The organism is Psychrobacter sp. Ps3 (assembly GCF_022129275.1).
In the GTDB taxonomy this organism is placed as follows: domain Bacteria; phylum Pseudomonadota; class Gammaproteobacteria; order Pseudomonadales; family Moraxellaceae; genus Psychrobacter; species Psychrobacter submarinus.
Genome location: NZ_JADQAL010000010.1, coordinates 1 through 57,671 on the forward strand (window position 1 = coordinate 1; position 57,671 = coordinate 57,671).

General features: G+C 45.6%; 53 protein-coding genes and 2 tRNA genes. 27 read left to right on the plus strand and 28 right to left on the minus strand.

The window, feature by feature from the left end; translation table 11 throughout:
• The first annotated feature begins 167 nt into the window (after positions 1 to 167).
• Positions 168 to 872 carry a 16S rRNA pseudouridine(516) synthase gene (locus tag I3248_RS04815; RefSeq protein ID WP_201559067.1) on the plus strand — a complete coding sequence of 235 codons (705 nt, stop codon included), beginning with the start codon at positions 168 to 170 and terminating at the stop codon, positions 870 to 872.
• Positions 873 to 1,138: 266 nt separating this feature from the next.
• Positions 1,139 to 2,200, plus strand: coding sequence for a thioredoxin fold domain-containing protein (locus I3248_RS04820; RefSeq protein ID WP_238062742.1), 1,062 nt, complete (start codon positions 1,139 to 1,141; stop codon positions 2,198 to 2,200).
• Between the two features lie 144 nt (positions 2,201 to 2,344).
• On the opposite strand, the gene I3248_RS04825 is transcribed toward I3248_RS04820, so the two are convergent.
• A complete protein-coding gene (locus I3248_RS04825; protein WP_238062743.1) occupies positions 2,345 to 3,001 on the minus strand; it encodes a DUF2939 domain-containing protein in 657 nt (218 codons plus the stop codon).
• Positions 3,002 to 3,530: 529 nt separating this feature from the next.
• Between I3248_RS04825 and dnaJ the strand changes: the two genes are divergently transcribed.
• The 3 genes from dnaJ (at position 3,531) to I3248_RS04840 (ending at position 6,593) form a co-directional block, all read left to right on the plus strand.
• Positions 3,531 to 4,661: a molecular chaperone DnaJ gene (gene dnaJ, locus I3248_RS04830; protein WP_025645377.1), complete on the plus strand. Its 1,131-nt coding sequence runs from the start codon at positions 3,531 to 3,533 to the stop codon at positions 4,659 to 4,661.
• Positions 4,662 to 4,846: 185 nt separating this feature from the next.
• Positions 4,847 to 5,677: a 4-hydroxy-tetrahydrodipicolinate reductase gene (gene dapB, locus I3248_RS04835; RefSeq protein WP_201603847.1), complete on the plus strand. Its 831-nt coding sequence runs from the start codon at positions 4,847 to 4,849 to the stop codon at positions 5,675 to 5,677.
• 55 nt (positions 5,678 to 5,732) lie between these two features.
• Positions 5,733 to 6,593, plus strand: coding sequence for a hypothetical protein (locus I3248_RS04840; RefSeq protein ID WP_238062744.1), 861 nt, complete (start codon positions 5,733 to 5,735; stop codon positions 6,591 to 6,593).
• A 229-nt stretch (positions 6,594 to 6,822) separates the two neighbouring features.
• Here I3248_RS04840 and I3248_RS04845 read toward each other — a convergent pair whose 3' ends face one another.
• From I3248_RS04845 to erpA, 8 genes are all read right to left on the minus strand, one after another.
• Positions 6,823 to 7,998, minus strand: coding sequence for a type III PLP-dependent enzyme (locus I3248_RS04845; RefSeq protein ID WP_238062793.1), 1,176 nt, complete (start codon positions 7,996 to 7,998; stop codon positions 6,823 to 6,825).
• A gap of 115 nt (positions 7,999 to 8,113) precedes the next feature.
• The gene (gene def / locus I3248_RS04850) at positions 8,114 to 8,665 is read right to left on the minus strand and encodes a peptide deformylase (RefSeq protein ID WP_238062746.1); all 552 of its coding nucleotides are present in this window, start codon (positions 8,663 to 8,665) and stop codon (positions 8,114 to 8,116) included.
• A gap of 206 nt (positions 8,666 to 8,871) precedes the next feature.
• Positions 8,872 to 9,126 (minus strand): GlsB/YeaQ/YmgE family stress response membrane protein, encoded by a 255-nt coding sequence (locus I3248_RS04855; RefSeq protein ID WP_025645387.1) that lies wholly within the window; start codon positions 9,124 to 9,126, stop codon positions 8,872 to 8,874.
• A gap of 218 nt (positions 9,127 to 9,344) precedes the next feature.
• Positions 9,345 to 10,865 carry a UDP-N-acetylmuramate:L-alanyl-gamma-D-glutamyl-meso-diaminopimelate ligase gene (gene mpl / locus I3248_RS04860; protein ID WP_238062747.1) on the minus strand — a complete coding sequence of 507 codons (1,521 nt, stop codon included), beginning with the start codon at positions 10,863 to 10,865 and terminating at the stop codon, positions 9,345 to 9,347.
• 196 nt (positions 10,866 to 11,061) lie between these two features.
• Positions 11,062 to 11,688 carry a copper resistance protein NlpE N-terminal domain-containing protein gene (locus tag I3248_RS04865; RefSeq protein ID WP_238062748.1) on the minus strand — a complete coding sequence of 209 codons (627 nt, stop codon included), beginning with the start codon at positions 11,686 to 11,688 and terminating at the stop codon, positions 11,062 to 11,064.
• Between the two features lie 526 nt (positions 11,689 to 12,214).
• Entirely contained in the window at positions 12,215 to 12,727 is a 513-nt protein-coding gene (locus I3248_RS04870) for a disulfide bond formation protein B (RefSeq protein WP_025645394.1), read from the minus strand.
• A gap of 96 nt (positions 12,728 to 12,823) precedes the next feature.
• Positions 12,824 to 14,392, minus strand: coding sequence for a glutamate--cysteine ligase (gene gshA / locus I3248_RS04875; protein WP_238062749.1), 1,569 nt, complete (start codon positions 14,390 to 14,392; stop codon positions 12,824 to 12,826).
• A gap of 338 nt (positions 14,393 to 14,730) precedes the next feature.
• Positions 14,731 to 15,111 carry an iron-sulfur cluster insertion protein ErpA gene (erpA, locus tag I3248_RS04880; protein ID WP_025645398.1) on the minus strand — a complete coding sequence of 127 codons (381 nt, stop codon included), beginning with the start codon at positions 15,109 to 15,111 and terminating at the stop codon, positions 14,731 to 14,733.
• Positions 15,112 to 15,487: 376 nt separating this feature from the next.
• Between erpA and I3248_RS04885 the strand changes: the two genes are divergently transcribed.
• On the plus strand, positions 15,488 to 17,548 hold the full coding sequence (locus I3248_RS04885) for an ATP-binding cassette domain-containing protein (protein ID WP_238062750.1): 2,061 nt from the start codon (positions 15,488 to 15,490) through the stop codon (positions 17,546 to 17,548).
• A 118-nt stretch (positions 17,549 to 17,666) separates the two neighbouring features.
• On the opposite strand, the gene I3248_RS04890 is transcribed toward I3248_RS04885, so the two are convergent.
• Positions 17,667 to 18,029: a septal ring lytic transglycosylase RlpA family protein gene (locus I3248_RS04890; protein ID WP_025645402.1), complete on the minus strand. Its 363-nt coding sequence runs from the start codon at positions 18,027 to 18,029 to the stop codon at positions 17,667 to 17,669.
• Between the two features lie 392 nt (positions 18,030 to 18,421).
• Between I3248_RS04890 and I3248_RS04895 the strand changes: the two genes are divergently transcribed.
• Both I3248_RS04895 and I3248_RS04900 read left to right on the plus strand, forming a co-directional pair.
• A complete protein-coding gene (locus I3248_RS04895; RefSeq protein ID WP_025645404.1) occupies positions 18,422 to 19,438 on the plus strand; it encodes a DnaJ C-terminal domain-containing protein in 1,017 nt (338 codons plus the stop codon).
• Between the two features lie 73 nt (positions 19,439 to 19,511).
• On the plus strand, positions 19,512 to 19,835 hold the full coding sequence (locus I3248_RS04900) for a chaperone modulator CbpM (protein ID WP_025645407.1): 324 nt from the start codon (positions 19,512 to 19,514) through the stop codon (positions 19,833 to 19,835).
• Between the two features lie 114 nt (positions 19,836 to 19,949).
• Here I3248_RS04900 and sstT read toward each other — a convergent pair whose 3' ends face one another.
• From sstT to I3248_RS04915, 3 genes are all read right to left on the minus strand, one after another.
• Complete coding sequence (gene sstT / locus I3248_RS04905; protein WP_025645409.1) at positions 19,950 to 21,152, minus strand: serine/threonine transporter SstT; 1,203 nt, start codon at positions 21,150 to 21,152, stop codon at positions 19,950 to 19,952.
• Positions 21,153 to 21,368: 216 nt separating this feature from the next.
• Complete coding sequence (locus I3248_RS04910; protein WP_238062751.1) at positions 21,369 to 21,845, minus strand: DNA polymerase III subunit chi; 477 nt, start codon at positions 21,843 to 21,845, stop codon at positions 21,369 to 21,371.
• 45 nt (positions 21,846 to 21,890) lie between these two features.
• A complete protein-coding gene (locus I3248_RS04915) occupies positions 21,891 to 23,519 on the minus strand; it encodes a leucyl aminopeptidase (protein ID WP_238062752.1) in 1,629 nt (542 codons plus the stop codon).
• 381 nt (positions 23,520 to 23,900) lie between these two features.
• On the opposite strand from I3248_RS04915, the gene lptF reads away from it, so the two are divergent.
• Both lptF and lptG read left to right on the plus strand, forming a co-directional pair.
• The gene (gene lptF, locus I3248_RS04920; RefSeq protein WP_238062753.1) at positions 23,901 to 25,184 is read left to right on the plus strand and encodes an LPS export ABC transporter permease LptF; all 1,284 of its coding nucleotides are present in this window, start codon (positions 23,901 to 23,903) and stop codon (positions 25,182 to 25,184) included.
• Entirely contained in the window at positions 25,184 to 26,413 is a 1,230-nt protein-coding gene (gene lptG / locus I3248_RS04925) for an LPS export ABC transporter permease LptG (protein ID WP_238062754.1), read from the plus strand. Before lptF ends, lptG begins: the two co-directional genes overlap by 1 nt.
• A gap of 109 nt (positions 26,414 to 26,522) precedes the next feature.
• Here the strand turns inward: lptG and I3248_RS04930 are convergent, their stop codons facing one another.
• From I3248_RS04930 to recN, 10 genes are all read right to left on the minus strand, one after another.
• On the minus strand, positions 26,523 to 27,131 hold the full coding sequence (locus tag I3248_RS04930) for a methyltransferase (RefSeq protein WP_238062755.1): 609 nt from the start codon (positions 27,129 to 27,131) through the stop codon (positions 26,523 to 26,525).
• Between the two features lie 132 nt (positions 27,132 to 27,263).
• Entirely contained in the window at positions 27,264 to 27,701 is a 438-nt protein-coding gene (locus tag I3248_RS04935; protein WP_238062756.1) for an MgtC/SapB family protein, read from the minus strand.
• Positions 27,702 to 28,177: 476 nt separating this feature from the next.
• On the minus strand, positions 28,178 to 28,516 hold the full coding sequence (locus I3248_RS04940; protein ID WP_238062757.1) for a DUF3817 domain-containing protein: 339 nt from the start codon (positions 28,514 to 28,516) through the stop codon (positions 28,178 to 28,180).
• Between the two features lie 301 nt (positions 28,517 to 28,817).
• A complete protein-coding gene (xerD, locus tag I3248_RS04945) occupies positions 28,818 to 29,756 on the minus strand; it encodes a site-specific tyrosine recombinase XerD (protein ID WP_238062758.1) in 939 nt (312 codons plus the stop codon).
• 24 nt (positions 29,757 to 29,780) lie between these two features.
• Positions 29,781 to 30,980, minus strand: coding sequence for a class I SAM-dependent methyltransferase (locus I3248_RS04950; RefSeq protein ID WP_238062760.1), 1,200 nt, complete (start codon positions 30,978 to 30,980; stop codon positions 29,781 to 29,783).
• Positions 30,981 to 31,105: 125 nt separating this feature from the next.
• Complete coding sequence (gene tusA / locus I3248_RS04955) at positions 31,106 to 31,432, minus strand: sulfurtransferase TusA (protein ID WP_201603822.1); 327 nt, start codon at positions 31,430 to 31,432, stop codon at positions 31,106 to 31,108.
• An 85-nt stretch (positions 31,433 to 31,517) separates the two neighbouring features.
• On the minus strand, positions 31,518 to 31,985 hold the full coding sequence (locus I3248_RS04960) for a hypothetical protein (RefSeq protein ID WP_025645434.1): 468 nt from the start codon (positions 31,983 to 31,985) through the stop codon (positions 31,518 to 31,520).
• Positions 31,986 to 32,025: 40 nt separating this feature from the next.
• The gene (gene ruvX, locus I3248_RS04965) at positions 32,026 to 32,574 is read right to left on the minus strand and encodes a Holliday junction resolvase RuvX (protein WP_269117142.1); all 549 of its coding nucleotides are present in this window, start codon (positions 32,572 to 32,574) and stop codon (positions 32,026 to 32,028) included.
• A 50-nt stretch (positions 32,575 to 32,624) separates the two neighbouring features.
• Positions 32,625 to 33,188: a YqgE/AlgH family protein gene (locus I3248_RS04970; protein ID WP_201603816.1), complete on the minus strand. Its 564-nt coding sequence runs from the start codon at positions 33,186 to 33,188 to the stop codon at positions 32,625 to 32,627.
• Between the two features lie 100 nt (positions 33,189 to 33,288).
• Positions 33,289 to 34,968 (minus strand): DNA repair protein RecN, encoded by a 1,680-nt coding sequence (recN, locus tag I3248_RS04975; protein ID WP_238062761.1) that lies wholly within the window; start codon positions 34,966 to 34,968, stop codon positions 33,289 to 33,291.
• Positions 34,969 to 35,631: 663 nt separating this feature from the next.
• On the opposite strand from recN, the gene I3248_RS04980 reads away from it, so the two are divergent.
• Positions 35,632 to 35,967, plus strand: coding sequence for a pyrimidine/purine nucleoside phosphorylase (locus tag I3248_RS04980; protein ID WP_025645440.1), 336 nt, complete (start codon positions 35,632 to 35,634; stop codon positions 35,965 to 35,967).
• Positions 35,968 to 36,278: 311 nt separating this feature from the next.
• On the plus strand, positions 36,279 to 37,034 hold the full coding sequence (gene rlmB / locus I3248_RS04985; RefSeq protein ID WP_238062762.1) for a 23S rRNA (guanosine(2251)-2'-O)-methyltransferase RlmB: 756 nt from the start codon (positions 36,279 to 36,281) through the stop codon (positions 37,032 to 37,034).
• Here rlmB and coaE read toward each other — a convergent pair.
• From coaE to pilB, 4 genes are all read right to left on the minus strand, one after another.
• On the minus strand, positions 37,027 to 37,722 hold the full coding sequence (gene coaE / locus I3248_RS04990) for a dephospho-CoA kinase (protein WP_238062764.1): 696 nt from the start codon (positions 37,720 to 37,722) through the stop codon (positions 37,027 to 37,029). The genes rlmB and coaE overlap by 8 nt on opposite strands.
• Positions 37,723 to 37,875: 153 nt before the next feature.
• Positions 37,876 to 38,775, minus strand: a complete 900-nt coding sequence (locus I3248_RS04995) for an A24 family peptidase (RefSeq protein ID WP_238062765.1) — start codon at positions 38,773 to 38,775, stop codon at positions 37,876 to 37,878.
• 38 nt (positions 38,776 to 38,813) lie between these two features.
• On the minus strand, positions 38,814 to 40,037 hold the full coding sequence (locus tag I3248_RS05000; protein WP_201611077.1) for a type II secretion system F family protein: 1,224 nt from the start codon (positions 40,035 to 40,037) through the stop codon (positions 38,814 to 38,816).
• 351 nt (positions 40,038 to 40,388) lie between these two features.
• Entirely contained in the window at positions 40,389 to 42,101 is a 1,713-nt protein-coding gene (gene pilB / locus I3248_RS05005; RefSeq protein WP_238062766.1) for a type IV-A pilus assembly ATPase PilB, read from the minus strand.
• A 498-nt stretch (positions 42,102 to 42,599) separates the two neighbouring features.
• On the opposite strand from pilB, the gene tpiA reads away from it, so the two are divergent.
• The 15 genes from tpiA to I3248_RS05080 all read left to right on the plus strand — a co-directional run bounded on the left by tpiA (position 42,600) and on the right by I3248_RS05080 (position 57,283).
• A complete protein-coding gene (gene tpiA, locus I3248_RS05010) occupies positions 42,600 to 43,397 on the plus strand; it encodes a triose-phosphate isomerase (protein WP_238062767.1) in 798 nt (265 codons plus the stop codon).
• Positions 43,398 to 43,626: 229 nt separating this feature from the next.
• Positions 43,627 to 43,938: a preprotein translocase subunit SecG gene (gene secG / locus I3248_RS05015; protein ID WP_201557472.1), complete on the plus strand. Its 312-nt coding sequence runs from the start codon at positions 43,627 to 43,629 to the stop codon at positions 43,936 to 43,938.
• A gap of 185 nt (positions 43,939 to 44,123) precedes the next feature.
• A tRNA-Leu gene (locus tag I3248_RS05020) sits at positions 44,124 to 44,208 on the plus strand.
• Between the two features lie 129 nt (positions 44,209 to 44,337).
• Positions 44,338 to 44,414 (plus strand) — tRNA-Met (locus I3248_RS05025).
• A gap of 438 nt (positions 44,415 to 44,852) precedes the next feature.
• Positions 44,853 to 45,353, plus strand: coding sequence for a ribosome maturation factor RimP (gene rimP, locus I3248_RS05030; RefSeq protein ID WP_238062768.1), 501 nt, complete (start codon positions 44,853 to 44,855; stop codon positions 45,351 to 45,353).
• A 65-nt stretch (positions 45,354 to 45,418) separates the two neighbouring features.
• A complete protein-coding gene (gene nusA / locus I3248_RS05035) occupies positions 45,419 to 46,903 on the plus strand; it encodes a transcription termination factor NusA (RefSeq protein ID WP_025645458.1) in 1,485 nt (494 codons plus the stop codon).
• A 153-nt stretch (positions 46,904 to 47,056) separates the two neighbouring features.
• On the plus strand, positions 47,057 to 49,777 hold the full coding sequence (gene infB / locus I3248_RS05040) for a translation initiation factor IF-2 (RefSeq protein ID WP_238062769.1): 2,721 nt from the start codon (positions 47,057 to 47,059) through the stop codon (positions 49,775 to 49,777).
• A gap of 238 nt (positions 49,778 to 50,015) precedes the next feature.
• Positions 50,016 to 50,426, plus strand: coding sequence for a ribosome-binding factor A (locus I3248_RS05045; protein ID WP_025645462.1), 411 nt, complete (start codon positions 50,016 to 50,018; stop codon positions 50,424 to 50,426).
• A complete protein-coding gene (truB, locus tag I3248_RS05050) occupies positions 50,416 to 51,447 on the plus strand; it encodes a tRNA pseudouridine(55) synthase TruB (RefSeq protein ID WP_238062770.1) in 1,032 nt (343 codons plus the stop codon). The genes I3248_RS05045 and truB overlap by 11 nt, the downstream gene beginning before the upstream one ends.
• A 322-nt stretch (positions 51,448 to 51,769) precedes the next feature.
• The gene (locus I3248_RS05055; RefSeq protein ID WP_238062771.1) at positions 51,770 to 52,297 is read left to right on the plus strand and encodes a type 1 glutamine amidotransferase domain-containing protein; all 528 of its coding nucleotides are present in this window, start codon (positions 51,770 to 51,772) and stop codon (positions 52,295 to 52,297) included.
• Between the two features lie 95 nt (positions 52,298 to 52,392).
• Positions 52,393 to 52,554, plus strand: a complete 162-nt coding sequence (locus I3248_RS05060; RefSeq protein WP_156923971.1) for a hypothetical protein — start codon at positions 52,393 to 52,395, stop codon at positions 52,552 to 52,554.
• Positions 52,555 to 52,628: 74 nt separating this feature from the next.
• Positions 52,629 to 52,805, plus strand: coding sequence for a hypothetical protein (locus I3248_RS05065; RefSeq protein WP_201557467.1), 177 nt, complete (start codon positions 52,629 to 52,631; stop codon positions 52,803 to 52,805).
• A gap of 416 nt (positions 52,806 to 53,221) precedes the next feature.
• A complete protein-coding gene (gene rpsO, locus I3248_RS05070) occupies positions 53,222 to 53,491 on the plus strand; it encodes a 30S ribosomal protein S15 (protein WP_025646214.1) in 270 nt (89 codons plus the stop codon).
• Between the two features lie 547 nt (positions 53,492 to 54,038).
• Positions 54,039 to 56,147, plus strand: a complete 2,109-nt coding sequence (gene pnp / locus I3248_RS05075; protein WP_201557514.1) for a polyribonucleotide nucleotidyltransferase — start codon at positions 54,039 to 54,041, stop codon at positions 56,145 to 56,147.
• Between the two features lie 212 nt (positions 56,148 to 56,359).
• On the plus strand, positions 56,360 to 57,283 hold the full coding sequence (locus I3248_RS05080) for a glutaminase (protein ID WP_238062772.1): 924 nt from the start codon (positions 56,360 to 56,362) through the stop codon (positions 57,281 to 57,283).
• A gap of 35 nt (positions 57,284 to 57,318) precedes the next feature.
• On the opposite strand, the gene I3248_RS05085 is transcribed toward I3248_RS05080, so the two are convergent.
• Positions 57,319 to 57,633 carry a hypothetical protein gene (locus I3248_RS05085; RefSeq protein ID WP_238062773.1) on the minus strand — a complete coding sequence of 105 codons (315 nt, stop codon included), beginning with the start codon at positions 57,631 to 57,633 and terminating at the stop codon, positions 57,319 to 57,321.
• Between the last annotated feature and the right edge of the window lie 38 nt (positions 57,634 to 57,671).

A 57,671-nucleotide genomic window follows, 5' to 3' on the forward strand; every position in this document is an offset into this window, starting at 1 on the left:
AAACCTATCTAATAGTCAATATTGGCTAGGTTTGAGTAAGATTTTTGGAACGGTTTTTTAAGGTTTGATAGCTCATATTGCATCGATGGTACACTTAGGGTTAGATGGGATATGTTAAACTGACACTACTATAACAAAACCCTATATGACTAAAGGTAGTAAAAAGTATGCGTCTCGATAAATTTATCAGTAAAGCCACTGAGCTGTCACGCAAAGAGTCCAAAAAAATCCTCCACGCCTCTGAGGTCACCGTCAATGATGAGGTGGTCAAAGACCCTGGCCTACATGTCGATATTATCAATGATGAAGTGCTGTGGGCAGGCGAGCCGCTCTCGGTGGCGACGGGTAATCGTTATATCTTGCTGCATAAGCCTGAAGGCTTTGAGTGTACGTTAAAGGCCAAAGAGTATCCTATCGTCACCGAATTGATTGCCGTACCAGAGCTAGGCAGTTTACGTATCGCAGGTCGCTTGGATGTCGATACCACAGGCGCACTGCTGCTTAGCGATGATGGCGGCTGGCTACACCGCGTCACAAGTCCCAAGCACGAGCACGCCAAAGTCTATGAGCTAACGCTTGCTGATCCTATGAATGAGGAGGAGCAAGCACGCGCAATCAAAAAGGTGGGCGAAGGTATCTTATTAGAAGGCGACTATGAGCCGACCAAACCGGCTACCCTTGAGTTTATCGATGAGAAACATGCGCGTCTAACCTTGGAGCAAGGCAAATATCATCAGGTCAAACGTATGATGGGCTACTTCGGTAATAAAGTCGTCGAGCTGCATCGCGCTAGCATTGGCCATATTACTTTAGACGGGTTAGAGCGTGGCGATAGTCGCTTTTTAACGCCCGAGGAAGTAGAGAAGTTTTAGGGATATTTACAAGTATATTTTTAGATTTACGGTAGGGTGCGCCTCGCGCAGCGCACCTGACGTCTAAGTTGAGCTTTATAACTTGTTTTATCGCTCTCTATTGCGCCTCCCTCAAGCTCAAGTAGCGATTTGCAAAAGTAACTGGCAAACTCTCCGAAAATTTAGCTAATGTGCTAAAGTCCTGATATCTTTTCACTCTACTTTTTTAGATAGTGTTTTAAGACGAAATGCTGATTGCTATTGGTATATAAATGCTACTTGCTAGGATGACTGCTGTGAAACCACCTCTACTTAAACCTATTAGTTTTATTAGTGCGCTGCTATTAACGGCGACGGCTTGCGCCCAGCCTGCAACTTCAACCGATGAGAATATTAAGATGACGCAAAGTGCGGCAGCGGACAAAGTCAGTGCTGACACTGATAGCCATCTGCGCCAAGTATTGACTGAGGTTGGTATCAAAGCGCAAATCTTATCTATCGAACCCTCTAATTTGCCTAATATGTATCAGGTCAATCTAGCAGGACAGCCGCCACTCCATATCACCACTGATGGCAAATATGTCATCCAAGGCGAGCTACAAAAAAATCCAAGCCCACGTAAAGTGAAGCAAACCCCAACGCGAGCCACTAGTGCGCAAGCAGGCGAGTATGTCAGCGCGGCGGTGAAATCCTCAATACTAGAGAATATGAGTGCGCTGAAAAACATGAGCGCTAAAACGCCGTTTTTTTATACCGCAGTGCCGGGCGTGATTTGGGGCGCAACATTAGAAGGCGTGCCGTTTTTACTCTCAGATGATGCGCAATACATTACTGATGGCGAGATATCGGTGATAGAGAATGGTCAATTCACAGGACTTGATGAGACTTTTGAAGCGAATAAAAACAAATCTGTCTTTGCCTCACTAGATGAGTCGCAGCTGATTACTTATCCGGCAACGACTACCGAGCGCGCCGTTATTTATGTCGCAACTGATGTCAATTGCCCGTACTGCCGAATGCTACATAAGCAAATGGCAGATCTCAATGCCAAAGGCGTCACCGTCAAGACTATCGGTTATCCTATATATGAAGCGTCACCTGCGCAGATGCGCGGGATCTGGTGTCAAGCGGATGAGGGCAGTCGCCGTAACGCTCTAGACAAGGCAATGCTACAAGGCCAGATGACGCTAGCGCCTGCCAGTTGTAATATGGATTATATTACCCCTAATCGTGAAAGGGCGGCGGGTCTTGCAGTGATAGCGACGCCAGCGATATATCGCGAGGATGGCGTTTTATATCAAGCGAGCTTTGAGAGCCCTGAATTCTTAGAGTTTTTGGGCGTTCAGTAGTTAGCTCATTCACAGCTATTTTAAAATCTAAAACCCCATAGCAAAAGCGCGCTATAACTTGATAGTTATAGCGCGCTTTTTGTGCGAATTGGTTTTAGAACTTAAATAGCACTTATGCCTTTAAAGTTCATAGAGAATCTTGATTTAAGGCAATACCACATCGATGATTTGCCAGTCAATAAAGCCCTGACGTTGCATCTCAACAGTGATCGGATAGCCTTTGACTTGCCCGCTAATGGTAAAGCAATTGATACCGCAATAGCTCAGACTAGGCTCGCTATCTTCTCCTTGCGCCGCGTGCTCCTCAAGCTCGCTGGCTTGTTTTTGCATGACCTGTTGCATTTGATCTTTGACCACCGCATCGATATCACCGCGATGGATGATGAGATCTTGAATGAGGTTTTTGAGATCGACTTGATTACTAGCGATGGCCCACGCCGCCGCCAGCTCTTTGGTCGCGGTATTGGCTTGACCTTGGGTATTAATTAGGGTTTCGACATTGTCAGGGGTAACCGCGCCTGCCACTGCTTGACTGATAAAACTATCAGCCGCTTGCTCTAAGGGCGCGCCGCCAAGCTCAGCGACTAGTGGATACTTGCTCATGGTCAGCGCAAATTTATCCGTCAGCTGTCTATAGACGCTAGGACGGACTTGCTCGTAATCGATGGCGGCGGCGATAGTCGCGCCATCTTTAGCATCATAAGCGTTCTTTAGTTGATAAGCGCTGTAATAGGGCGAGCCGGCATAGACCACGACTGCCATAACGATGATCAATAAGATAAAGGCCGTTAGTTTTTTCATAATCAATGCTCTCTTACACCGAATTTCAAGTATGAACGCCTGCTTATAGGGCGCTAAATATTAGCACGACTTTAGCGCTTGATGTTATGAAAAACTAGAGAATAATCAAGCTAAGAGGATATATAGTCGATTCACTCTAAAAATGATATAGCGCTGCTGGGATGAATTTTATGCAGCATCGAAGGAACGCAGCACGCAAGTAAAATTTATACCAGTAGCGCACTTAATCTCATAACAATTTTACTTTAAACTGACTATAGGTACGATTATCTGCAGAATAAAACTACGCAGATAATAATTTCACAATTATTAAGCTTGATAAATCGCTGAGCCACCTCCATTAACAGGCCAAACTTTTATATCTTTATACCTTTATTTATTAATTGATTTGGTTAGCGCAGTACGTTGCTGATTTTACCGATACGCTATGATATTGATTTTGTGTTTCACATGAAACACTTGTAATGATTGAGGCGTAGTAGACGTAAGGCTATTAGCAAACATCACTGTGATGACGATAGGAGAGCTCATGAGTAAGCGCGATTTTTATGAAGTGTTAGGGGTCAGCAAAACGGCTGATAGCAAAGAGATAAAAAGAGCCTACCGCAAGCTGGCAATGAAATACCATCCCGATCGCAACTCTGATGACCCTGATGCCGAAGAAAAATTCAAAGAAGCGTCGATGGCTTATGAGGTGCTTAGCGACGAAGATAAGCGCTCAGCCTACGACCGTATGGGTCATGCTGCCTTTGAGAGCGGCATGGGAGGCGGTGGCGGCTTCGGCGGCGGCGGTAACTTCCAAGACATCTTTGGTGATATCTTTGGCAACTTCGGTGATATCTTCGGTCAAGCTCGCGGCGGTGGTAGTCGTACGCGCCGCGGCTCTGATCTTCGTTATGTCATCGAGCTAACGCTTGAGGAAGCGGTGCGCGGTTGCCAAAAAGAGATCAGCTTCACCGCGCCTGCGCCTTGTGACACTTGCGATGGTAAAGGCGCGAAAGACGCCTCTGATATCGTCACGTGCCAGACTTGTCATGGGCAAGGCCAAGTGCGTATGCAGCAAGGCTTCTTTGCTGTGCAGCAAGCGTGTCCGCAGTGCGGCGGTAGCGGTAAGCAAATCAAGAACCCATGCCCAGACTGTCATGGTAATGGCGTCCAAGAAAAATCTCGCACGCTTGAGGTTTCTATCCCAGCCGGCGTCGATGATGGCGACCGCGTGCGTCTAGCAGGTGAAGGCGAAGCGGGCGGCGCAGGTGTACAGAACGGCGATTTATATGTTGAAGTACGCGTGAAACCGCATGAGGTCTTTACTCGTCAAGGCGCAGATCTGTATATGGATGTGCCAGTGAGCATCACCGATGCCGCTTTAGGTAAAGAGGTCGAGATCCCAACTTTAGATGGCAAAGTCAAAATCAAAGTCGCCGAAGGCACGCAAAGCGGTAAGCTGCTGCGAGTACGCGGTAAAGGTGTGACGCCAGTGCGTACGACGATGAAAGGCGATCTGATTTGCCGCGTCATTATCGAAACGCCAGTCAATCTCACTCGCGAACAAAAAGATCTGTTACGCGAGTTTCAAGATACCTTGGACGGTGATAGCAAGCATCAACAATCACCGCACAAAAAATCTTTCTTTAAAAAGATTGGCGAGCTATTCGACTAAGCGTTAACTTTTGAGCTTTTTGACGTTATCAACAGGCCTAATAGTTTCATGTGAAACTATTAGGCTTTTTTATGTCTGCTTGTTAGTCGCAGCAAAAACAATTCATGCTATGATAATTAACATAACGCGTGCTAACAAGGCACTGCTAACCTATAAATATAGACCATGAGCTTTAGGACAAAAGTATGAGTAAGACACAAACAAAAGAGATGATAAATATCGGCGTTATCGGAGCCGGTGGCCGTATGGGACGTATGTTGATTGAGGCGGTACAGGACAATCCGCAAACGTCTCTCAGCGCTGCTATCGAGCGTGAAGGATCAAGTCTGATTGGCGCTGACGCCGGTGAGGTCGCCGCTATCGAGCGCTTAAATATCAAAATCGTCGATGATTTAGTCTCAGTGATCGATGATATCGATGTGCTCATTGACTTTAGCTTGCCGGATGCCACTGAGCAAAATATGCAGACTTGCGCTGAGCATAAAGTCGCGATGGTCATCGGTACAACAGGCTTTAATGAGCAGCAGGAGCAAGTGCTCACCGAGGCCAGCAAACACATTCCTATCGTCTATGCGGGCAACTATTCAACTGGGGTCAACCTATCATTGAAACTACTTGGTATGGCTGCTAAAGCCTTTGGCAATGAGGCTGACGTTGAGGTCATCGAAGCGCATCATAAACACAAGATTGACGCGCCATCAGGCACTGCTTACATGATGGCCCAAGCCGTCGCTGAAGCTCGAGGTCAAAACCTAAAAGAGGTTGCAGTCTATGGCCGTGAAGGACAAACAGGCGCGCGCGAAGCAGGTAGCATAGGCATTCATGCGATACGCGGCGGCGAAATCATTGGCGATCACACTGTCATGTTTATCGCTGATGGCGAAGTGGTCGAGATTACTCACAGAGCACGTGCGCGCATGACCTTTGCAGCAGGGGCGGTACGCGCTACCACTTGGGTCATTCAGCAAAAAGCAGGGCAGTATAATATGCAAGATGTACTTGGGTTAAATGAGTAAGGCTGAATGAGTAGAGTTGGATAAGCGAGTTTTAAATAATTAGGATAGCTATAAGATGAACCGCTCACTGATGACGCTTTTGTTTTTAAGTGTAGGTACTAGCTTTGTTGTACCTGCGCAAGCCGCCTCTGCTCACAAAAGCGCCCAAACCTATGTCATCGATACTTACGGCGGTGATGCTCTACTGCCAGCCGTACGCCAACAGCTAAACAGTAGCCGTGACGGCGGCACAGTAAGTAGTTATCAAGATAAGCTTGTGCTACAAACCAGCGCGGCGAATTACAAGGCGGTGCAACAACTCCTTGCGCAAATAGACACTCAGCCGCAGCCGCTGCTAGTCGCAGTACGAGTAGGCAGTAGTGGTAATATACAAAGTAATATCCGCCAAGGCCAAGTGATTATCAGCAAGCGTGGTATTCAAGGGACAGGTATAGTGAACCAAAGCGATAGTCAGCAGCAGAGCAATAGCTTATATCAAGTGCAAACGCTCTCAGGTAGCGCTGCCAGCATTAGCACCAATACGCTATATTCCTTAACGCAAAACTATCAGGCGACGGCTTATCGAAATAATCGCTATCCGTCTTATCATAGTCCGTCAGCTCAGATTATTATTCAGCAGCAAGTGTTATTGCCGACAACGAGAGGCATTGCCGTAACCCCAAGACTACTGCTCAATGGACAATTGGAAGTGCAGTTGTCGCAAGCAGAAGAGAAGCTACTCACTAGCCATTCTCGATATTACCAAAAAAACGCTATTGAATCACAAAGGCTAAATAGCACAGTTATCGTACCGCGCGGGCAATGGGTCACTATCGGACAAGTTATACAAAGCGCTCAAAATCAAAGCTCAGGCTTTGCTGGCAATCGTCGTAGTATGACTAGCACCAGTGCCCCGATTCAGCTATTGGTTCAGTAGTTGAGTTCTCCAGAACTAAGATGTTGTAGGATGCGCCATGCACACCATTAACTTAAATATGATGATTAAACATTCTAATCAAAAGTTATCTTAGTAAGTTAACGAGTAATTGCCTTGTTTTAACGACTTTCAGGTACGCGGGGCGCACCCTACGCCAAATATAAGTCATAAAAAAAGCGCAATACTTTAAATTTCAGTATTACGCTTTTTTTATGTAACTAACCAAGTATTAATCAAGATAAACCACTTCTAATGGCGGAAAGCCATTGAACTCGACAGACGAATAAGAGTTGGTATAAGCCCCCGTCGCGAGCCAATAAATTTTATCGCCAATCTCCAGCTCTTGGGGTAGCTGATAGTCGGTCTCTTCATACATGATATCAGCAGAGTCACAAGTCGGCCCTGCTAAAACCACTGTACCTGACGTGGTCGATGTTGCCATTTTTGGAGTATAAACGGGATATTTAATCGCTTCACCTAACGTTTCAATTAACCCTTGGAACAGCCCCACATCAGTATAAACCCAGCGCGTCTCCTCCTCATGCGACTTGCGAGAAATCAGCACCACTTCACTGACTAAGACCCCAGAGCTTGCCACCAGCGAGCGGCCGGGCTCTAGGATAATCTCTGGCATATCGTCTATACCGTAGCTATCGACTAAGTATTGTTTTACCGATCCGGCGTAGTCTTGTATGGTATTGATTTGGTTGAGATACCGAGCAGGGAAGCCGCCGCCGAGGTTAATCATTTGTAGCTTAATGCCTTGCTCACTCATAAGCTTATCAAAGATATCTTTGACCATGACCAGGGCATCGTGCCAGACAGTTACTGATTTTTGCTGACTACCCACGTGGAACGAAACCCCGAAAGGCACTAAGCCAAGCTCTTTAGCTTGGATGAGCAGATCAACGGCCATATCAGGATGGCACCCAAACTTACGCGATAAGGGCCATTCAGCAGTGTCTGAGCCTTCTACCAAAATACGTACAAACACCTTTGAGCCAGGAGCCTGCTCAGCGATATTTCTGAGATCTGCTTCTGAGTCGGTTGCATACAGATCGATACCTTTATCAAAGGCGTATTTTATATGCTTTGCTTTTTTGATGGTATTGCCATAAGAGATACGCGAGGGCGCAACGCCGCAGTCGAGCACTCGATCCAGCTCATAGATGGACGCGCAGTCAAAGTTTGAACCTAGCTCTGCTAATAGCTCAATCACTTGCACCGCAGGGCTAGCTTTCATTGCATAATGGACTTTTGCTTCGGGAAACAGGCCAATCATTTCATTGAATTTCAGTTTGATACGATTCAGATCAACGATCAAAAAAGGCGTGTCGCGACCCTCAGCGGCTTTGGTAAATTTGCCCCAAGCAGCAGGGTCAAAATATTGGTCAATTTTGATCATAGTCATAGCAATAAGCCTTTAGTAAAGATAAAAAAGAGAAAAGGGGTTTTTAGAAAGGAGGCATAAAAATGCATGTCAACATGAAGGTTTTGACATGCACTCAAAGGTTCGCTATTTAGACATTTGTAGCTTCAGGCTGTTTTGCGGCTTGTTGGCTTTGCTTTTCGCGTATCTTAAGCACTTTTTTGACTTTATCGCGGGCGCGAGTTTGTTTTAGGCGTGATAGATAATCGACAAAGATAACCCCATTGAGATGATCCATTTCGTGCTGAATACAAACAGCGAGTAAGCCTTCTGCTATCTCGTCAATAGGCTCACCATCAGCGTCTAAAGCTTCGATACGCACTTTACTTGGGCGCTCAACTTTATCATAGACATCAGGAACCGACAGACAGCCTTCTTCGTAGGGCTGCTTTTCTTCGACTAGTGGCGTCACTTTAGGATTGATAAAGACCATCGGAGTATCTCTGTTTTCAGATAAGTCCATCACGATCAGTTGAATATGGCGATCCACTTGCGAGGCGGCAAGACCGATACCATCAGAGGCATACATAGTTTCAATCATGTCACTGATTAATGTTTTTATCTCAGCATCGACCTCTTTTACAGGGGCGGCGATAGTGCGCAAGCGCGGATCAGGGTAGCTTAAAATAGGGAGTACTGCCATAGTGGCTTACCTCAGTCATGCAAATAGAATTGGCGTTATTATAAGGTAAATGGGGGCAAAAGTAACGATTATCAACAACTTGAGGTCGATTTCGTATTAGTAGATTTATGGGAAGTAACTAAAGCCTTCATAAAAAAAGACCTTATAATAATAAGGTCTTTTTGAATCGAGAGTATAGCTAAACACCTGTTATAAAAGTGCTTATATTATACGCGGCGTTTATTGACAATCATCTCATACAAGAAGAGTAAGATAATAGCGCCAATCACTGAGAATATCAGACCGATAAAACCGCCATCAGCATCGATACCGATTAGACCGGCAATAAAGCCACCAAGCATTGCACCTACAATACCGAGTACAATAGTCATAATCCAGCCCATCGCATCGTTACCTGGCTTGATAGCGCGCGCTAATAGACCTGCGACTAAACCAACAATGATCATCCATATAAAACCCATTATTATTCTCCTAATTGATTGAATGAGTACATTGTAATCACTCCTTCGTCAGAAGAGTAAGCACGAAATGTTAGTAGTGTAGGGGCTGTGTGATAAAAAGTCCTGATTTGCTATCATTTGAATTGAATGCGTAAAGGGCTTGTAAAAACGATAAAAAAAGCGCCACTCACAATTTGAGGACGCTACATAGACTATGGCATGAGCTAAGAGTAAGGTTATTAGCGCTGAGTCGTTGCCAATGCTGCTAATAGGCGTTGGTGAATACCTTCAAAACCGCCGTTGGACATGATGATAATAGCATCACCCGCTCTAGCATGAGTAGTGAGATGCTCGATTATAGCGTCGGTACTACCAAGCACTTGCTGATTGCTTAAGTTGCTACTATGCTGCTGCGCTTGCGCTATGACGTCTTTGAGGCCCCATTCAAGGCCTGTAGGCTCGTACCAAAGCGTCTGATCGGCAAGCGCGGCCGAAGACGCTAGGCTGTCTTGATGAATACCCATCTTCATCGTGTTGCTGCGCGGTTCGATAACGGCCCAAACCTTTTGATTAGCCATTTTCTTTTTGGCACCATCCAACGTGGTGGTAATCGCGGTCGGATGATGAGCGAAATCATCAAAGACTAAGATATCCCCCACCTCACCGATCAGCTCCATACGCCGTTTGATACCGGCAAACTCAGATAGTGCGGCGCAGGCACTTGCGATATCGACGCCGATATCATACGCCGCTGCAATAGCGACTAGCGCATTATTGACATTATGCAAGCCGTTCATCGCCCAATCGACTACGGCCGTATCGGTACTAGCCGCTTCATTACCAGCTATATTTTTAGTGCTATTATCGCCATGAAAGCTCACTTCAAACTGGCTACCATCAGCGCTGATAAGTCGGGCTTGCCACTCGCTCTCAGCTGCCGCGGTTTGAGCTTGCGCCGGATTCTTATCAGTATTATCGACAATAGAGGTGCGCCAAACGGGCGTCCAAACGCCTTTAGCTAAGGTATCTTCGAGGCTTGGCGTATTGGCTGGCATAATAATTTGTCCGCTGCTCGGGATCATACGCAGCATATGATGAAACTGCGTCTGAATCGCTCCTAAATCAGCAAAAATGTCAGCGTGATCAAACTCCAAATTATTCAAAATAGCGGTACGCGGGCGATAATGTACGAACTTTGAGCGCTTATCAAAAAACGCTGAATCATATTCGTCGGCTTCAATAACAAAGTAACCTAAATCCGATGTGCTTGTAGAGTCAGCGCCTAAGTAGCTACTATGAGCGAAGACTTGTTGTAGACGCTTATCATCAGTATCGACTAACGGCACGCCGCCAATCAAAAACCCGCTATCAATCCCAGCATATTGTAATATCCAAGCGAGCATCGTCGTCGTTGTGGTCTTACCATGCGTGCCCGCCACTGCTATCACATGGCGCGATTGTAGTACTTGCTCCGATAAGAACTGCGGCCCTGAGGTATAGCGCAGACCTTGATTGAGCATATACTCGACCACATCCATCCCGCGCTTCATCGCATTACCGACAACGACCAACTCAGGCGCAGGCTGTAGATGCTCGATATGATAGCCTTCCATAATCGTCACGCCAGCCTCTTGTAACTGAGTGGACATCGGCGGATAGACATTGGCATCTGAGCCCGTCACTTCATGCCCAAGCTCGCGGGCCAATAAGGCTAGTGAGCCCATAAAAGTGCCACAAATACCAAGAATATGAATATGCATAGACGTTTCGCACCGAATGATAAGAAAAGAAGAGTAAGTCGTGATATTTAGGACATTATTGTAAAGTAAAGCCTACGGTATAACCAATGAAATGCGTAAAAAAACGCCCAAAAAAACGCCTAGTCTATAGGCGTTAACATTATCTAAAGTTTACCAATTATCATGATGAACCAAAAAATATATACAAAGACTTATATTACTGGCGCGATAACGTGTAGTCATCGTCAGCGATGTTATTATCATCTAGTAATACTAAATGGTTATTTTGAATAATATAGCTCTCTATACGCTGATCATCGTAAACGATCGTGATCTTGTCATCATCTTGACGATAAATACCGTTTTCGATCAACGAGTCGGTCGGCTCTTTTGGATTATCATAAATACTGGTTTTTACCACAGAGCCATCAGCAAATAAGTTTAGCAACACCTCTGTGCTGCTACAAAAAGAGCAGGGCATTACTCCCTTATAATCACCGATTAAAGTAGCCTGCATTTGACTGTCGTTTGTTGTAGTATCATCCGAAGATGAGCGATCTACGGAGGATTTTCTATCCGATTTAGCTGTACTAATGAGCGACTCATCCTCTTCGCTACTAGTCCCATCGCTATCTAAGGTAGGGTCTATGGTCTCCTGCTCTGCAGCAATAGCATCGCTCTGCTTACTTGCAATCATCATTCTTTTATCAGTGCTAGGAGTCGAGGAGTGGCTATCACAGCCCGCAAGTAAAGCACAAAAAGACAAAGGTAATAAGAGTTTCAAAGTCGAGCGAGAGCCACAATGAGCAGGCGTTATGGCAAATTTAGAAAAAGAATATATCATGATCTTACCAACAGCAGACAGATGAGGATTAAGTGCAAGCTGACAACTAAGGTTAGCTCTACTTACAAAAGCTAGTATTAATGTCATTTAAGATGACAAGAGTGGCAAAGTAACCATACCTGCTTCTGATGTACTCACAGGACTAGTGTGCAGAACCTTATTGCCGCATTTTACATATCTTTTGAAGATAAACGGTTATTTATTCACCATCAACGGAAAAATATTATCGTAAGATAACAAACTGGAATGACCAAAATGTGTGGTTTTTGTTATAAAAGGAGGAGATTTGTATTTTAGGATTTGCCTCTCAGTGACAGACTTTTGATAAAAAAGCTACTGATACAGAGGACATTAATACGTAAAAGATAGAGTTAAGCGGTGATGCTGTAGCGAGACTTCGGGAGTACTAACTGCAGAAGTAGGTGACACTAAGCGAGGTTGCTATTTAGGAATAAGTTAGTTTAGGCATAAGTTAGTGTCGATTAGCCCGAGTGGGCACTATCAGCATTGATAGCACTGACAGCCTTTAAGTTTTTGAACGCAATATATTCATCAGTATGAGCAAGTGAACGATAATAAGAAAGCTAAAAAATATCAAAGATTGCTCTGGGATACTTAAACCCAAAAATGTCCAGTCAATAGTAGCGCACTCTCCAGAACCTGCGAACACTTGTTTTAGTACTTGCTGCATCGGTAGCGTATCAAGCCAATAATCTAGGCCAGGGCCACAAGCAGGCACTTGATCAGCTGGCAGATGCTGGAGCCAGACATGACGAGCAGCAACGCCCGTCGCCCAGCCAATACCGACTAAGCTACCTAACCACAGACCAAACCTGATAAGTTTCGATTTTGGATTAAAAATAGCCGCTACGAGCGCAAAGCCGCCCATCACCATCAAACCGATACGCTGAAAGATACATAAAGGACAGGGAGAAAGCCCCATAGACTGCTGCAAAAAAAACAAGGCATAGCCCATGCCGATAGCGCTCATAATTACCAAAAACACTTGCATACTGCGATAAGAGGGTAGGCTTTGCATCAAATAAGTACTCTTAAAATAGGGGCTGTAGCTATGATTAGTAGCTAATTATGGCTGATTTCAGTTAAATGACTCATCCGCTAAGGCCATCTAGGCTTAACGGTACTGCTCAATGAAGTCCATAAAGTCTTCGGTGTCATTGGCTTCGATCTCGCTTTGTTGCAACAGCGACTTCTCAGCCAATACTTCATATTTTGCCTGCATATTAGGGCTTAAAGTATGCTGAAGGATAGCATCGCGATGCTGCTGCGCTAAAGTAAAGCCTAACTTCCACATACTGCCTAAGCGCATACTATCGGCATTAACTTGTGCTGAGATGGTCGACTCTGAATTACTCGCTTTACCTTGCATCAAAGCTACTGCTACGCGGTAATCATTACCGCCATGATGGGCGTCAAGTAATGCGGCTAGCGGCTGCATACTTGATAAATGTGCCAGCATCCAGCTTTGTAGCGACTGCTCTTCGCCATTATTTAGAATATGTAGATTATCCGAGCGGCCTTCGTTAACTACGCGCTCTAGATTAATCGCCAGCTCCTCTTCTTCTGCCGGCAACAAATCTGGCGACTCATTGAGTAAGCAGTACAGCGCCATAACCTCTAAGAAGCAAGCGCTTGAGAGGCGAATACCTACATCGCTATAAGGATCTAAGTCGATGGCACGAAATTCCACATAAGCGATACCGCGACGCTCTAGCGCTTCTGTTGGCGTCTCACCACGCGCGGCAATTTGTTTGGGGCGAATAGGACTGTAGTATTCGTTCTCTATTTGCAATATATGATCATTGATCTGGATAGGGTTACCCGCTTCATCATTTAGCCCAAGTGCCTTAAAGCTCTCATGCGGCGTTTGAATCGCGCGGCGTAGGCCTGCGACATACTCAGTGAGATCGTTATAGCGGATATCCAAATGCTCTTGAACGCTATTGGTATAGCCAAGCTTCCCCATACGTAGGCTCGTGGCAGCTGGTCTATAATAGGTTGACTCGTTCATCAGCTCCAAGTCATGCTCGCGGCCTGAGATGAAGCAAGGACAGACGCTAGGGCTAGCGCCTAGCAGATATAGAACTAAGCTTGTTAAGCGCTTAAAGTTACGGATGAGGCCTAAATACTTCTCGTTTTTGAACTCGGTCAGCGTCTGCGCGTTTGCAAGCTGCTTTTGCCACTGTATAAATAAACCATCGCCAAAAGATAGGTTATAATGCAGCCCCGCAATCGTCTGCATACGGCGACCATAACGAATACCAAGTCCACTACGATAAAGCGTTTTGAGCTTACCGGTATTGGAGCTACCATAATCAGCCAGTGGAATATCGGCATCATCTGCTGAGAGCATACAAGGCATAGATAACGGCCACATCAGCTCACCCTCTGGTAAAGCCTGATAGACTAAGACATGCAGCTGACGCAGCATAGCCAAAGTATCTTTTGGCGTCGCTTTTGGGTCAGTGATAAGCTCAAGTAGACTCTCAGAGTAGTCCGTAGTGATAAACGGGTGGGTCAATTTTGAACCAAGCTTTGAAGGGTGCGGCGTTTGTGCCAAAAACCCATCTGATCTAACGCGCAGACCTTCTTTTTCGATACCGCGCAGCATGCCCATCAATAATTGGCTATCAAACCAACTTGGTATTTCAAAATCCACAAAGCTACTTGCAAAATTACTCATAATAGTCATCTATTGTTATTCATTATGGTAGAGCAACCCTTTACTAAGATTGGTTCAAATAGGGTTTGCTCAAATAAAACCGGCGCAAAACTGCAGCCAATTTGGCACTGTCGTTGCTATAAACCGTCGTCGCTATCAATGCTATCAATGCTATCAATAGAGCGCACCGTTTAGTTCAAAGTCAGTTTAGCCCAAAGATAATGCAAAAACCACGCACAATTACAATTTCAGTAACCTTCAGCGGTGAAAAAAATCAGTTGGCTTAGCCAGAAAAGCACCTATAAAAAATAGATGCTTTAATAAAAACGTTTGATAAGCGTACAGTGAAAAAAGCACTGTTAGATAGAAAACGAAGAGCCGCAGCCACAAGACGTGGTTGCATTGGGGTTATCTACGATAAAGCGCGCGCCCTCTAGCCCTTCAGTATAGTCAACGGTAGAGCCTTGTAAGTACTGATAACTGAGCGAATCGATCACCAAAGTGACATCACCATTATCAAAATTGGCATCGTCTTCATTCATATCACTGTCGAATCTAAAGCCGTAAGAAAAACCAGAACAGCCGCCGCCTGTCACATAAACGCGCAGCATAAGCTCCTTATCGCCTTCTTCTTCGCGTAGACGGCGCACTTTTTGGGCCGCGCTATCGGTTAGACTTAGCATAGTAGGATCGACCGGCTGACTAGCGCTTGGATCATATTGAGTAGTAGTTTGGGTCATAATCACCTCATTAGCGAATGCTTAACTGCTTGATGTCAGTAGTGTTTTGGCAGTATACCATAATTGGGGCTAGGCTTAACTTATCAAGAGTGATAAGCGTGTTTGATAAAACAGATAGACGATATTGAAATAAGTCTGACACCCCTCAATAAATGACTTAAAAATGAAACAGTTATTTATAAATAATGGTTTAATCGTTTGCCTATCCGCCAGTCGTTTGAAATAATAGCCACCAATTATGGCTGGCTTTGGCCTGTTTTTCTGTAAATTTTCATCATTGCCCCTTATAACTATTGACCTGCTAGCGACCGACTTAATCAGCTATTGAGCGAATAAGTGCCGTGGTCGCTATAACTCCTGTGAGATAAAACCCCTTATGATCGAATTTAAAGACGTTAGTGTTCGCCGTGATGGTCGAGTGCTTTTCTCGGACGCCAGTTTCCAGTTGCACCCCAATCACAAAATAGGGCTGACGGGTAACAACGGCACCGGTAAATCAACGCTATTTGCCTTACTGTTGACACAAATGGGCGTAGGCGATACTGAAGTGACGCTCGATAAAGGCGAGGTGAGCATTCCTGAGAGCTGGCAGGTCGCACACATGGCGCAGGAAGTGGGGGCAAGTAGTCAAACGGCCATTGATTATGTCCTAAGCGGTGATGAGCAGTGGTATCAGCTCAATGAGGCGTTGAGTGATTTGAGCAATGTTAGCGATGAGCAGATTGGTATCTTGCATCAGCAGTTCGACGAGATAGATGGCTATCGTACGCCCACCAAAGCGGCGCAAATTATGGCGGGTCTTGGTTTTAAAGCCAGCCAACATGAGCAGCCGGTAGAGGGCTTTTCAGGGGGCTGGCGCATGCGTCTAAACCTCGCCAAAACCTTGATGAGCCGTGCCGATCTGATGCTGCTCGATGAGCCGACCAACCACTTAGACTTAGATGCTATTTTATGGCTTGAGACTTGGATCAATCAGTTCACAGGTTTAGTCATCGTCATCTCGCATGATCAGACTTTTTTGGATGCCACTGTCGATCATATTCTGCATGTCGAACAGCAAAAAATCACTCTCTACACCGGTAATTATCAGCAGTTTGTGCGCACCCGTCACGAGCGTATGGCACAGCAGCAGCAAGCTTATGAGAAGCAGCAAGCAACCCGTGCGCACTTAGATGACTTTATCCGGCGTTTCCGTGCTAAAGCCAGCAAGGCTAAGCAAGCCCAAAGCCGTATCAAGCAGCTTGAGCGCATGGCGGAGCTGTCACCGATGATGGCGGATAACCCCTTTTCATTTAAGTTCTATGAGCCGGCGCACATGAGCACGCCGCTGATTGAGATGACCAAAGCTGACATCGGTTATAGTGATATCCCGCTGCTGCATAATGCTAACGTACAAGTCACCCCGGATACGCGCCTCGGCTTACTCGGTATGAATGGCGCGGGTAAGTCGACTTTGATTAAAGCGTTGGTTGGTGAATTAAAGGTACTCTCAGGCACATACCAAGTCTCTGATACTCTCAAGCTTGGCTACTTTAATCAGCATCAAATGGACGCTTTAGACGCCGCCGCCACACCGATGCAGATGCTACGTCGCCTCGCGGGCAAGACCTCTGATGCAACATTGCGCTCGTTTTTGGGCAGTTTTGATTTTCGCGGCGAGCGTATCGATACCCCAAGCGAGCTGTTCTCAGGGGGTGAGCGCGCACGCCTGACCTTGGCATTAATCGTTTGGCAGCGTCCTAACGTGCTCGTGCTCGATGAGCCGACTAACCACTTGGACTTGCAAATGCGTCAAGCTTTGACTTTAGCGCTACAAGGGTTTCAAGGCGCGGTCGTGCTCGTCTCGCATGATCGCGAACTGATTGCTAACGTCTGTGATGAGCTCTATCTCGTCCATGACGGCCGGATCGACGAGTTCGCAGGCGATATTAGTGATTACGGCAAGTGGCTAGCGGAGAAGCGCAAACAAGAGAACGCGCAGGATAAAAATAGCAATAAACAAGCCAAAGATAAACAGGCGCAAATGATGTTGGTTTCACGTGAAACGCACAATGCTGCTAAAAATAAAGAGGTTAAGCATAGTGAGTCAGTACAGGCTACAGCGACAACTAAAGCTGAGAGTCAGACGTCCAAAAACCCTGCTAGTACTTTGAGTAAAGAAGAGCAGCGTAAGTTGGCGGCTGAGCAGCGCAAACTGACCGCGCCTATACGCCGAGAAATCGAAAATACCGAAAAGGCATTGGCGAAGCTAGATGAGCAGCTAGCAAGCTTGGAGACTGAGCTTGCCGATACTGAGCTTTATGAAGCGCACCGCAAAGCCGACTTGATAGCGCTGCTTGACAAGCAAGCTTCGCTACAGCAGCAACATAACGATAAAGAGGAGAGCTTATTAGTAGCGATGACAAGTTTAGAAGAGATGGAAGCTAAGTTTAATTAAAATGCCTGCTCAAAACTTTGAGCGAACACAAAAAAGGAGAGCTAATGCTCTCCTTTTTTTATACGATTGGGGTTTTTATATGATTGGGTCTTAAGACTTAAAACATTCGCGCGACAGGTTACTGTCTACGATATTTACCATCACCGTAAGAGAGTACTTTCATAGTCGTCGTACAAAGTTGACAGTTTATCTTACCAGCAGCGCCTTTAGATAAATCTAAGATACGGCCGGGTGTAAAAGGACCTCTATCCGTGATTTTAACTATCACACTCTGCTTCGTCTTTTGGTTAGTTACCTTAACTTTAGTGCCGAACGGTAAGGTTTTATGTGCGGCGGTCATGGCATTCATATTGAAAATACTACCACTAGCGGTACGCTTACCGTGGAATTTACTACCATAATAGCTAGTATTACCAGCAAAAACGGTGGTACTCAGCGCTAATGACAACATGATAACTAAAGACTTGATTAAATAAGACATTTAACACCTATACGTAATTTATAAAATAGACAGATTCTCTTGCCTATATTATTTTCACTCCCTATGAGTGTAAACATTGCAGTATTTTACAGGATAAAGCTTGCTATATCCTTACAGATGTGTAAAAAATAAGACAAGTCAAATTTCAGTTACCTTATAAGCTATTGATTCATAACCAAAGTTAATATCTTAAAGATTTCTATACAATGTAACGGGTAAACTTAAATCTACCCTGAAAATCTGTGTCGAGGCTGTTGATTACAAAGCCCCAAAAAGGTCGTAGCCATTGAGTAAAATTGATATTGTAGAAAAAAGTCTTATTATAGAAACAGATGATTCTAACTTTATAGCGTTTAATAAAAATTTTCTCAATAAAATGATAAGGAAAAATAATGGCAGAAAAAAACTACTATGACATTTTAGGGGTAAAAAAAGACGCCTCAGACGCCGATATTAAGAAAAAGTATCGCAAACTAGTCCGTCAATATCACCCTGATGTCAGTGACGATCCAGATGCAGATAATAAAATCGCTGAGATTAATAACGCTTACGAGACACTTAGGGATAAAGATAAGCGTAGCGAATATGACGCTATGCTAGACAATCCTTTTGCGGGCCAAGCTGGTGCTGGTGGCTTTGGCGGATTTGGCGGTCAGTCGGCAGGCGCGCAAGGCGGCTTTCGCTGGGAAGATATCAAAGATCAGTTCGGTGACGGTGAAGCCTTTGGCGGTGGCGGTTTTCGTTTCGATGATATTTTCTCAGCTTTTGGGCGCGGTGCTCGCGGCTCTGCGGGCCAGTCGGCTGGTGGACCAAGTGGTTTTGATCAGTTCGGTGGTGGTTTTGGCCAAGATAGCAAAGGTCAAGATCAGCATGCGGAGATCAGTGTCGATCTCGCTTCGGTCTATAGCGGCGACGACTATAGTATTAAGTTAAATGTCCCTGTCCGTCAGCCTAATGGTAGTGTGGGTTATGAGAATAAAACCCTGAAGATTAAAATTCCTAAAGGCATCACTGATGGCAAGCAAATCCGCCTAGCAGGGCAAGGCGCTGCCGGTATCGGAGGTGGCAAAAACGGAGATCTATTCCTTAAAGTCACCATCACTGCTGCCGATAATATTCGCTTGGAAGGCGCTAATGTTTACCAAACGGTGAATATCACTCCGTGGGAGGCGGCGTTGGGCGAAAAAATCAATGTCACGACTCCTGCAGGTAAGCTCGGCGTCACTATTCCGAGTAATAGCAAATCAGGAAGTAATCTGCGTTTGAAGGGCAAGGGTATCCCTGCAAAACAAGCGGGAGACTTATACTTGACCCTAAATATCGTCAATCCAGAAGTCACCACGGACGAAGCTAAGCAAGCTTATGAGCAGCTAAAACAAGCCTTTGCTCATACTAGCATCAGTCGCTAGTGAGTAAAATGGTCATAAGAGAGCTAAAGTTAGACAGATGATGAGAGATATAGCATAAACAAGGATAATAATGATGAAACACTCGCCTGAATTAACTGACATAGTTATGAGTTTTGATGAATTAGTGTCTGCTTGTGGTCAAGAGCCGCAGTGGGTTATCGCCTTAATAGAAGAAAATATCATTGAGTATGATGTGCCTGAGAGTCAGCAGTTTACTGGCTATCAGCTGACCACCGTGCGCCGTGCCTCACGTCTTAGTCGTGATTTTGAAGCGAGCGTACCGGCTATTGGCTTGATACTTGAGCTATTAGATGAGGTAGAGCAGCTGCGTCAGTTTAAACGCCAGTTGGAGATGCAGACGCCTGTGATTGAGGTCGAAGTAGATCACTTAAAGTAAGCTATTGAAAGCTTAAACCTGACTTCCATACAAGTTTTAAAGTATAAAAAGGGCACCTGAGTGCCCTTTTCTTGTCCTTGAGTTTTGATTAAAACGTCGTTAAAGCTTAATACGCTAACGGGCGTATTTGGGATCAGCAGCAGCGGTGAATAGTATATCGGTTGACGAGTTAAGCGCTGTCTCTGCAGAGTCTTGAATGACGCCAATAATAAAGCCAACGGCCACCACTTGCATCGCAATATCGTTAGGAATGCTAAATAGACTTGCGGCCAATGGAATGAGCAGTAATGAGCCGCCAGGTACGCCCGACGCGCCGCCAGCACTGACTGTCGCCACTAAGCTTAGTAGTAAAGCGGAGGCAAAGCTGACCTCAATACCCAAAGTGTGCGCAGCAGCTAAGGTGAGCACATTAATGGTAATCGCCGCACCGGCCATGTTAATAGTAGCACCGAGCGGAATGGTGACTGAATAAGTATCTTCGTGCAGACCAAGCTTGTGAGCCAGGTTCATATTCACAGGAATATTAGCCGCTGATGAGCGGGTAAAAAAGGCGGTAATACCAGACTCACGCAGGCAAGTCAGTACTAGCGGATAAGGGTTTTTGCCGGTTTTGACTAATACAATTAAAGGGTTAGCAACTAGAGCGATAAACAGCATACAGCCAACCAATACCATCAAAATATTGGCATAGCCTTTTAGCGCCTCAAAGCCTGTTTCAGCGACAGTATTGGCGACCAACCCTAAGATACCAAAAGGTGCGAGGGCAATGACCCATTTGACCACTTGTGATATCGCATCAGCAAAGTCGCTTACGACACCGCGCGTAGTGTCACCAGCTTGACGCAGCGCAAAACCGATAATAATCGCCCATGCTAAGATACCGATATAGTTGGCATTCGCTACAGCATTGACAGGATTGGCCACTAGGCTCATGAGCAAGTTGGTTAGCACCTCTTTTAGATTGGCAGGCGGTACTTGCTCGATATTGGCATTGACTAGGACCATCTCAATCGGGAACAAGAAGCTGGCACCAACGGCAGTCAATGCGGCCAAAAAAGTGCCAAACATATACATGATAAGGACAGGTTTGACGTAGACCTCATCACCACTGCGCTGCTTACTGATAGCGGCTAACACTAATACAAACACGAGTATAGGTGCTACGGCTTTGAGCGCGCCGACAAATAAAGTTCCTAATATTCCTAAAGCTATACCAGCGCTAGGGGCCAGCCAGCCAATCAGTACACCCAGCACCAGACCGACGATAATAAGCGGCACTAACCCTATCCGTTGATACATTGCTATCAATGAACGCATCTTTATCCCTCTAATAAACGATAATCAAAAAATACAAAGCCTATAATAATCGAAAGATAGTAGCATTTTTTGTGATATTCACCTAATGCTCTGCGATATCGAGAGCGCAATAGCTAAGATGATAATCAACTATATAGATGTTTTAGATGCGCTCGAAGTAGAGCGACTAATGACACAGAAGGTTTTATTTGTGAAGATTAGCGGCTGTTAAAGCTTTTATACTTTAAAATGAGTGAGCTCATAATCAAGCTGTTGGTAGTGTTTATATTTATGACGGCCTTGGGCGACGCTAGCATCATCGGGTAGGATAATCTCTAGCAGACGGCTAGGCAGCGCGTTGCTCGTTGACGAGATATAATCATTGATGGGGCGGGGAGTGGTATTGATGACGATACCGCTAAAGTCTGACGGCAGCTGTGATGCTAAGAGCACAGGCGCTGCAGAATTTTTATCAGTACTCGCCGTCGCCTCACTATTGCTAGCGCTTAAGCGCTGATGCGGAATAAAGCTTGCCGCATCATTGGCCCATAACGCTTCATCAAGCTCGCTCAGCAGTTGTTCATTATCCGACAGAATAACCAGCGACTGTGTGCTCTTATTTAAAGCAGTTTGAGTGAGCTGACAAATAAAGCCCAAGAAATCTTGGGCTTTACTCGCGCTTAAGACATAAAAACTAACGGTTAGTTTTGACATGTTTGGTACTTAAGCCTTATGAAGTGTCTGATCATACAGCACTGTTTATGCCATATCGACGCTGTTTTTGAGATATTGCATAAATAGAGGGACTGGGCGACCGGTAGCGGCTTTTTCTTTACCAGAGTTCCATGCGGTACCAGCAATGTCCAAATGTGCCCATGCTTGGCCTTCTTCTACGAAGCGCGATAAGAAACAAGCAGCAGTGACGGCGCCGGCACCTTTACCACCGATATTTTGCATGTCGGCGATAGGTGAGTCAAGCAATGACTGATACTCATCATCTAACGGCATGTGCCAGATAAGATCACCTGATTGAGCGCTAGCATTTTCAAGCTCGAACAGTACGTCTTCATCATTACTAAACACCGCTGAGCGCACGTGACCTAAAGCGACGACGCAAGCACCAGTCAAAGTGGCCACATCGATGATCGCTTTTGGATTATAGCGCTGGATATAGCATAGAGTATCAGCTAGCACCAAGCGGCCTTCAGCATCAGTATTTAAGATCTCAACTGACTTGCCATTCATGGCTTTGACGATATCACCAGGACGCGTGGCTTCCCCTGACGGCATATTTTCAGCACAAGCGAGCGCGCCGACGACGTTAATAGGCAGACGCGCTTCACATAGCGCTTGGATAGTACCCAAGACTGACGCTGAGCCGCCCATATCAAATTTCATCTCATCCATCGCCGCGCCTGGCTTGATAGAGATACCGCCGGAGTCAAAGGTGACGCCCTTACCGACTAATACAATAGGGGCATCACTGTTGCTGCCTTTTTTCGTATTGGCTTTTAAAGGCAGCTTATCTGCAATCGCTTTTAGACCAGCTTTGGCAGCGCTGCTAGCGTTATCGCGATAACTGGCTGAATGGTTAGCGGTAAATTTCGACTTACCTTGATATTCCATAATCACCAGCTTGCCCTCGCGGACTGAGCCTCTAGAAACGGCTAAGAAGCACTCCATACCGAGCGCTGACATTTCTTCTTCACCTAATACAGTGACTTTTAGAATATCAGAGTATTTTTTGCCCAGCTCCTGCGCTTGCTCTGCCATATAAGCTGGGAAGCAAATGTTACCTGGCTCATTAGCGACATCGCGAGTCAAGCTTTGACCGACAAACACTGACTGCGCGAAGTCTAAAGCGGACTGCAAGCTATTATCAGCGAGCAAGTAGATATCAGTTAATACCGGCGTGGTTTGCTCTGATTTGTATTTATCAAAGCGATAAGTCGCTGCTAGCAGGTTCAGAGCAAATTGGCTAAACTCGTTTTCTTGTAGAGCATCGCCGAGCGCGATAGTTAAGGAGGCGACGCGTTTTTGCGTGGATTGATAAATGGTCTTAGCGATTTTTTGTAGTGCGCTGTGGTTGAGCTTATCTATGGCGCCTACGCCAACGATTAATAATTGTAGCGGATTGGCTTTAGTGGTTTTTTTATCACCCGCTAAGGCATAGTCAGCGACCGTTTCGCAGGCTTTGCCACTGAAATGTGAGACTGCCATCAACTGCTCAATACGCTCTTGATACTCTGTCAATGAGTCGCTTGCCAAGATGTTTTTGTTATTATCGACTAAGACCACTAAACAGCTCGAGTCTTTGTCTTTGGCTTCTTTTTTTAGTATTTTTTGCGTATGCGTTTTTGGCAGTTGTGCGGTTAGCTTAATATTCATATAGTTTTGTCCTTATTAGAATTATGAAAAACAAGAATGCTGAGCAAAGAAGGTCGTGAACCTCCTGAAGCTTATATGACAGTCTAACATATTGGTGACAGCGTGACTGTTCTGTAAGGGTTAGATAATGTTATTTGTGACTGTTTAGATAGAAAGCGTATCGTACTTTTACACACTTTTCACCGTCATTTTTTATAAAAACATGCTAGCATTAGCAGTTACGTTTGACGCTTATACTCGCTTTGCCATATTTACCAAAAACTATAAAAAAGCCAAAAGATCGCTTATGAGCTTGCACGATACGGATGTGTAACCACTTAACTTATCCTTGCAAACGCCAACCCTTATTTAAGAGTCCTAATTGTGATATTACGCCGCTACATGACCCGTCAAGTTGCCTCAACGACCGCTTTGGTATTGGGGTTTTTGGTAGTGATGATGCTCGGTGGCCGTCTGATACGTTATTTTGGGATTGCCGCTGAAGGCAACTTAGATATCAGCTTATTATTCACCATTATTGGCTATAATCTGCCTTACTTTTTAGAGCTTATTTTACCTTTGGCGTTTTTTATCGGTTTGATGCTCGTTTTTGGTAGGCTTTATGTGGATCAAGAAATGGCGGTGATTAATGCCAGCGGCGTCTCACGCGGGAAGTTAGCTCGGCTGATAACACCACTGATTTTGGCGTTGTTTGTGGGTGAGGCGGCTTTGTCTATAGTCGGCAAGCCTTGGGGAGTGCGCTCCTCAGAGACGATTTGGCAGCAGCAAGCTTTGACTAGTGCTTTTGATTTAATCCGCCCGAAAGAGTTTATCAGTAGCGGTAATTATCATCTGTATGTGGGCAGTCTGAGCGACGATAAAACCCAGCTGCAAGATGTGGTGCTGATTCAAACACAGCCCAAAACACAATCGGCAAAACCTGCCAATAATGGCGCTCAAAGTGTGTCAGCTCAGACACCCCAAGAGTCCGAATTGGTTGAGCGCTTGCCTATTGAGGATTTACCAAAAGAGCTGATTGATAGCGCCAATCGGGCTGCGAGTAAAGACACGATTACCTTGGCTCGCCGCGCAGAACAAGTAGAGAGCATTGCCGGCGGCGTTACTCAATTGGATCTGTTTCAGGGACGGCGTTATGAAGTCGGCGCTGGTAGCCTAAAATACAATCAGATCGGCTTTGATCGCTACCGTATTACTTTGACAGAGTCCGAAGAAGAGGTCGTCAGCGAAGACAATATCGAAACACAGGCGATCGGTCCCTTATGGCAAGCGGCAACAGGCAGTATGGCGTTCAGTACTAGCGAGGCTAGGCTCGCCGCCCAAGGCGAGCTTGGCTACCGCTTAGCACTGCCTTGGCTGATGATTATCGCGCCTATGCTTGCGGTACCGCTCGCGCAAGTACGTCCGCGTCAAGGACGCTGGCTACGATTATTTCCGGCCATCTTACTCTTTGTGAGTTGTGCGCTCGGTATCATCTCTTTAAAAAACGCCGTCGCTAAAGGCAATGTGAGCGTTTGGTCTTATGCTTGGTTGATAGTAGGGTTTATGGTGTTAGCACTTTATATGAATTGGGGCAGCCGTATCCAGCAACGACTGCGCTTTCGGTTGAGCGAAGATAAGCACGACGATTTAGGTTCTATAAATGACTCAAATACAGGAGCCTCATAATGCGCTCCTCACTGTTTGCCGCAAAAAATAAAGGCTTGTCATTGGCAAAGCCGCCCAGTCGACTAAAAGTGCTCGGCCGTTACGTCAAGCTTAACGCTTTGCTAGCGATTATCGCCGCGGTACTTGGGCTATGGGGCTTACAGGTGTTATTTTCTTACTTGTCTGAGCTTGATTCGCTCAGCGATAGCTATACGATGGGCGAGGCGCTCAAATATATCTTTTATCGCTCGCCTTACTTTTTAGAGCAGTTCATTCCGACGGGCGCGCTGCTTGGCGCTGTGGTGGGTCTTGGACTATTGGCTAATAAGAGCGAGCTTGTGGTCATGCGCGCCTCAGGCGTCAGCGTCTATCGTATCGTGGGCTGGGTACTCCAGCCGGCTTTATTATTCGTCATCTTAGCGTTGTCTATTAACCAGTTTGTATTACCTACGAGCAACCAACTGGCCGATGAGATTAATGATGACGACAGCAGCGCGCTGATTACCTCAGTGCGCGGCTACTGGACCATGCAGCCAAGTTTTAGTAGTGTAAACGTAAACAGCGCAGACGATGAGACAACACTGCAAGCGAATGGCAGTGACATTCTCTACATTGATTATGCGGATGTACAAGGCAATATCGGTGAGGTCAAGCGTTGGCATTTGGATAAGAATGGCAACCTACAAACCGCTATCCGTGCTGAAGGCGGCCAGTATACAGGACGTCAGCTGATTGGGCGCACAAGCGATAATAAAGACGAGCAGTATCGCTATGACTGGCAACTCAATAACATAACGAGGCTGACGATCAATCAAGGCTTTCAAAGCAGTCAACAGCTCGCTACTACAGATACCTTGAGTCTACCTTTTGCGCCTGAATCGGTGTATCTGCTGACCCGCGATGCCGAAGATTTGTCCTTGACCCAGCTATACGCACATCGTCAGTTTATGCAGCAGCAGGGTAAGCGGTCATTGACTCACGAGCTGGCGTTTTGGCAAAAACTGCTATCTCCGCTGTCAATATTATCGCTGGTGATCGTCGCGTGCTCCTTTGTCTTTGGCTCACTGCGCACTCATAGCTTAGGTCTACGTATCGTTGTTGCCTTGCTGTTCGGGCTACTGTTTAGCTATATTCAAGACTTAGTTGGATTTGTGTCGTTAGCCACAGGGTTTTCGCCATTTTTAATGGTGCTACTGCCAGTTATTGCTAGTGCGGTGCTTGGAGGCTATTTACTAAAGCGGCAAATGTAGCTGGCCTATGTAGCCGGCGAAATGAACCACTCAAAGCAAAATCCCGCTAATACTGTCTCGTTTTAGCGGGATTTTACTGAGTGCGGTTTATTTCTATTAAGCGTAAAAACTATTCTTTCACCGCCATAGTAATGGTATAAGTCTTGCCTTGCTTGACCTTATCGCTATTACCGAACACCTCGGTAAATGAGCGCTTCATAAACTGACGTAGGCCATTGATCGTCACCACATAAAAACGCCCGCCCTGACGCATCCGCGCATAAGCATCGAGGAAGTACAGATAATGCTGCTCTTTACCGACCTTGGCCGGTAAGTTTGACATGACGAGGCTAAAGTTTTTGTCCGCCGCCACTTGGTTAAAGCCGTTTGATAAATGCACATCGACATTGCTAAGAGCGTTTTTTTCGCAGTTACGCCGCGCATACTCCACCGCCATAAAATCCTTATCAATCAGCGTATGCTGACCATTCGGGCACTCGCGCGCCGCAGTCATGCCAAGCACGCCGTAGCCACAGCCTAGATCTATCGAGTCATCATCAGCCTGAAAATCGACGTGATCGAGTAGCATCAAGCTACCATCATCGAGCTTTTGCGGCGAAAATATACCCCAAGTCGTCACAAAATCAAAAGGCTTACCTAGTACGTCATCCGTAAAATGTATATCTTCGCGCCAGTGTTTGGCTTTTTCTAATAACTCTGCAGGGGGCTGATGACTCATAACATTCTCGTATAGGGTTATAAAAAGGGTAGTGCGCTATCAGTATCTTACTCAAGATAAAGTACGCACGATATGACGAGTATTGTAACGGCAACCGCGATAAATTTCAGCGCCGATTGCGCAGCGCGTGCATTATTTTTGATGATCACTGGACTTGAACGGCTCAGAGAACTGCAATATCAAAAAGCTCACCACCGACAAAATAATCGCAATCTCATAACGACTATACGCAACTGAGATACCGATAGCGCCTGTGTTCCATAGTCCTGCTGCCGTCGCTGTTCCTTTGACACTGCCGCTACTCTTAAAAATAGCGCCACCACCGATAAAACCCATACCTGTAATAATGCCATACATGATACGCGCCTCGGCATCGCCTTCTGAATAGATGTCGCGGCCGACAAGCATAAAGGCACAAGAGGCGACAGTGACTAAGGGAAAGGTGCGCAGGCCTGCGCCGCTGTCTTTCATCTCCCGATTCAGCGCAACCGGTAAGGATAAGATAAAAGCAATCCCTAATTGAAAGAAATGATACTTCATCAAATCCATATCAATATCGAAGCCAAACATAACTCACTCCCTGTCCTTAAATGCTACATTCTCTAAATTTATTATAATCTCTAAATTCATTATAAAGAGTGTAGCGATAACGGTGTCTGTTTTCAGTTAGGAAGCGTTAAACGAGAGAGGTATGTATGGCATAAGCATGAGGAGCTTATCCTGCTATCCGCTTGTATCTACCTTGCCACTGGCGTGCGGACTATCGTGTCTAGCGCTGTTCCTGTTACCTCGAGACCATCCCTAGCCACAGTCCGCATTGCCAGCGTCTGCGACAGGATACCGCTACTATCAGGGCTAGCGGTAACACCATGTTCTTGCTACTATTAAACGTAGTTAGGGTTATGCTTTCTTTAAAAACGCTACTGCTATAACACGTAGAGTGGGTTAGCGAATGCGTAACCCACCAAATCCAAAACAATCAAAAAGGTGGGTTACGTCTTGACTGCGCTCTTTAAGAGCTTGACAAAACTAACCCACCCTACAAACTACCATCCCAACCTTTTCTTTAAAACATGATCAAACACAAAAGGCCCAAAAGGTAAAAACGAGCCGAGAACCCCAGCAGGTAGTGCCCAAAGCGGCATTTTAATTTTGCTCGCCGCAAACAGCAACATCAAGATATAAGCGATAAATAATACGCCATGCGCCATGCCAATATATTTCACTGCCTCAGGAATGCCAAACATATATTTTAGCGGCATGGCGATGCCTAGTAATAATAAAAAAGACGTGCCTTCTAAATAACCTAAAATAGTTAGGTTCTTAAGTATAGAGTTTTGCGACTTTGTTAGCACAGGCAGGGTAGAGGATTGCGCGTATGACATTATTTGTTCCAGTTAGGATAATGAAGAATGGGTTTGTTTTATCTCAGGTAGGGTGTTTTCGAATAATGGGTAAGTCTTTGTAGGCTGGGCTTTTAGCCTAGCGAATACGTGAGTTAAGCTAATACACTAAAATTATTTTTCTATATAAAAGTAAATTAGCGAGTAGGGTGGGCAACAGCGTAACCCACCAAGTTTAGAATACAGTTATAAGAAAGGTGGGTTACGTTTTAACCGCATTCTCTTCGAGAATTTGTTAAGTCTAACCCATCCTACACCAAGCTTTTACCCTCTCTTCAATACTCTAGCCGCGTGGATGGTGCTGCGCATGCAGTTTTTGCAATCTTGCTGTCGCCACATGAGTATAAATCTGCGTCGTCGATAAATCACTATGGCCTAATAACAATTGTACGCTACGCAGATCCGCGCCATGATTGAGCAAATGAGTAGCGAAGGCGTGGCGTAGCGTATGCGGGGAGAGCTCTTTATCAATGCTAGCGACTTTGGCGTACTTCTTGAGCAAGTACCAAAAGTTCTGCCTAGTCATATAGCCGCCTTGCGCGGTCAAAAACACCGCTTGGCAGTTACCTGATTTTAGATGAGCGACCAGCTCGCCGCGACCATGACTCAAATAATCTTCCAGCGCGTCCGCTGCATATTCGCCTAGCGGTACGAGACGGGTCTTATTGCCTTTACCGGTGATTTGTAGCCAGCCGGCGTTGAGATTGACTTGCTCAAGCGCAAGATTAATCAGCTCACTAACGCGTAGACCACACGCATAGAGCACCTCTAGCATGGCTTTGTCGCGTAGACCGAGTGCGGTGCTAGTATCAGGCGCGGCAAGCAGGTTATCGACGTCCGCTTCCGCTAAATCTTTGGGCAGCGGTCGTCCCAGCTTAGGGCTTTTGATACGCTCGCAAGGGTTGTCTTCGCGTAGATTACTGGCGATCATCCACAAGTAGAATTGGCGCAGACTTGAGAGCATTCGCGCTTGCGTACGCGGCGTTTTACCCTCGGCTGCAAGCTGTGATAAGCAGTGCAGCACCTCATCGGCTTGCCACTGGGTCAGTGCTTTGTGATGAGTCAGCTCACAGCTTCGCAAGTCGCGGACATAAGCGTTACGCGTACGAGTCGCTAAGCCGCGTGCGAGCATCGCTTGACGAAACTCCGTCAGGTAAGCTGGCTCGTCATCGACGGCAAGCGCTTTGGGCTGACGTTGTTGTACGGCGCGGTCACGGCTCATAGAAGGGTACTCGATAATAAAATACTAAACACTTTGCAAACACCATAGCGAAGTAATTTCACTACTACGCGCTGTGTATAAAGGGTCAGACTTATCCTGACTACGACCGTGCTTGGGCTGAGTATCGAGACGATATTTCACTGCTAAGCCAGCATCTGCAATCCACCCCAATAACTCATCACGACTACGTAGCTGTAAGTGCTCGGCTAAGTCTGACAGAATGAGCCAAATCTCGCCATGCTGAGCTAAGTGCGATTTTGCGCCCTGCAAAAACCCTTTTAACATTGCGCTGTTAGCATCGTAGACCGAATACTCTAGTGGTGAGGTCGGTTTAGCTGGTAACCAAGGCGGATTGCAGACAATTAGATTGGCGAGTGGCGCGTCGGTTGGGAATAGATCGACTTGTTGCAAGTGTACATGAGCTAGCCCTTGGCGCTCGAAGTTATCTTGGGCACAGGTTAGCGCACGTGGGTTTACATCCGTCGCTATGATCTGTTTGATACCGCGCTTTGCTAAGATAATAGCCAGCAAGCCGGTGCCGGTACCTATATCATAAGCGACATCGTAAGCTTTGGGCAAAGGCGCATCGAGCAATAGTGGCACGTACTCATGACGAGTCGGCGCAAATACCCCGTAGTGTGGATATATAGATAAGCCGAGCGCTTTGATCACTACGCCTTTTTCGCGCCAGCCAGCTGCTCCTAATGCGCCTTGCAAGTCGCGAAATGACAGCACACATGACTCATCCTCTTTATCCAGTGGGCCAAAAGCGGCTAAGCAAGCATTACTCATATCAGGCGCACGGCGTAACGAGCTGACATAATTAGCATCTAGCTCTAATAGTAAGCGACTTAAGATACGCGAGCGCTGGGCGGTCATTTGACGCTGCTGGTGAAAGAGATTTGGTAGGGTTTGGGAGTCTGATTCAGTTGAGTTTTTGGCTTTATTAGCAGCTTTTCTTGACTTGCGTTTGGCAGAATTATTTTCAGTACGCTCAATGCGCCGAGTGATGGCCTGCAATAGTTGCCGCGCATTATGAAAGTCGCCGCGATAGAGCATAGACGTACCAGCGCAGGCTAATCGATAAGCCTCATCGGCAGTGGTTTGGTCATCGACGATGACTATTCGCCTAGGCGCAGGATGATCGCTAGCCGACAGCCAACGAGCCAGGTGTGAGGTGTCGTTCTCGTGCCACTCTACATATTTTTTTTCGGTTAGTAACACATGATGTACCTTTTACTAATGAATGATGTTTTTAGGTGGCTTTAGTTAAACGACCTCAGTTTTGCGCGTTTGATAGTACTTATGATGGGGCTTTTAATAGTGCTTATGACTCCCGCTGATCTTAACTAAGCGCTTTTTTTCTTTACCAAGTAGCGATATAGGGTGGCGCTGGTTGGCGCATCATTATCGCTATCGATAGTGATTTCATCAGGATCCACTTCTAAGTTTATGTCTTCGGCTAAGGTTTCTTGACTCAAAAACTCATGACCCAAGTGCCGACAAAAGTTAGGAATATCGCGCGTTGTTGCCGGATCAGTGGCGAGTATTTCGATGACATCACCGCTATCGGCTTTGCGTATGGTGCGGTGCAGCATCATGACCGGCTCAGGGCATATCAGCCCTTGAGTGTCGAGATGGTGATTAATGGGCGTAGGCGTAATAGGAGTCGTCATAGTGATTTTTTAGTCATAAAAAGGTTAAAGAGGGTTTAAGCTATCTAATTTATAAAAAGTATTGCGACATTTTTTGAAGTCAAAATTAGCTTTGCTCAAGCGTTTCGGTTTCTTCTTCAGCTTGCAAAAAGTCAAAGAAACGCTTAAAGCTGACTTTGAATAAAAACGCCACTCCAAGCCAAGAAGCCAATCCTAACCAAGCGGTATCGGCGAATAATAAACCACCGAGTAATATAACCGTCGAAACCCCAATAGTCATAATTACCATTGACGATTGACTGAGGCGATAGCGGTAGATAATAAACGCATCATACAGGGTGATAGGAATGGTCAAAGCTATCAATATAAACGGTAAATTATAAAACAAGCGATACAGCAACTGATTGTCATGAAAGACTTTGATACTAGCAATAGTGCCAAAGACCACAAAAGCGACCAGCGCCGCGTAAATCATATAAATAGCGATTTTATTGGCTTGCTGTGCGCCTTTGATACGGGCGATAGCTAGCGGCGGTATGCCATAAGTGTTGGCTTGCTTGGGCTCAATGCTCATAAGGTCAGTTGCTTATCTATTAAGGTAAAAAAGGCGTGTATTAATCGGGTTTGATACTATCGATAGCTATTGCGCTGCTAGGATCGGCAAAATAAGTCGAGAGCAAAATACAAGCTGAGATGTCATCGATAGCGTCGCGCTCGTGGTCGATCCAGCCGTTCTCCCACGCTATAGCGCGTGCTTCTACTGACGTTAGACGCTCATCGCACAGACTCACCACGACCGGCATGTGCTGCTCCATCAGTCTATGCGCCAAACGGCGAGCGAACTTATGCGCGCGGCGTGAGAGCATCGAGCGACTACCATCCATATTCAGCGGTAGACCGATGATGACTTGAGTGACACCCCAAGTCTTGATGATGCCTATCAAATTATCCCAATCCGGCTGACCGTTATTCATGGCCAAGATATCAAAGGCGCGCGCGGTTTGGGTGATACTATTGCCTAGTGCCATGCCCATCTTTTTTACGCCGTAATCTAAGCTTAAAACAAGATGCGCTTTTGGTTGCACATCTAAGGCTGCCAGCGAGTTGCTGCTGTCAGCGTTTGCATTCTCTACAGCCAGAGGTTTATGTTCATTAATTGTCATACTATCTACCCTAATAAGCAATCTACCCTAATAAGAGCGTTTTTAACTGATCACGCATGACCAATATCACTACTTAGATAATCAAAGTTTACCCCAAGCTTATCAGCCGCTAGCTGCCAACGCGCATCAAAAGGCGCATCAAACAAAATATTAAGATCGGCGGGGCAGACGAGCCAGTCGCCATTATTGAGCTCATCTTCCAATTGTTTTTTGCCCCAGCTGGCGTGACCCAAACACAGCTGATAATGGCCGACGCCTTGACCGACAGCGATACGCTTGAGTACATCTTGGCTGGTGGTAATACAAACATTCTCTGATATGGCAAAAGAGGACGCCCACTGCGGCTGGCCGGTATGCAGTACAAAGCCAACCTCAGGGTACATAGGGCCGCCCTCAAGTGCTAAGTCTTCCATCACTTGTGGGTCGGTAACTTCGATGTTTAAGTCCTCTAGAAGCTTGCCTACGTTGGCTTTTTTTAGGGGACGATTGACCATCAATCCGAGCGCCCCATGCTTATCATGGCGACAGATATAGATCAGCGCCTGCTCAAACCTTGGGTCTGGCAGCTCAGGGGCCGCAATCAAAAAGTGATGAGTCAAATTTGTAGTAGACATAAATACAAGGACAACATAAAAGGGTAGACACTACTATATGGCGATGTTAACGCGAAAATCAATAAGGGTTTTTAGGTAAACGCTAGCGGTCTCAAAGCCGCTATTTGACGTCAGTTAGTAAGCTGCGCGCGTGATCGCGGGTGACCTCAGTGATGGTGACCCCACCTGACATTCTCGCCAGCTCATCGACTTGCGCGCTACCGGTCAAGATGACAAGCTCGCTTTGGGTCTGCTCGTGATGATGCTTTTGTACCAAGATATGCTGGTGTGCTTGCGCCGCCACTTGCGCTTGGTGGGTAATGGCGAGTAGTTGCTGAGTCTGCCCGAGGCTACGTAGTAACTCACCGACCACTTGCGCGGTACCGCCGCTGATACCGACATCGACTTCATCAAAGACCAGCATAGGTTTGGCGGCATTATTATCGCTACTGGTCGCTTGCAGCACTTGCATCACAAGCGCCATTCGCGACAGCTCACCACCTGAGGCAATCTTATGTAAGGGCTGCATCGGCATACCGACGTTAGCGCTAAACAGGAGCTCGATATCGTAGCAGCCTTGCGCATTGTAAGCGGATTCAGTTGGTTTTTTAGTAAACATAAACTCGCAGCGCGCATTAGGCAGTGCTAACGGCTGCAGCTGCGTCACTAGCTGCGCGCAGATAGTAGGCGCAGCTTGGGTCCGTGCTTTATGTAGGGCTTTAGCATTAGTGAGGTACTCTTGCCAAGCCTCTAAAATTTGCGCGGCTAACGCATCGCTTGTCGGCTCGTTTTCTAGCTGCTCTAGTTGCTGTTGCCACTCATGAGCTTCATTGATTAAATCACTAGCAGGCAAGCTATGTTTACGAGATAGACGATGACCGAGGCTGATTAGACTATCTAAAGTCTGCAGGCGCTCAGGATCGGGCAGTTGCTGCTCAGCGTAGTCCGTCAGCATCGCGGTGACTTCCGTGATTTGCTGCTGCGCTAGATGCAGCTGCTCAGAGGCTTGCTCAAAAGTCTGACTGACACCGAGCTGATTGTCACACAGCTTAATCGCTTGACCAAGCAAAGTCATCACATCAGGCTCATCACTATCATTATCGAGTAGATGTAGACCGTGACTGGCCTCTGACATCAGCGCTTCGATGTTTGACAGCTCTTCGTGCTCGGCTTCGATTTCACTATAATCAACGGCGAGTAGGGGCGCGATATCGGCCAGTTGACTTTGCAGCAACTGAATGCGGTCTTGACGCTGGGCGGCGCGGCTAGCAATCTCATCAGCGCGGCGCTTGAGCTGCTGATAATACTGATAGCTAGTCGCAGTCTGTTCAGCCAGTGAGGTGGTTTGTGCCATTGCATCTAACCACTGCACCACAAACTGAGGTTTTAATAGCGCTTGCTGGGCGTGCTGGCTATGGATATTTACTAATAATACGCCTAAGCTTTTGAGCTCCGCTAAGCTTACAGGCGCGCCATTGAGCCAAGCTTTTGAGCGGCCATTGTTACTCAGCTGGCGGCGAATGAGTACTTCAGGCTCAGCCAATTCGCGCCCGCCTGCCGCAAACCAGTCGCTAACGAGGCTATTATGAGTCACATCGAACTGCGCATAGATATCCGCGTGCGGCGCGCCATGGCGCACCATCGAGCTATCCGCGCGCTCGCCTATACACAAAGATAGCGCGTCGAGCAGTAGAGATTTACCCGCACCCGTTTCACCAGTGATAACATTGAAGCCTTCGGCAACGCTTAGCTCATGCTCAGCGATTAGCGCAAACTGGTACAAGGTTAATGATAATAGCATCAAAGCCTCTCATGGCAGACAATAATAAAGAGCGTAGCTCGCGAATAATACCTCTTCGTTAGCATACTAACGCAGTCGTTAGTTCGATGACAAAGAGCATTATTATAGGGGAATATAAGCCGATATCAGCAAATAGATACAATTTTATGAAGGCGTTTGCCTATTGTTAGGATACCGTCTTGGGCCTTTAGCGACTATAATAATTTTTGCTTATTTTACAATACTCTAGCGCTGACTAGCGACTTTTTTATTCTTAAAGATGATATTAAGGTAGTGCCTGTATAGTCGCAAGCTTAGACTCTACAAAGAGCAAGGGTTTGAATAAATTAACGAGATTTCATTGCCGCTTTAACAAACTTTATAGAAATAATGTGGTAGCATTATCTCATCAAAATACAAACGTACACTTTAATAATAGTTTATTAATAGTCATACCGAATCACAACTATCAAACTATAAAAATGGTAACACTGAGCACTAAAGTGCATCGTCGTTTATCATTGCCATTTAGAGTGGTCGTCTAGCAGTGTTGTCCTGTTGCTAGGCTGTGTTCATGGCCTTTGCGATTTGGTAAAGCAGGCACTAGTCATCGTCAGTCTATTAATATTTTGATGAAGCACTTATTTTTTAGTTTAGCAATAATTATTTGATAAGGAAGCCCCTATGTCAGCGGCAAAGTTTACCAATGTAACCGTCAATGCTCAGGCCACCATATCCTATGATGGACGGTGTTCTAGTCACACTATCATGTTTGAGAGTGGTCAACATAAGACCTTAGGGGTTATCCTTCCCTGCGACAGTAGCGTTGAACAGTACCACTTCAGCACTAATACCTCTGAGCGTATCGAAATCATCAGCGGTGAGTGCGAAGTCAAAATCAATGGTGACGAAGACTTTAGCTACTACCGTGCTGGCCAGTCTTTTGTAGTAGAAGGCAATAGCAGCTTTAATTTGCGTACCGAAGAGATTGTACAGTACGTCTGTCATTTAGAAGGGTAGGGGTTCTCATAAGCGTGAAGTCATTGAAAAAGTGGCAGGGTTTAGAACAAGGCTCAATTCACTTGGTTCAGTGACTTACCTTCACAGTGACTTAGTCTAATAAAGTCTAATAAATTAGCTTAATAAATTAATTCAATGACTTACTTTTAGTAGAAAAAATCAGTACATAAAAACCCGTGCATAAGAAAAGGCATATAAAATCAGCAAGGTTTTATCTGTCTTTTTTTATTTTGGTTATTGGCAAACAAAGCGTTACTAAGCGCTTGAGAGCCAGACTCATTTATTAGTGATATTATTCAACAGGTTCAATTATGGCAAAGCCCAACTACTTTTATGGTATTCATGCTATCGATGCCCTCTTAGAGCATCGTCCGCTAGATGCCTTAAGTCTATTCGTGCAGCAAGGCCGCGAAAGCGATAGCCATGTTGCCGCTATCATGGTAAGCGCGCAAGATAATGGCGTTAGCATTCAGCCCACACAAAAAGATAAGCTCACGCAGTTGTGTGGTAGCCCGCAGCATCAAGGTGTCGTCTTGCATGCAAGACCGTTGGCTTTTGCTGATGAAGCGGTGTTAGATACTGTAATAGCGCAGGAAAGCTGCTTATTACTGGTGCTCGATCAGATCACCGACGCTCATAACTTTGGCGCTTGTTTGCGTACTGCAGTGGCGATGGGCGTGGATGCGGTGGTTTGTCCTAAGCATCATGCCGCAAGCCTAACCCCAACGGTAGCTAAAGTCTCTGTTGGCGCCGCTGAGATGATGCCGATTATCAGCGTGACCAATTTGGCGCGTATGCTTGCTCAGATTAAAAGTGCTGGTGTTTTTGTCTTTGGCACAGCCCTAGATGAGACCGCAAAACCGATACATGAAGCGGATATGACCGGTAAGACGGCACTGATTATGGGCTCTGAAGGGGAAGGTATGCGCAGGCTGACGCTAGAGAGCTGTGATGAGCTGGTCTATATCCCAATGTCAGGCAACGCGCATGGTAATTTGCAAAGCCTGAATGTCAGCGTAGCGACTGGTATGGCGTTATACGAGATCAACCGGCAGCGCACTACTTAAGCTGCTGGGCTAGGGCAAGATAGGTCTGATGCAGAGGCTCAAGCTGCAAATGTAGCGCAGCGATATCACCATCATTAACGACGACATCATCAGCATGACTATTGCGCGCTTCACGGCTGAGCTGATTGGCCATAATGGCCTTAATCTTCGGCACACTTTGCGCGTCTCTTAAGCTTGCGCGTTCAAGTTGCGTGCCCTCGCTTGCATCAACGACTAAAATGCGCTGACATAGATTAGCCAGACCCGCTTCAGCGGCTTCTATCAGTAGCGGCGCTGATAGGATGATATACTCAGAAGTACTAGCGGCCAGCTGCTCTTTTGCCGCCTCTCTTATCGCCGGATGGGTAATCGATTCAAGCTCAATGAGCGCTTCAGGGTGAGTAAAGACATGCGTTCGCACGGCTGCGCGATCCATCTCTCCTTTTCCATTAATAACCCAATCGCCGAATTTTTTTTGAATCTTACGTAGAGTAGCGCTACCTTTAGCGACTACCTCATGCGCGATGACATCTGCGTCGATGATATCTATCCCTTTCGCTGCAAACCAATCGCTAGTCGCGGATTTCCCACTGCCTATACCACCGGTCAAACCGATGACTAGTTTATTATTTTTACGCTTATTTATAGTCTGCGGGCGAGCAGCAGAGTCGTGAGCGGGTTGCGAGAAGGAGCGGTCATTGATAGTCATAAAAGTAACTTAATTTAGCCAATAGAATAAAAAAGCGCGAATATCATTGAAGATAATATCCAAGCAAGAGCATGATGAGATTATAATCTTAACGGTTATAACGAGTAAGGATGTAGACATTGCTTTACTGTCTTGTAAGCCTAGCGCACGCCATCAGGCGTACATGCCCAAATACCAGTTGATGATGTCCGCTCCATATAATAAAGCGATAATGCCGGCAACAGCAATATAAGGTCCAAAAGCGAAAGGCTTACTTTCACCTTGCTTTTTCATCAAGATAATACCAACGATGGAACCCAATAAAGAAGATAAGAGAATAATTAAAGGCAGCATCATGGGCCCAAGCCAAGCGCCAAGTACTGCTAGCAGCTTAAAGTCGCCTTGACCCATGCCATGCTTTTTGGTGATGAGATAAAAGACTTTCACCACTATCCACAATGATAAAAACCCAAGTAATAAGCCCCAAATCGATTGCGGTGAACTCACAAACCAGCCTTGCGAGTTCACCGCAAGTCCCAGTCCTGCTAAGGGAAAAGTCAGCCTATCAGGCAGCAATTGGGTATCGAAGTCTATCCCCGTTAGCGCAATTAGCGTCCAGACCAGTATCAGTGCGGATAGGCCAGTAGCTGACACGCCAAAATGATAAATAACGAGTGCAGAGAGCAGGGCAGTTACTAGCTCCACAACAGGGTAGCGCACGCCAATACTCGCTTGACACTCAGAGCAACGGCCGCGCAGCGCCAGCCAGCTGACTAGCGGTATGTTCTCATACCACTTAATCTTATGAGCACAGTGCGGACAGCGCGACGCAGGGCGACTGAGAGTAATAGGCGTATCGTTTGCCACTGCTTGCGCCAAAACCGCCGACTGCTCAGGCATGATATCTGGCTGCTGCGACATAAATTCACTGCACTCTTGTCGCCAAGAATAAAACATCATCAGCGGCATACGATGAATCACAACATTCAAAAAACTGCCTACACACAGGCCTAATAACCCAAACACTATGAGCGCCGCGCTCATATTATTTTGTAATAATTCTAGCAATTGCATCAACACTGGCCTTTAAAGGGTTGCTTTGGGTGACGGTTTTAACCTACCACAGAACCCATCTGGAAAATCGGTAAATACATAGCAATGACAAGGCCACCTACTAATACGCCAAGCACCGCCATAATCAGTGGCTCCATCAGACTGGTAAGACCATCGACTGCATTATCAACTTCACTTTCATAGTGGCTAGCTACTTTATCGAGCATCTCCTCCAAACTTCCCGACTCCTCACCAATACCGACCATCTGAATCGCCATACTAGGGAATAAGTTGGTTGAGCGCATCGAAAACTGCAGCTGCTGACCGGTTGCCACGTCGTTTTTGATTTGCTGAGTAGCATTGTAGTACACCACGTTATTCGTCGCGCCAGCGGTTGAGTCTAGAGCATCGATTAGCGGTACACCGGCGGCGAAAGTCGTCGATAAGGTACGAGAGAAACGAGCAATAATCGCTTGATAAGCGATGTTACCAAAGATAGGCAGTCTTAGCGTCAAACGATCTAAGAAATCGCGGAATTTTTTTGATCTTTTTTTCGCTTCAGAAAATCCAATAATAGCAGCACCAATGATGACAATTAGTACAAACCACCAAGACTGCATCCATTCAGACATGCCAACGACCATTTGGGTGAAGGCAGGAAGTTCTGCGCCAAAAGAGCTAAACAAATCTGAGAAGACCGGCACCACTTTAATCAGCAAAATCATCGTCACAATAACCGCGACCACAATAACAGCGATCGGATATTTCATGGCTTTTTTGATTTTTGATTTAAGTATTTCGCTTTTTTCTTTATAGGTAGCGACGCGCTCAAGCATCGTCTCAAGCGCCCCTGATTGCTCACCAGATTCTACGAGCGAGCAAAACAGGTCATCGAAGTAGCGGGGATGTTTACGTAGGGCAGCAGCAAAGGTGCCACCGGCTTCGATATCGGCTTTAATCGATAACACCAAGTCTTTCATACTTGGGTTATCTAGCGAGTCCGCGACAATCTCAAACGACTGTGTTAAAGGAATACCGGCCTTAATCATGGTTGCTAGCTGCCGCGAAAAGATAGCAATATCGATAGGCTTGATGGCTTTTTTGAAAGTAAATAAAGCTTTTGGCTTTTTCTTGATGCCTTTGACTACGATACCTTGCTTACGCAAAGTTGCTTTGGCCAGCTCTAAGCTTCGACTAGTCGTCTCGCCTTTGACCTTTTGTCCACGGCGATTGACCCCGTCATAGACGAAATCTAGCAGCATATCCGTTTTCGCTTTAGCCATGTGTCTCTCCTAAAAATCTATCTGACTGGGGCAGTCTAACAGTCTAAGCCATGTAATAAGCCATATAAGTTAGCCATCGACGTTCTTTGTGCTTAAATAGCGACTCAGTTGTGGTCGCTATTGAGCCTTAAAACCAGCAAGTCTTACAATGAGTCAGTTTACCGCTATCAATCTTTGTAAGCTATCGCTATCGTCTAACAAGACATGAACTTAACAGGACATAAATGAGCAAGACCAAAGCCTATTTTATAATAAAATGACCCTTGTAGTGAGTGCTCATTTTATTTCGCTATCGGCCTACAAAATGCGCTCAGTCTTTGACTCACCACTTTTTTACTTACTACTACGTTTTTATTCAGAAGTAACACGCAGCATTTCTTGAATAGTGGTTGTGCCCTGTAGCACTTTCATAATACCGGAACGCCGCAAGTCACGAAAGCCGGTTCTAAGCGCGGCATCCTTAATATCGATAGCGTTGCCATCCTCCATAATGATGCGTGAGATCTCCGGATTCACTTTCATGACCTCATAGATACCGACGCGACCTTTATAGCCTTCACGGCATTCATTGCAGCCGACCGGCCCATAAATAATATGATTGGGGTTGTCCAAATCATTATTGGTAAAGCCAATCTCCAGCAGGCTTTGACGCGGAACATCGATAGGCTTTTTGCAGCTTCCACATAAGCGCCGCGCGAGTCGCTGGGCTATGACTAAGTTGACTGAAGTGGCAATATTAAAAGAAGCTACACCCATATTTTTTAGACGCGTTAAGGTCTCAGGGGCGGAGTTGGTATGCAAAGTGGAGAGTACCAAGTGACCGGTTTGCGCTGCTTTGATAGCAATCTCAGCGGTCTCTAAGTCTCGAATTTCACCAACCATAACGATGTCTGGATCTTGACGCAAGAATGACTTTAACGCAGTGGCAAAAGTGAGGCCGACCTTTTGATTGACGTTGACCTGATTGATACCTTCAAGGTTGATCTCGACTGGATCTTCAGCGGTTGAGATGTTGGTCTCGCCGGTATTTAGGATATTGATACCGGTATAGAGCGATACCGTTTTACCTGACCCTGTCGGACCGGTGATCAGTATCATGCCTTGCGGCTTATTAAGCGCTTCTAAGAACATCTCCTTTTGATCTGGCTCATAACCTAGCGCCTCAATACCCATCATCGCTGATGAAGGATCCAAAATACGTAAAACAAGCTTTTCACCAAACAGCGTTGGTAAGGAGCTTACCCGAAAATCAATGGCTCGGCTTTTAGAGATCTTTAGCTTGATACGGCCATCTTGTGGCACACGGCGCTCAGAGATGTCCATTTGTGACATGACCTTTAGACGCGCCGCAATCTTGCTGGCAAGTTGCACAGGCGGATTGGCCATCTTTTGCATCACTCCATCGACCCGAAAGCGCACTCTATAGCTTTTTTCATAAGGCTCAAAATGCAAGTCGGAGGCGCCCATACGGATGGCATCGACTAGCATTTTATTGATGAATTTGACGACTGGCGCTTCATCGACGCTAGTATTGAGCTGAGTCTCGCCATCCTCATCCTCGTTACTCTCTTCAAAATCGACATTAAGATCGCTATCTGCAAAGCCACTAAAGCTCTGCATCGTGTCAGCATATATGGTCTCAATGCGCTGTTTGAGTTTGTCCTCTTCTACGATCACGGTGGCGACTGACAGGCGAGAGTTAAACGCTATAGCATCAATAGCGTCGATACGTGTGGGGTCGCTTAGCGCGACAAACAGCTGCTGTCCGCGTTTGAAGATAGGTAGGGCGTTAAACTTACGCAGGATATTCTCATCGACCAAATCTTTTGGCACGATGTCTGCTTCTAGGGCATTAAGATCAAATAAAGGGTCACCAAACGACTTTGACAACAGATTAGCCAACTCGTAAGCATCAGCCATTTTATTCTCTACTAAATAAGGCACAAGCCCCATTTGCTGCTGCTGCGCCTCGGTTTGCGCGGTTTGCATATTCGTTTCGCTAACCACACCTGCACTGATTAGTTGTTGCGCCAGACTACCAAAATTGCTGACAGCGGTAGACATAAACCCTCCTTGATGCGGCAGCTGCCGAAAGTGACAACCAACATAAATTATTTTAGGTATTAAATATTTGACGCCATGGATTCATTTGATAGCCTTAACGGATATAACAAAACTGATTCAGCTGATAGCAAGAACTTTCGAAACTTACTAGCCATTTTTATAAGCCATACAAAAAGTTTTGAATAAAGTTTTGAATTTAGGGTCAACGATTACCTCGTCCTAATTATAGGCAAAAATACCGTAAAAAACAGAACTGTTTCAGACGCTAGAGAATATAGAGTTTATTTCATAATGACTTCATACTGATATAAGCATATCTGAACCTTTTATAGGGACAACCCCTTATACTCATGAGGTAATCAAAAAAGAGGGCTACGATAGCTCGTGCTAGCGCTTTATACATCGTAAGCGACTACTATAGCGCTCGCCAAATATTTGTTATACTGGCGCGCAGACTAGCCATATTGGCAATGACAGATGACACAAGGTAGATGAGTTATGCAGGCTTGGGTAATTGGCAATTGGAAACAAAATCCGGCAACGAGCAAAGACGTCAATACATTACTAGATAATTTGTTGGTAGCGTCTGAGGACAGAGGTGCCGACAACCCGTATTGTCATCTTATGGTGGCGCCAAGCTGTGTGCATCTTGCTGCTGTCAGCGCGCGCCTGCAAAACGCATCTATCCAAGTGAGCGCGCAGAACATCAGTGCGCATAGCGCTACAGTCGGCGCCTATACGGGAGATTGCTCAGCGCAGCAAGTCGCAGATGCTGGAGCGAGTTGGACGCTTTTGGGTCATTCGGAGCGTCGGCAATATCATCACGAGTCTAATGATAGCTTACTAGCCAAACTAAACTGCGCTTTTGCTCAAGGCCTTGGGGTAGTGCTATGCATTGGTGAGACTCAAGAGGAGTATGATGCCAAGCAAACCATTAGTGTACTTGATGAGCAGCTGACCGTTGTCGAAAGTTTGCTACAAACAGACTCTGTACAGACGCAAGCATTAGCTGAGCGTTTGATCATCGCTTATGAGCCGGTTTGGGCCATTGGCACTGGTAAAGTACCTACGGTGAGCGAGGTCAGCGCGACTCATCAGCATATCAAACAACAAATCGCCAGTTTTGCGCCAAAGTCTCCAGAGGTCACTGTGCTATATGGCGGTAGCGTCAATGCTGATAATGCGGATAGTTTTGCTGCAAGCGCTATGATAGATGGCGCGTTAGTAGGCGGCGCTTCATTAAAAGCCGATAGTTTTTTAGCGATAGCCGACGCTTTTAGTCGCGCCAAAGGCTGAATGCTAAAGGCTAAGAGCATAGCAAAAATAGCGCTTGAGAACGACGATATATTGGCAGGCGCAGATTGACTGGTATCAAAACGCCTTGTCAGTCGATGAAAGTGGGTTTAACACCGCCCTTGTAATCGTGTACAATGCGCCTTATTTACAGTCTTTGTTTTATAGCCTTCGTAATTTACCAGTCGTCACTACTTTTACCAGTCGTCACTATGCGGCAGAAGAGGACCCCATGTTTACTTTTATATTAGCCTTGCATATTATCGTGGCCATTGCCATGATTGGCTTGATCTTGATACAGCATGGCAAAGGGGCTGATGCTGGAGCTTCTTTCGGTGCCGGCTCTTCTGGCACGGTTTTTGGCGCGGCAGGAAGCGCTAACTTTTTGACTCGTGCGACAGCGGTACTGACGGTGATATTTTTTATTACTAGTATGGTATTAGCCGTGCATGCTCGCGAACAAGCGGAAGATCAGTTTCGTTTAGATGCGCCAGTTTCAGCGCCGCAAACCCCGCGTCCATTGACGCAAAATCCTCAGCAGTAGTTATTTTTATACGCAGGCCTTGCTATTTGTAAGGGTTAGTTTTACAATGCTTGCCTGTTTTTACGATGTTTTATCTTAGTGATGCCAACCTCAAGCATGGCACTTATTATTAATAAGTAAATAAGATAGAAGGTTATAGCAGTAAACGATAGCCGTTATTTATACCAGTAGACGGTTAGCGATAAGCGATTGTGGTGGAATTGGTAGACACGCCATCTTGAGGGGGTGGTGGCGCAAGCCGTGGGGGTTCAAATCCCCCCAATCGCACCAATTAAGTAAGTAGTTTGTACTTTAGTTGTGTTAAGGCAATGTCGTTATAGCAATCTTTGATTTGAAGTTTATTTCAGATAAAGATTGACAAGGTGATAAACCTTCCCTATAATATGCATTCTAAATTGTTGCGGGGTGGAGCAGTCTGGTAGCTCGTCGGGCTCATAACCCGAAGGTCGTTGGTTCAAATCCAGCCCCCGCTACCACTTTTTAATACTGATGTTTGTACACTAATATTCTGTTGTATTGAGATATCAGTGTCGATTAGCCCACCATTATGTTTGTGGGTTTTTTTGTATCTGCGGCTCAGCATTATTAGTGCAGTACTATCAGTATAATGTCAGTATCTACTATACGTTTTAGCTAAGAAGAATAGGGTTAATTCGATACTCTAATCCTAAATGACAGCACAAAATACTTGTCATCATTTGCTACCAGTCCTTGCTGATTGCTATGTTACGATACTCGTAAGCAATACTATCTTCTGCTCTATTCTTTACTATGTTGTCCTTGAAGATAACAATTTAATCCCTAATATGATTCACTAGGTACTAGCGGCATTGAGTATGACAACCAGCCTCTATGGTGATCAGTGCGTCGTGACTAAAACTACCGATAAGTGAACAGGAAAATATAAATAGATTATGAAGCTTTCGACCAAAGTTGCAGAGTTAACTACGATTATTGAGCCTGCTGTGGAGGCTTGTGATGTCTCGCTATGGGGTATTGAATTTACGCCGCAAGGCAATCGCTCCTTATTGCGCATTTACATTGAAGCGTTGCCTGAAGAACAAGAACAGGACAAACACGTCACTATTGAGGATTGCGCAGCGGTCAATCATCAAGTGAGCGGTGTACTAGAAGTACATGATCCTATCGCTGGCGAATTTGTACTAGAAGTGTCTTCTCCTGGTTTTGATCGTGCTTTTTTCTCAGATGAGCAGATGCGTGAATATATCGGCCAAACGATAAGTTTGCGTTTGATCTCTGCGATCGGGCAAGGCGATAAAAAACGCCGTAAAGCCACCGGTAAGCTCGATAGTATGGACGATACCTCTTTACAGCTGACCACTAGCGATGGCGAGCGCTTTGAGATTGCACTAAGTAATATTGACAAAGCTAACTTAATTTATGAAGATGATTAATGCTTAAGATTAGCAAACAGATAACAACATTTAAGCCAATTATAAGATGATAGGACAGGTATAGCATGAGTCGTGAAATTTTAACGGTAGTAGAAACCGTCAGTAATGAAAAGGGCTTAAATCCTGAAGATATCTTTGAAGCTATTGAAGATGCTTTAGTAGTCTCAACAAAAAAGAAGGTCTACACCGAGCAGCCTGAAGTGGCGGTTCGCGTCGCCATTGACCGTGATACTGGTGATTATGATACCTATCGCTATTGGACAGTAGTGGCGGATGAAGACCATGAGATGCCAGCGTGTCAGCTCGCTATTACTGATCTTGATCAAGACGAATGGTCTATCGGCGATGTAAAAGAAGAGCAGATAGAATCAATTGAATTTGGTCGTATCGCGGCTACGCAGGCAAAGCAAGTTATCATTCAAAAGATCCGTGAAGCGGAGCGGGCGCTAGTAGCGGACGCTTTTGAGCCGCGTATTGGCGAGATGATGTATGGTGAAGTCAAAAAACAAACTCGTGATGGCTACATTATTGATTTAGGTGATAACGCTGAAGGTTATCTATCACGTGATCAGATGTTGCCCCGTGAGCAGCTACGCGTCAAATCGCGTATCAACGCTATTCTTTATCATGTCAACCGTGATAACCGCGGCGCGCAGTTATTATTGTCGCGTACTCATCCTGAGATGCTCTCAGCCTTGATGCAAAAAGAAGTGCCGGAGATCGCAGAAGAGATTATCGAGATTCGTAATGTCGCTCGTCTGCCTGGTACTCGTGCTAAAATAGCTGTAAAGACCAATGACAACCGTATCGATCCGGTCGGCGCTTGTATCGGTATGCGCGGTACTCGTATCCAAGCGGTGCAGCAAGAGCTTGATGGTGAGCGTATTGATGTCGTGGTATGGTCAGACGATCCAGCACAATTTATCATCAGCGCCTTAGAGCCTGCCGATGTGAGCAGTATTATCCTTGATGAAGATACTAAGACCGCTGATATCATTTTTAGCACGAATGATCAGCTCGCCCGCGCTATTGGCTCACAAGGTCAAAACGTGCGCTTGGCTTCTGAATTAACCGGCTATAAGCTCAACATGATGCTAGAAGAAGAGTATCAGCAGCGTCAACAAGATGAGACCAAAGCCTTTATCGATCTTTTCTATGATCGCTTAGAGGTTGATCAGGACCTAGCGCAAGCCCTTGTCGATATCGGTTTTACGAGTATCGAAGAGGTAGCTTATGTACCGGTTGAGACTTTTTATGATATTGAAGGGTTAGATGACGAAGCGATTGACATGATTCAAGAGCGCGCTAAAGAAGTCGTCATCGCAGATGAGCTGGTCAAACAACAAAACATGAAAGAGCCTAGTCAAGAGCTGCAAGATCTAGAAGGGATGACTGTCAGCTGGGCCTATAAAATGGCGCAAAAAGACATCATCACCGTTGATGATTTGGCAGAGCAGGCTGTATTTGATATCGAAGATATCGAAGGCTTAGACTCCGAGACCGCAGGTAAGCTTATCATGAAAGCTCGGGAATCTTGGTTCAATGAATAGGTATTAGAAGCATACCGCTGTCTTTTGGTGGTATGCTATCGATAACTAAAGGCTGGCTTACGACATAAAAATCAAAACCAGTCTAAGCACAATCATTTGTAGCCAACAACTGAATTGAATATATAGCAAATAATAGACAGTAGGTGATAATCAATGGCAGATAAGACCGTCAAAGAACTGGCAGACATGGTAGGCAAAACCGCTAGTGCTGTACAGCAGCAGTTGCAGGATGCTGGGCTACCTGCTCGCGGGGAGGATGACTCAGTCACCGAACTTGAGCAAGAGAAGTTGGTGGCACATTTAAAACAAAGTCATGGCCAACAAGAAAAGCGTCGCATTAGTCTCAAATCTAAGACGACAAGTACCGCTCGCGTGACTGGCTCTTCAGGTAAATCTAAGAGCGTCAATGTAGAGGTGCGTAGAAAGAAAGTATTCGACAAGCCTAATCCAGAAAAAATGGCTGAAGAATTAGCGGCGCGCGAACAAGCAATGGCTGAAGCAAAACAGCGCGCTGAAAAAGAAGCCGAAGAGCGTAACGCGGCTAAGAAAAAAGCCGAAGAGCGTCAAGCAGCGACTCTAGCTGCGATGCGTGCAAGCTTAGGCTCTAGCAAAAATTCAGAAGATAAGAGCGATGATGTCGCCGCCTCTGTTGTGGTCAAAAAAGGCGGCAAAGCGGCAAGCGAGATCAAAGCAAAAGAGAAGAAAAAAGTCGCGGCTACTAAGCCAAAAGTTGAAACGGCAGCAGAGCGTAAAGCTCGCGAAGCTCGCGAAAAAGAAGAAGCTCGCTTACGCAAAATCGAAGCCGAAACTCGTCAAGCCCAAGCAGAAGAGGCGCAAAAGCGTACGCTTGAGCAGATGCGTAAAATGGCCGGTAAATATACCGACCGTGAGCCAGTAGCAGAAGTTCGTAAGGACGAGCCATTGGCTAAAGGCTTAGTGGGTGACGCACTAGAGGAGTCATTCGAAAAAGAGCGCCGCGAAATCAAACGCGGTGCTAACAGTACCGGTGCTCGCGGTCGTCGCCGCAAAAACCAAGAAGAGCGTGAAATCAAAAACCGCAAAAACGGTTTAAGCTCTTCACAATCAGGTCAGCATAAGTTTGAAAAACCGGTCGAAAAGATTGTCTATGACGTCGAAATCGCCGAGCAAATCACGGTATCGGACCTTGCTCAGCGCATGGCTGTCAAAGCCCGTGAAGTGACCAAATTGCTGATGAAAATGGGTGAGATGGCAAGCGAATCTGATACTATCGATCAGGCGACCGCCAGTCTTATCGTTGAAGAGATGGGTCATAACCCCGTTCCGGTTAGCGATACCAAAGTTGAAGACGACCTACACGAAGCTGTCGATGAGCGCAGTAGTAACGTGCAGACGCGTCCACCGGTCGTCACTATTATGGGTCATGTTGACCATGGTAAGACCTCGCTACTCGATAAGATCCGCGAAACCAAAGTCGCTACCGGCGAAGCGGGCGGCATTACTCAGCATATCGGTGCCTACCACGTAGAGACTGATCGCGGTGTGATTACCTTCTTAGATACGCCAGGCCATGCTGCGTTTAGCGCGATGCGCTCACGCGGCGCGCAAGCGACTGATATCGTTGTCTTGGTCGTGGCCGCTGATGACGGTATGATGCCGCAAACGGCAGAAGCGATTGATCATGCTCGCGCTGCAGGTACGCCTTTGATTGTTGCTATCAACAAAATGGATAAGCCAAGCGCTGATCCAGATCGCGTGCTAAACGAGCTGACAACCAAAGAAGTGGTTTCAGAAGAGTGGGGTGGTGATACACCTATGGCGCGTATCTCGGCCAAAACAGGTGAAGGCATCGACGAGCTACTAGAGTTTATTAGCTTACAAGCCGAGCTTATGGAATTAGAAGCGCCAACTGACGGTGCCGCTCAAGGTGTAGTTATTGAGTCGAAGCTCGAAAAAGGCCGTGGTCCAGTAGTCAGTGTCCTAGTCAAGAAAGGTACGCTCAAGCAAGGCGATCTAGTGCTAGCCGGAGAGTACTATGGTAAAGTCCGTGCTATCACTGATGAAAACGGCCAACGTATCAAATCAGCCGGTCCTTCTATACCAGTTGAGATCTTGGGCTTACCAGATACGCCAGCGGCGGGTAGTGAATTCTTAGTCGTTTCTGATGAGAAAAAGGCTCGCGAAGTCGCTGACTTTAGAAGCAACCGTGAGCGTGAGCAGCAGCTTGAGCGCCAGAACAAAATGCGCCTTGAGAGTATGTTTGAGCAAATGGAACAAGGCGATGTATCTTTCTTAAATATCGTCCTTAAGACCGATGTTCGTGGTTCGCTTGAAGCTTTATTAGCAGCCTTGAATGAGCTATCGACTGATGAAGTCAAAGTCCGAGTCATTAGCTCAGGCGTTGGCCCTATCTCAGAGTCGGATGTCACCCTGGCTGAATCTAGCGAAGCGGTATTACTAGGCTTCAACGTTCGTGCTGATAGTACGGCGCGCCGTAAAGCGGATACCGCTAACATGGATATTCGTTATTATAGCGTTATCTATGGCCTAATCGACGATGTCAAAGCCGCTATGAGTGGCCTATTAGCTCCTGAGCATCGCGAGAAGATCTTAGGTGTTGCTGAAGTGCGCGAAGTGTTCCGCTCTAGTAAGTTCGGTGCGGCGGCAGGTTGTATGGTTGTCGAAGGGACGATCTATCGTAATAAGCCAATTCGCGTCCTGCGTGATGATCAAGTTATCTTCACCGGTCAGCTGCAGTCACTGCGTCGCTACAAAGAGGATGTCAATGAAGTACGTACTGGGATGGAATGTGGTCTAGCGGTTCGTGGCTACGATGTTGAAGCGGGCGATAAGATCGAAGTCTTTGAGATTCAAGAGTTCGAACGCACGATCTAAGCTTAACTATTAACTATAACTGGCTTAAGCGTCTGCATCATCGCTAACGTTTAAACTTAAGCTCTAATAATTAAGCTCTAATAAGCAGTTACTAGGCCTACCAGGTTCATCCTGCTAGGCCTTTTTTACCGCAATTAGTCATAGCGTTATAAAGACAGTTATTTAAATACGCCAAACAGCAGTAGTTGGTAGAAAGTATAATAGAATAAATCACAAAAGCTAAAACTAGGACAATACTATGAATCAACGTTTACAGCGTCTATCAGATCAAATTCAGCGCGAGCTTGCGGTGCTTATCCGTGATGAAGTCAACGACCCTCGCTTGACTGGCTTTGTCACCATCTCTAGCGTCAAAGTCAGCTCTGATCTTGGCTACGCGGATGTCTATGTCACTATCATGGAGCCTGAGCTCAACGATACGATGACTAAGACCAATCATGAAGAGAGTGTCAAAGTGCTCAATAAAGCCGCTGGGTTTTTGCGCACTGAGCTGAGTCATACTCTCAAAACGCGTACCACGCCGCGTCTGCGTTTCCATTATGATGAAGTGACTGCTCGTGGTAACTACATGATGGATTTGATCAATCAAGCAGTAAGCAAAACTGAGCAAAATGAAGACGAAGTTGAAAGCCAAGAAAATGACCAATAAAAGCACAGTACCAAGACAAAAAGTATCTGGCGTTATCTTAATCGATAAGCCGCAAGGCATGACCTCACAGCAAGTGGTGTCAAAAGTGAAGTACTTATTTCAGTCGCCTGCACACAATAGTAAAAAGGCGGGTCATACCGGCACCCTTGATCCGATGGCAACCGGTCTTCTCCCCATTTGTCTTGGAGAGGCAACAAAATTTAGTCATTATCAGCTCGATGCCGATAAGTCTTATCAGGCAACGATACTACTTGGTAGTCAAACGGACACTGGCGATGCTGATGGTCAGGTTATCGCGCGAGCACAGATTCCAGAGCTAGATGCAGATACGCTACAAAATATGGCTCAGCAGTTTATAGGCGCGCAGCAGCAAATACCGCCGATGTATTCAGCGCTCAAAAAAGACGGCAAAAAGTTGTACGAGTATGCCCGTGCTGGTATAGAGATTGACCGTCCTGCACGCGATATCGTCATAACCGCGCTGACTTTGACTCAAATTGATGCCGATAAGATCGACCTGGTCGTGACTTGTAGCAAAGGTACTTATATTCGGGTGCTAGCAGAAGATATCGCCAAAGCACTAGGCACCTTAGGACACCTGACGGCACTACGCCGTATGCAGGTCGGTAAGTTTGATAGTGAGCAGGCTATTGATATTCCAAGCCTAGAAGCCTTGTCTTTAGATAGCCGCTTTGAGCAGCTGTTGCCAGTAGATGCGTGCATTGATATTGCCACTGCAATGTCATTAGGTGATAAGCAATGTCAACGTCTACGTTTAGGTCAACGCCTAAATGTCATTGAGCAAATTGACAAGCCTTTAAGAGATTATATTCTACAAAGCTTATCTCATAAGACTCAGGCAAAATTAGAAGACGAGCCTGCTGACCGTAAGAATGAACAAACCCTTGAGTATGAGCTTCCTGTCGATATCAGACTGCTAGATGCGCAAGGCCATTTTATTGGCTTAGGCGCTATCAGTCTCAATGGACGCCTACAACCTAAGAAAATGATTCATCTATAACGATAATATCAGTTACTAGTGAATTACATTAATCACATACTCATACATTTCATTGCAGGTTTTGTGTATAACGAAACCTGCTTTTTTTATACAGTAGTTAAGTCAGCTCAGGAAAGCTTGACATAAAAATAGAAAAACAAGAAAAATTAAAACAAGAAGAAGTAAGGATGAAAAATTAAATAATAACTATAATTCCAGTGAAGGAAAGTTTGAGTCATAAAATAACAATAGCACTTAATAGCACACTATTAAAGTGAATCTAAGCAATCATAATGATAATACCAGCAAGCTAAATTAACGTCACGAATAAAAGAGGTGGTCCATGAAGACTATTGCATTTTTATTACATAATAACTTTGAACAAGCTGAGTACGAAGAGGTCAACAATAAGCTTAAAGACAAAGGTTATAAGACACTGCTCATAACAACCAACGATGACAAAGAAGTTCAGGCGATGAATCAGGATGTCAACAAGGGTGATACGTTCACTGCTGATATCTTTGCCAAAGAGGCGAATACCGATGAGTACGATGCTTTAGTATTGCCGGGTGGTACCGTTAACGCTGATACCATTCGTGGTAACGAGCAAGCCCATAGCATCATAAAAGCTATTAATGACAGCGATAAGACTTTAGCTGTTATCTGTCATGCGCCTTGGACACTTATTAATACTGGTATTGCTAAAGGTAGAACCTTAACGGCCTATCATTCATTACAGACAGATTTAGAGAATGCCGGAGCAACTTTCGTTGATGAAACCGTGCAGGTCGATGGTAACTTAATCACTTCACGCAACCCAGATGATATTAATAATTTCGTTGAAGCTATCGATAAAGCACTGTCTAAATGAGCCGTTTTTTATAGATACTAATACATTCTAAAAATTAGATAATTTTGATAACCAATCATTTAACAATGATAACTTAACTTACAGAGGATATTATTATGACACAGCCTAACCCAAACGATACTAAGCTTGAACAGCAGCGTTCAGAGTCAGCAGAAGCGTCTCTTAAGAGCCAAACAGAAGACAACCACACGACAGATAGTGAAGCTGCAGCAGATCGTATTGCTGATAATGTAAAAGAAGCTAAGAAAGATAAGTAATAGCTTAATTTTCAGTATGTATTCATTGAATGCCAAGACAACAACAGGTCAACGCAATCAGATAGGGAGATAATATGGATAAGTCAGAGAAAAACATGGACAAAGAAGAGCAGCGGATCGAAAAGCTAGCTGACGACATCAACCCAAAAGAAGATAAGAGTCCTGATAGCTTAGCCGAGGCAACAACTGCCCCTTTAGATAATGATGCTTTAGGCGGAACTGCTAAAGAAGACGATCTGAATAAAAAGTAAGCTAACTGATAACTATCGATACTTTTGCCATGTCTACTCTAGTTTATATAATTTAAACTACAAATAGCTTAGAGTGGACACGGCTTAAATTGTAAACGGTTCAAACTACTGCGAATAATTGCTGCTAGTTGAGCCGTTTTTTGTTATACTAGCGCCAAGTTTTAATAGGGAAGGCTTGTAGTCTTTAGACTACAGACTTACCATTACAATAAGTTTATCAACGTCATGGTTTCACCGACTTGGTATTGCTTATATCTTAAATTGAAGCTAACAACCTAAGCTTGCTTGTCAATAGGGTAACTCTAGTAATGCAGGGTTGCCCTGAATGAGAAGTGGGCTATTTTATTTACTTTATAGTTTGATAACCGTTCAAATTGATTGAATAAGTTATTTAACCCTTAGCATTGCTGGAGACTATTATGCTAACGAATACCGATCGCGAACAAATCATCGCCCAATACCAACGCGGCGAAAATGATACTGGCTCACCAGAAGTACAAGTTGCTCTATTGAGTGCTCGTATCAACGATCTACAGAACCATTTTAAAGAGCACAAAGGCGATCATCATAGCCGCCGTGGTCTTATCCGTATGGTTAACACTCGCCGTAAACTACTTGATTACCTAAAAGGTAAAGATCTTGGTCGTTATTCTACTTTGATCAACCAGTTAGGTCTGCGTCGTTAATTTAACCTCTACCGATAAGGTAGATGAGATTAATACAGCAAGACTTGAGCAGTATAAGACGGTGTGGAATAGTTTCACACCGTTTTTTTATGCCGTATGGATAGTTGACCCATTATCATTATTTGAAGTGGTAAACCAGACTGTAAAATAGCAGAGGTCGCAAAGCCTGTTATGACAATAACCAGTCGCTAACATAAAGAGTGCTTAGGGTTGCAATTAATTGGTCAATGGCCACAAATCTCTGTAAAATAGGCGATGGTATAAAAGTGCTATCAAGATTATTGATACTAGTAGCGTTATCAAGTTTATAAAGAAGTAAAATATAATATATGGATTTTTATTCAGTGCCAGTACTTGCACATTAGTTAATATAAGCACATAAGTTACTATAGGCGCGGTGGAGCTTGGTTTGTTTAGCTTATCGATAGTCGTCAGTCGCCAAAGCATTTATTAAAAGTTTTAACGAGCGATAAGCGCGCTGTTTATACAGGCGACTATCATTTTCGTCATTCAACATTAGGAAAAAATTTATATGTCAAACCAGTCAATGTTTAATACCATTACCCGTGAGTTTCAATATGGCGACCAGCAAGTCGTTATCGAGACTGGCCGTGTTGCCCGTCAAGCAAACTCTATTATGGTACATATGGGCGGTGTTACGGTTTTAGTTGCAGCGGTCGTCAAGTCTGAAGCTAAAGAAGGTCAAAACTTCTTCCCGTTGACCGTTAACTATCAAGAAAAAATGTATGCTGCGGGTAAAATCCCAGGCGCTTATGGCAAACGCGAAGGCCGTGCTAGTGAAAACGAAACCTTAACCTCACGTCTTATCGACCGTCCGATTCGTCCGTTATTCCCTGAAGGTTATGTCAACGAAGTTCAAATCACAGCGACGGTTGTCTCGTCAGATAAGACTCAGTCTGCTGATATCGCAGCCCTCATTGGTGCTTCAGCGGCACTGGCTATCTCTGATGCGCCATTCAATGGCCCTGTAGCAGCGGCGCGTGTTGGCTTTATGAATGGCGAATACGTCCTAAACCCAACAATTGAGCAGCTAGAAGAGAGTGATCTTGATCTAGTGGTTGCTGGTACTAAGTCTGCTGTACTGATGGTTGAATCTGAGGCCGCTGAGCTCTCAGAAGATCAAATGCTTGGTGCGGTACTCTACGGTCATGAGCAGCAGCAAATTGTCATCGATAATATCATCTCGCTAGCTGAGGAAGTCGGTACGGCTAAGCAGCAGTATGAAGCACCAAAGACCGATGAGCAGCTAGAATCTGCTATGAAAGAGCAGTTCGGCGCGCAAGTGGCTGATGCTTATAGCATTAAAAACAAGCAAGATCGCTACACGAAACTTGATGAAATTAAAGACGCCGCTATCGAAGCGCTAGCAGGTGATAGCGAGTCTGAGGACTACAGTAGCAAAGTCGCTGAGCTAAAAGACATCTATAATGACCTTAAGTATCGTACGGTACGTGACAACATCTTGTCAGGTAAGCCGCGTATCGACGGCCGTGATTTGGATACTGTGCGTGCGCTAGACGTACAAGTTGGCGTGCTTCCTTATACGCATGGTTCAGCATTATTTACTCGCGGTGAGACTCAGGCGCTAGTGACCACCACTTTGGGTAACAGCCGTGATGTCAATATGATTGACTCATTAGCGGGTACGATCCGTGATCATTTCATGTTGCATTATAACTTCCCGCATTTCTCAGTGGGCGAGACCGGCCGCGAAGGCATTCCAAAGCGTCGCGAGATTGGTCATGGTCGCCTAGCGCGCCGCGGTGTGCAAGCGATGCTACCAGACAGCGAACGCTTCCCGTATGTCATCCGCGTGGTATCAGAGATCACAGAATCAAACGGTTCTTCTTCTATGGCTTCTGTTTGTGGTGCTAGCCTTGCCTTGATGGACGCAGGCGTGCCACTTAAAGCACCAGTCGCTGGTATCGCTATGGGTCTAGTGAAAGAAGGCGAGCGCTTTGCGGTCTTATCTGACATCTTAGGTGACGAAGATCATCTTGGCGACATGGATTTTAAGGTTGCTGGTTCTAAAGACGGTATCACCGCCCTGCAAATGGATATTAAAATCGAAGGCATTACGCCGGACATCATGGAGCAAGCGCTTAAGCAAGCTCATGCGGGTCGTATCCATATCTTAGATGCAATGAATAAAGTACTGCCTGAGAGCCGTACTGAAATCAATGCGCATGCACCGAACTATGCAGTGATTGAGATCAACCCTGATAAAATCCGTGACGTCATCGGTAAAGGCGGCGCGATGATCCGTCAGCTAACTGAAGAGACAGGTGCGGTCATCGATATCGATGATGCTGGTACCATCCGTATCTTTGGCGAAAACAAAGCCGCAACCAAAGCCGCTATCGGTAAAATCGAAGCGCTTACAGCTGAGGTTGAAGTCGGTAAAACTTATGAAGGTACTGTCGCGCGTATCGTAGACTTTGGCGCATTTGTGAACGTCTTACCAAATACAGATGGTCTAGTACACATCTCACAAATCGCTGAAGAGCGTGTTGAGAATGTTTCTGACTATCTATCTGAGGGCCAAACCGTTAAAGTCTTAGTACAAGACGTCGATAACCGTGGTCGCATCAAGCTGACTATGAAAGGCGTTGAGCAAGATGCCGCTGCTGAATAAGTAGTTTTAGCTCAATCTAATTGAGTACAAATACAAAAACCGCTCTAGCTTCATAGTTAGGGCGGTTTTTGTATGGGTTTTGCTTCTGAATAATATGATGAAAGTAATTTGTACTTTACAATGTTGAGTGTCGTAAGCTGCACGCAACATCCTGCTAAATTAAGTTAAAATCACCGCTATTTAAGAAAACTTATAAAACACGGTTACTCTTTATGATGCAACAAATCTTGGATGACATTGCTGCCCAAATGGCGCTGGAGACCGAGCGCGGAAAAGTGGCAGATTACATTCCGCAGCTCGCCCATGTCGACCCCAATCAATTCGGCATTGCTGTTGCGACCCCGGATGGGCAAATGTACTCGGCAGGCGACGCCAAAACGCTGTTCTCTATACAAAGTATTTCCAAAGTATTTACATTAACCCTTGCGCTGAGCAAACTCGGCAGCGCGCTTTGGCGTCATGTCGGCCGCGAACCTTCGGGCGATCCTTTTAACTCGATCACTATACTAGAATATGAATCGGGCAGGCCGCGCAACCCTTTTATCAATGCAGGCGCCATTGCTGTGGTCGATGCGATAACGCTCGGACGCGAGCCCACAGAAATATTAGATGAAATATTGCAGTTTGTGCACTTTATCGCAGACGATGAGACGATCTGCTTTGACTACAAAGTAGCGACGTCTGAGATTGACCACGAAGATCGCAACGCGGCGCTTGCGCATTTTATGAAATCTTTCGGTCATCTACAGCACAATGTCGATAAAATTCTTAACACTTATTTTTATCAATGCTCGATTGCTATGAGCTGTGAGCAGTTGGCCCGTGCCGGTCTGTTTTTGGTCTCCAATGGCGTCAATCAACCCACAGGGGCAAAGGTAATCAGCCCGCAGCAATCTAAGCGGATCAATTCGTTGATGATGATGTGTGGTCACTATGATGGCTCTGGAGAGTTTGCTTATCAGGTGGGTCTACCGGGTAAAAGCGGCGTCGGCGGTGGTATTCTTACCATAGCACCAGGCAAAGGCGCAATTGCAGTATGGTCACCGGGCCTAAATTCAGTCGGCAACTCGAAACTTGGGACCAAAGCTTTAGAGCTACTCGGAGAGCAGACAGGCTGGTCTGTTTTTTCAAAATAATTAAGCTCTAAGGGCTTGTTGGTAGCAATAATATGTCAAAGATTTTGGATATAAAAAGCCACTAGTGGCGATATAGACGTTTGCTCTTTATCAGTGTTTTTATCTTCGCTAGACTTTTGCGACTCGCCATCTTTGTCGTTCTTCGATTTTTGGTCGACTGACTGTTTTAGTTCTTCGATGCTGTCTTTAATTGAACTGTCTTTAGCCGAGCTGTCTTGACTATCTTCTTCAAAATCAAGCGCTTCGTTGTACTCTTCAAAGTCGCCATCTTCATAGACCACAGTATCGTCTTTGACGACTTCTACGCCTGTAACTGTATCATTATCATAAGACTGCGTCGCCATCGCCATCAGCAACCATCAAATAATTTGGCGCAAAATCGAAGTCA

Excerpts from the sequence above, each read along its gene's own strand:
- I3248_RS04910 (WP_238062751.1), bottom strand. The coding sequence starts at position 21,845 with ATGTCAAAACTAACCGTTAGTTTTTATGTCTTAAGCGCGAGTAAAGCC.
- I3248_RS05055 (WP_238062771.1), top strand. The coding sequence starts at position 51,770 with ATGAAGACTATTGCATTTTTATTACATAATAACTTTGAACAAGCTGAG.
- I3248_RS04885 (WP_238062750.1), top strand. The coding sequence starts at position 15,488 with ATGATCGAATTTAAAGACGTTAGTGTTCGCCGTGATGGTCGAGTGCTT.
- I3248_RS04930 (WP_238062755.1), bottom strand. The coding sequence starts at position 27,131 with ATGAGTCATCAGCCCCCTGCAGAGTTATTAGAAAAAGCCAAACACTGG.
- I3248_RS05060 (WP_156923971.1), top strand. The coding sequence starts at position 52,393 with ATGACACAGCCTAACCCAAACGATACTAAGCTTGAACAGCAGCGTTCA.
- I3248_RS04940 (WP_238062757.1), bottom strand. The coding sequence starts at position 28,516 with ATGTCATACGCGCAATCCTCTACCCTGCCTGTGCTAACAAAGTCGCAA.
- I3248_RS05065 (WP_201557467.1), top strand. The coding sequence starts at position 52,629 with ATGGATAAGTCAGAGAAAAACATGGACAAAGAAGAGCAGCGGATCGAA.
- coaE (WP_238062764.1), bottom strand. The coding sequence starts at position 37,722 with ATGACTATCAATGACCGCTCCTTCTCGCAACCCGCTCACGACTCTGCT.
- dnaJ (WP_025645377.1), top strand. The coding sequence starts at position 3,531 with ATGAGTAAGCGCGATTTTTATGAAGTGTTAGGGGTCAGCAAAACGGCT.
- sstT (WP_025645409.1), bottom strand. The coding sequence starts at position 21,152 with ATGCGTTCATTGATAGCAATGTATCAACGGATAGGGTTAGTGCCGCTT.
- pilB (WP_238062766.1), bottom strand. The coding sequence starts at position 42,101 with ATGTCTACCGCTGTCAGCAATTTTGGTAGTCTGGCGCAACAACTAATC.
- I3248_RS04855 (WP_025645387.1), bottom strand. The coding sequence starts at position 9,126 with ATGGGTTTTATATGGATGATCATTGTTGGTTTAGTCGCAGGTCTATTA.
- def (WP_238062746.1), bottom strand. The coding sequence starts at position 8,665 with ATGGCAGTACTCCCTATTTTAAGCTACCCTGATCCGCGCTTGCGCACT.
- xerD (WP_238062758.1), bottom strand. The coding sequence starts at position 29,756 with ATGAGCCGTGACCGCGCCGTACAACAACGTCAGCCCAAAGCGCTTGCC.
- pnp (WP_201557514.1), top strand. The coding sequence starts at position 54,039 with ATGTTTAATACCATTACCCGTGAGTTTCAATATGGCGACCAGCAAGTC.
- I3248_RS04870 (WP_025645394.1), bottom strand. The coding sequence starts at position 12,727 with ATGCAAAGCCTACCCTCTTATCGCAGTATGCAAGTGTTTTTGGTAATT.
- I3248_RS04865 (WP_238062748.1), bottom strand. The coding sequence starts at position 11,688 with ATGATATATTCTTTTTCTAAATTTGCCATAACGCCTGCTCATTGTGGC.
- dapB (WP_201603847.1), top strand. The coding sequence starts at position 4,847 with ATGAGTAAGACACAAACAAAAGAGATGATAAATATCGGCGTTATCGGA.
- I3248_RS04895 (WP_025645404.1), top strand. The coding sequence starts at position 18,422 with ATGGCAGAAAAAAACTACTATGACATTTTAGGGGTAAAAAAAGACGCC.
- I3248_RS04890 (WP_025645402.1), bottom strand. The coding sequence starts at position 18,029 with ATGTCTTATTTAATCAAGTCTTTAGTTATCATGTTGTCATTAGCGCTG.
- I3248_RS05080 (WP_238062772.1), top strand. The coding sequence starts at position 56,360 with ATGATGCAACAAATCTTGGATGACATTGCTGCCCAAATGGCGCTGGAG.
- nusA (WP_025645458.1), top strand. The coding sequence starts at position 45,419 with ATGAGTCGTGAAATTTTAACGGTAGTAGAAACCGTCAGTAATGAAAAG.
- I3248_RS04815 (WP_201559067.1), top strand. The coding sequence starts at position 168 with ATGCGTCTCGATAAATTTATCAGTAAAGCCACTGAGCTGTCACGCAAA.
- I3248_RS04915 (WP_238062752.1), bottom strand. The coding sequence starts at position 23,519 with ATGAATATTAAGCTAACCGCACAACTGCCAAAAACGCATACGCAAAAA.
- I3248_RS04935 (WP_238062756.1), bottom strand. The coding sequence starts at position 27,701 with ATGTTTGGCTTCGATATTGATATGGATTTGATGAAGTATCATTTCTTT.
- recN (WP_238062761.1), bottom strand. The coding sequence starts at position 34,968 with ATGCTATTATCATTAACCTTGTACCAGTTTGCGCTAATCGCTGAGCAT.
- gshA (WP_238062749.1), bottom strand. The coding sequence starts at position 14,392 with ATGAGTAATTTTGCAAGTAGCTTTGTGGATTTTGAAATACCAAGTTGG.
- I3248_RS04840 (WP_238062744.1), top strand. The coding sequence starts at position 5,733 with ATGAACCGCTCACTGATGACGCTTTTGTTTTTAAGTGTAGGTACTAGC.
- infB (WP_238062769.1), top strand. The coding sequence starts at position 47,057 with ATGGCAGATAAGACCGTCAAAGAACTGGCAGACATGGTAGGCAAAACC.
- tusA (WP_201603822.1), bottom strand. The coding sequence starts at position 31,432 with ATGACGACTCCTATTACGCCTACGCCCATTAATCACCATCTCGACACT.
- I3248_RS04960 (WP_025645434.1), bottom strand. The coding sequence starts at position 31,985 with ATGAGCATTGAGCCCAAGCAAGCCAACACTTATGGCATACCGCCGCTA.
- lptF (WP_238062753.1), top strand. The coding sequence starts at position 23,901 with ATGACCCGTCAAGTTGCCTCAACGACCGCTTTGGTATTGGGGTTTTTG.
- I3248_RS04845 (WP_238062793.1), bottom strand. The coding sequence starts at position 7,998 with ATGATCAAAATTGACCAATATTTTGACCCTGCTGCTTGGGGCAAATTT.
- truB (WP_238062770.1), top strand. The coding sequence starts at position 50,416 with ATGACCAATAAAAGCACAGTACCAAGACAAAAAGTATCTGGCGTTATC.
- mpl (WP_238062747.1), bottom strand. The coding sequence starts at position 10,865 with ATGCATATTCATATTCTTGGTATTTGTGGCACTTTTATGGGCTCACTA.
- I3248_RS05045 (WP_025645462.1), top strand. The coding sequence starts at position 50,016 with ATGAATCAACGTTTACAGCGTCTATCAGATCAAATTCAGCGCGAGCTT.
- rlmB (WP_238062762.1), top strand. The coding sequence starts at position 36,279 with ATGGCAAAGCCCAACTACTTTTATGGTATTCATGCTATCGATGCCCTC.
- I3248_RS04825 (WP_238062743.1), bottom strand. The coding sequence starts at position 3,001 with ATGAAAAAACTAACGGCCTTTATCTTATTGATCATCGTTATGGCAGTC.
- I3248_RS05085 (WP_238062773.1), bottom strand. The coding sequence starts at position 57,633 with ATGGCGATGGCGACGCAGTCTTATGATAATGATACAGTTACAGGCGTA.
- I3248_RS05000 (WP_201611077.1), bottom strand. The coding sequence starts at position 40,037 with ATGGCTAAAGCGAAAACGGATATGCTGCTAGATTTCGTCTATGACGGG.
- secG (WP_201557472.1), top strand. The coding sequence starts at position 43,627 with ATGTTTACTTTTATATTAGCCTTGCATATTATCGTGGCCATTGCCATG.
- lptG (WP_238062754.1), top strand. The coding sequence starts at position 25,184 with ATGCGCTCCTCACTGTTTGCCGCAAAAAATAAAGGCTTGTCATTGGCA.
- rimP (WP_238062768.1), top strand. The coding sequence starts at position 44,853 with ATGAAGCTTTCGACCAAAGTTGCAGAGTTAACTACGATTATTGAGCCT.
- ruvX (WP_269117142.1), bottom strand. The coding sequence starts at position 32,574 with ATGACAATTAATGAACATAAACCTCTGGCTGTAGAGAATGCAAACGCT.
- I3248_RS04995 (WP_238062765.1), bottom strand. The coding sequence starts at position 38,775 with ATGCAATTGCTAGAATTATTACAAAATAATATGAGCGCGGCGCTCATA.
- I3248_RS04980 (WP_025645440.1), top strand. The coding sequence starts at position 35,632 with ATGTCAGCGGCAAAGTTTACCAATGTAACCGTCAATGCTCAGGCCACC.
- I3248_RS04970 (WP_201603816.1), bottom strand. The coding sequence starts at position 33,188 with ATGTCTACTACAAATTTGACTCATCACTTTTTGATTGCGGCCCCTGAG.
- erpA (WP_025645398.1), bottom strand. The coding sequence starts at position 15,111 with ATGACCCAAACTACTACTCAATATGATCCAAGCGCTAGTCAGCCGGTC.
- I3248_RS04900 (WP_025645407.1), top strand. The coding sequence starts at position 19,512 with ATGAAACACTCGCCTGAATTAACTGACATAGTTATGAGTTTTGATGAA.
- tpiA (WP_238062767.1), top strand. The coding sequence starts at position 42,600 with ATGCAGGCTTGGGTAATTGGCAATTGGAAACAAAATCCGGCAACGAGC.
- I3248_RS04820 (WP_238062742.1), top strand. The coding sequence starts at position 1,139 with ATGACTGCTGTGAAACCACCTCTACTTAAACCTATTAGTTTTATTAGT.